The organism is Corallococcus sp. AB030, assembly GCF_003668965.1.
In the GTDB taxonomy this organism is placed as follows: domain Bacteria; phylum Myxococcota; class Myxococcia; order Myxococcales; family Myxococcaceae; genus Corallococcus; species Corallococcus exiguus.
The window spans coordinates 1-44590 of record NZ_RAWQ01000062.1; the positions used below are offsets into that span (position 1 = coordinate 1).

Annotated in this window: 41 protein-coding genes; 14 read left to right on the forward strand and 27 right to left on the reverse strand. The window is 68.0% G+C overall.

The annotated features are described in order from the left end of the window. Positions 1-85 precede the first annotated feature (85 nt). A complete protein-coding gene (locus D7Y15_RS16850; protein ID WP_158624537.1) occupies positions 86-856 on the reverse strand; it encodes a sporulation protein in 771 nt (256 codons plus the stop codon). Between the two features lie 149 nt (positions 857-1005). Here D7Y15_RS16850 and D7Y15_RS16855 point away from each other — a divergent pair, with 149 nt between their 5' ends. Then, entirely contained in the window at positions 1006-2121 is a 1116-nt protein-coding gene (locus D7Y15_RS16855) for a Gfo/Idh/MocA family protein (protein ID WP_121753223.1), read from the forward strand. Positions 2122-2166: 45 nt separating this feature from the next. Further along, a complete protein-coding gene (locus tag D7Y15_RS16860) occupies positions 2167-2574 on the forward strand; it encodes a PaaI family thioesterase (protein WP_121753224.1) in 408 nt (135 codons plus the stop codon). Between the two features lie 7 nt (positions 2575-2581). On the opposite strand, the gene D7Y15_RS16865 is transcribed toward D7Y15_RS16860, so the two are convergent. Beyond that, positions 2582-3634 carry a hypothetical protein gene (locus D7Y15_RS16865; RefSeq protein ID WP_121753225.1) on the reverse strand — a complete coding sequence of 351 codons (1053 nt, stop codon included), beginning with the start codon at positions 3632-3634 and terminating at the stop codon, positions 2582-2584. Positions 3635-3986: 352 nt separating this feature from the next. Between D7Y15_RS16865 and D7Y15_RS16870 the strand changes: the two genes are divergently transcribed. Further along, positions 3987-4568 (forward strand): NADPH-dependent F420 reductase, encoded by a 582-nt coding sequence (locus D7Y15_RS16870; RefSeq protein WP_121753226.1) that lies wholly within the window; start codon positions 3987-3989, stop codon positions 4566-4568. Position 4569: 1 nt separating this feature from the next. Here D7Y15_RS16870 and D7Y15_RS16875 read toward each other — a convergent pair whose 3' ends face one another. Both D7Y15_RS16875 and D7Y15_RS16880 read right to left on the reverse strand, forming a co-directional pair. Next, the gene (locus D7Y15_RS16875) at positions 4570-5487 is read right to left on the reverse strand and encodes a LysR family transcriptional regulator (protein WP_121753227.1); all 918 of its coding nucleotides are present in this window, start codon (positions 5485-5487) and stop codon (positions 4570-4572) included. Positions 5488-5559: 72 nt separating this feature from the next. Further along, positions 5560-6069 carry a DUF2267 domain-containing protein gene (locus D7Y15_RS16880; protein WP_120580189.1) on the reverse strand — a complete coding sequence of 170 codons (510 nt, stop codon included), beginning with the start codon at positions 6067-6069 and terminating at the stop codon, positions 5560-5562. Between the two features lie 620 nt (positions 6070-6689). Here D7Y15_RS16880 and D7Y15_RS16885 point away from each other — a divergent pair. From D7Y15_RS16885 to D7Y15_RS16895, 3 genes are all read left to right on the forward strand, one after another. After that, complete coding sequence (locus D7Y15_RS16885) at positions 6690-7121, forward strand: hypothetical protein (protein WP_121753228.1); 432 nt, start codon at positions 6690-6692, stop codon at positions 7119-7121. Between the two features lie 108 nt (positions 7122-7229). After that, complete coding sequence (locus D7Y15_RS16890) at positions 7230-7763, forward strand: hypothetical protein (RefSeq protein ID WP_121753229.1); 534 nt, start codon at positions 7230-7232, stop codon at positions 7761-7763. Positions 7764-7886: 123 nt separating this feature from the next. Further along, positions 7887-12794 (forward strand): hypothetical protein, encoded by a 4908-nt coding sequence (locus tag D7Y15_RS16895; protein ID WP_121753230.1) that lies wholly within the window; start codon positions 7887-7889, stop codon positions 12792-12794. 28 nt (positions 12795-12822) lie between these two features. Here D7Y15_RS16895 and D7Y15_RS16900 read toward each other — a convergent pair whose 3' ends face one another. After that, positions 12823-13026 (reverse strand): hypothetical protein, encoded by a 204-nt coding sequence (locus D7Y15_RS16900; RefSeq protein ID WP_199745934.1) that lies wholly within the window; start codon positions 13024-13026, stop codon positions 12823-12825. 40 nt (positions 13027-13066) lie between these two features. Here D7Y15_RS16900 and D7Y15_RS16905 point away from each other — a divergent pair, with 40 nt between their 5' ends. Both D7Y15_RS16905 and D7Y15_RS16910 read left to right on the forward strand, forming a co-directional pair. Then, a complete protein-coding gene (locus tag D7Y15_RS16905; RefSeq protein WP_121753252.1) occupies positions 13067-14368 on the forward strand; it encodes a hypothetical protein in 1302 nt (433 codons plus the stop codon). Between the two features lie 2 nt (positions 14369-14370). Then, positions 14371-14715 (forward strand): DUF2019 domain-containing protein, encoded by a 345-nt coding sequence (locus D7Y15_RS16910; protein ID WP_121753231.1) that lies wholly within the window; start codon positions 14371-14373, stop codon positions 14713-14715. A 7-nt stretch (positions 14716-14722) separates the two neighbouring features. Here D7Y15_RS16910 and D7Y15_RS44705 read toward each other — a convergent pair whose 3' ends face one another. The 8 genes from D7Y15_RS44705 to D7Y15_RS16940 form a co-directional block, all read right to left on the reverse strand. Further along, entirely contained in the window at positions 14723-14884 is a 162-nt protein-coding gene (locus D7Y15_RS44705) for a hypothetical protein (protein WP_158624536.1), read from the reverse strand. Between the two features lie 268 nt (positions 14885-15152). Continuing rightward, positions 15153-17219 (reverse strand): hypothetical protein, encoded by a 2067-nt coding sequence (locus D7Y15_RS44170; protein WP_148712793.1) that lies wholly within the window; start codon positions 17217-17219, stop codon positions 15153-15155. A gap of 42 nt (positions 17220-17261) precedes the next feature. Continuing rightward, entirely contained in the window at positions 17262-18272 is a 1011-nt protein-coding gene (locus tag D7Y15_RS16915; RefSeq protein WP_121753232.1) for an MlaD family protein, read from the reverse strand. Continuing rightward, the gene (locus tag D7Y15_RS16920) at positions 18265-19008 is read right to left on the reverse strand and encodes an ATP-binding cassette domain-containing protein (protein WP_121753233.1); all 744 of its coding nucleotides are present in this window, start codon (positions 19006-19008) and stop codon (positions 18265-18267) included. Before D7Y15_RS16920 ends, D7Y15_RS16915 begins: the two co-directional genes overlap by 8 nt. Then, the gene (locus D7Y15_RS16925) at positions 19005-19751 is read right to left on the reverse strand and encodes an ABC transporter permease (RefSeq protein ID WP_121753234.1); all 747 of its coding nucleotides are present in this window, start codon (positions 19749-19751) and stop codon (positions 19005-19007) included. The genes D7Y15_RS16920 and D7Y15_RS16925 overlap by 4 nt, the downstream gene beginning before the upstream one ends. Further along, complete coding sequence (locus D7Y15_RS16930; RefSeq protein ID WP_233604981.1) at positions 19748-20527, reverse strand: ABC transporter permease; 780 nt, start codon at positions 20525-20527, stop codon at positions 19748-19750. Before D7Y15_RS16930 ends, D7Y15_RS16925 begins: the two co-directional genes overlap by 4 nt. A 19-nt stretch (positions 20528-20546) precedes the next feature. Further along, positions 20547-21245 carry an ABC transporter ATP-binding protein gene (locus D7Y15_RS16935; protein WP_121753235.1) on the reverse strand — a complete coding sequence of 233 codons (699 nt, stop codon included), beginning with the start codon at positions 21243-21245 and terminating at the stop codon, positions 20547-20549. Positions 21246-21255: 10 nt separating this feature from the next. Beyond that, complete coding sequence (locus D7Y15_RS16940) at positions 21256-23136, reverse strand: putative metal-binding motif-containing protein (RefSeq protein ID WP_121753236.1); 1881 nt, start codon at positions 23134-23136, stop codon at positions 21256-21258. Between the two features lie 208 nt (positions 23137-23344). Here D7Y15_RS16940 and D7Y15_RS16945 point away from each other — a divergent pair, with 208 nt between their 5' ends. The 4 genes from D7Y15_RS16945 (at position 23345) to D7Y15_RS16960 (ending at position 29649) form a co-directional block, all read left to right on the forward strand. Next, entirely contained in the window at positions 23345-24745 is a 1401-nt protein-coding gene (locus tag D7Y15_RS16945; protein ID WP_121753237.1) for a TolC family protein, read from the forward strand. A 5-nt stretch (positions 24746-24750) separates the two neighbouring features. Then, complete coding sequence (locus tag D7Y15_RS16950) at positions 24751-25938, forward strand: efflux RND transporter periplasmic adaptor subunit (protein WP_121753238.1); 1188 nt, start codon at positions 24751-24753, stop codon at positions 25936-25938. Beyond that, the gene (locus tag D7Y15_RS16955) at positions 25935-29051 is read left to right on the forward strand and encodes an efflux RND transporter permease subunit (RefSeq protein ID WP_121753239.1); all 3117 of its coding nucleotides are present in this window, start codon (positions 25935-25937) and stop codon (positions 29049-29051) included. The genes D7Y15_RS16950 and D7Y15_RS16955 overlap by 4 nt, the downstream gene beginning before the upstream one ends. Before the next feature lie 139 nt (positions 29052-29190). Continuing rightward, positions 29191-29649 carry a DUF2267 domain-containing protein gene (locus D7Y15_RS16960; protein WP_120580304.1) on the forward strand — a complete coding sequence of 153 codons (459 nt, stop codon included), beginning with the start codon at positions 29191-29193 and terminating at the stop codon, positions 29647-29649. Between the two features lie 6 nt (positions 29650-29655). Here D7Y15_RS16960 and D7Y15_RS16965 read toward each other — a convergent pair whose 3' ends face one another. Further along, positions 29656-30477: an SDR family oxidoreductase gene (locus D7Y15_RS16965; RefSeq protein ID WP_199745935.1), complete on the reverse strand. Its 822-nt coding sequence runs from the start codon at positions 30475-30477 to the stop codon at positions 29656-29658. Further along, positions 30470-32017, reverse strand: a complete 1548-nt coding sequence (locus D7Y15_RS16970) for an NAD(P)/FAD-dependent oxidoreductase (protein WP_121753240.1) — start codon at positions 32015-32017, stop codon at positions 30470-30472. Before D7Y15_RS16970 ends, D7Y15_RS16965 begins: the two co-directional genes overlap by 8 nt. A gap of 102 nt (positions 32018-32119) precedes the next feature. On the opposite strand from D7Y15_RS16970, the gene D7Y15_RS16975 reads away from it, so the two are divergent. Next, the gene (locus D7Y15_RS16975) at positions 32120-32716 is read left to right on the forward strand and encodes a TetR/AcrR family transcriptional regulator (protein WP_121753241.1); all 597 of its coding nucleotides are present in this window, start codon (positions 32120-32122) and stop codon (positions 32714-32716) included. A gap of 7 nt (positions 32717-32723) precedes the next feature. On the opposite strand, the gene D7Y15_RS16980 is transcribed toward D7Y15_RS16975, so the two are convergent. Together D7Y15_RS16980 and D7Y15_RS16985 are read right to left on the reverse strand one after the other, a co-directional pair. Further along, positions 32724-33128 carry a GFA family protein gene (locus D7Y15_RS16980; RefSeq protein WP_121753242.1) on the reverse strand — a complete coding sequence of 135 codons (405 nt, stop codon included), beginning with the start codon at positions 33126-33128 and terminating at the stop codon, positions 32724-32726. Between the two features lie 32 nt (positions 33129-33160). Next, positions 33161-33346, reverse strand: a complete 186-nt coding sequence (locus D7Y15_RS16985) for a hypothetical protein (protein WP_121753243.1) — start codon at positions 33344-33346, stop codon at positions 33161-33163. A gap of 287 nt (positions 33347-33633) precedes the next feature. Here D7Y15_RS16985 and D7Y15_RS16990 point away from each other — a divergent pair, with 287 nt between their 5' ends. Further along, complete coding sequence (locus tag D7Y15_RS16990) at positions 33634-34503, forward strand: alpha/beta fold hydrolase (RefSeq protein ID WP_121753244.1); 870 nt, start codon at positions 33634-33636, stop codon at positions 34501-34503. 6 nt (positions 34504-34509) lie between these two features. On the opposite strand, the gene D7Y15_RS16995 is transcribed toward D7Y15_RS16990, so the two are convergent. The 10 genes from D7Y15_RS16995 to nhaA form a co-directional block, all read right to left on the reverse strand. Beyond that, complete coding sequence (locus tag D7Y15_RS16995) at positions 34510-35022, reverse strand: hypothetical protein (protein ID WP_121753245.1); 513 nt, start codon at positions 35020-35022, stop codon at positions 34510-34512. 27 nt (positions 35023-35049) lie between these two features. Beyond that, complete coding sequence (locus D7Y15_RS17000) at positions 35050-35862, reverse strand: endonuclease/exonuclease/phosphatase family protein (protein WP_120579997.1); 813 nt, start codon at positions 35860-35862, stop codon at positions 35050-35052. Further along, complete coding sequence (locus D7Y15_RS17005; protein WP_121753246.1) at positions 35859-36788, reverse strand: hypothetical protein; 930 nt, start codon at positions 36786-36788, stop codon at positions 35859-35861. The genes D7Y15_RS17000 and D7Y15_RS17005 overlap by 4 nt, the downstream gene beginning before the upstream one ends. After that, complete coding sequence (locus D7Y15_RS17010; protein WP_121753247.1) at positions 36785-38737, reverse strand: glycosyltransferase family 1 protein; 1953 nt, start codon at positions 38735-38737, stop codon at positions 36785-36787. Before D7Y15_RS17010 ends, D7Y15_RS17005 begins: the two co-directional genes overlap by 4 nt. Then, entirely contained in the window at positions 38734-39015 is a 282-nt protein-coding gene (locus D7Y15_RS17015) for a hypothetical protein (RefSeq protein WP_120579994.1), read from the reverse strand. The genes D7Y15_RS17010 and D7Y15_RS17015 overlap by 4 nt, the downstream gene beginning before the upstream one ends. Next, on the reverse strand, positions 39012-39266 hold the full coding sequence (locus D7Y15_RS17020; RefSeq protein ID WP_120579993.1) for a hypothetical protein: 255 nt from the start codon (positions 39264-39266) through the stop codon (positions 39012-39014). The genes D7Y15_RS17015 and D7Y15_RS17020 overlap by 4 nt, the downstream gene beginning before the upstream one ends. Positions 39267-39455: 189 nt before the next feature. Further along, positions 39456-40946, reverse strand: coding sequence for a hypothetical protein (locus D7Y15_RS17025; RefSeq protein WP_121753248.1), 1491 nt, complete (start codon positions 40944-40946; stop codon positions 39456-39458). Next, the gene (locus D7Y15_RS17030; protein ID WP_147476057.1) at positions 40946-41404 is read right to left on the reverse strand and encodes a cytochrome c; all 459 of its coding nucleotides are present in this window, start codon (positions 41402-41404) and stop codon (positions 40946-40948) included. Before D7Y15_RS17030 ends, D7Y15_RS17025 begins: the two co-directional genes overlap by 1 nt. A gap of 185 nt (positions 41405-41589) precedes the next feature. Then, positions 41590-43275 carry an AarF/ABC1/UbiB kinase family protein gene (locus D7Y15_RS17035; RefSeq protein ID WP_121753250.1) on the reverse strand — a complete coding sequence of 562 codons (1686 nt, stop codon included), beginning with the start codon at positions 43273-43275 and terminating at the stop codon, positions 41590-41592. Continuing rightward, entirely contained in the window at positions 43272-44582 is a 1311-nt protein-coding gene (gene nhaA / locus D7Y15_RS17040) for a Na+/H+ antiporter NhaA (RefSeq protein ID WP_233604982.1), read from the reverse strand. The genes D7Y15_RS17035 and nhaA overlap by 4 nt, the downstream gene beginning before the upstream one ends. Positions 44583-44590 lie beyond the last annotated feature (8 nt).

The window sequence follows — 44590 nt, forward strand, 5'->3', positions numbered from 1 at the left end:
GCTTGTACCACTTCCGAGCCCGGGCGGAGGACTTGGGACGTCGGGTACGTCCGGGGCTGTACGAAGGACCGGTCCTTCCGGGCTTTCACGCCCCGCCGCGAAGGTGCGGAGCCAGGAGCGCCGCGACGGCCCCTGTCCCCAAGGACAGGTCCGAGGAGGACAGCACCAGCCGCTGCCGCCGGCCGCCGTCCAGCGACGAGCCCTCCAGGAGGGACGTAAGGCCCCGGGGGCCACGGTCCAGGTCGAGGACCAGCTCCAGCGCGTCCTCCTGGGGGAAGGGCAGGAGAGCGAGCGAGCGAGGCGGGCCGCTCCACTCCGGGCCGGCGTGGAACTCCAGCTCCTGCACGAAGGGCTCGTCGCGACCCAACGGGGACCCAGCCTCACAGTACGAGTTGCGCCACTGGAAGCCCAGCTGTCGCACGGCCTCAATCACGGTCTGGAGGGACGGGTGGGGCAGGACGTGGACGCGGTCGCTGTCCTCGGGGTTGAGGGCGTTGTCGATGTCGAGCGCCGTCTTGATCCACACGGGCGTGCCGCGCTCGGTGATGGGCGCGTGGGCGGGGATGCGCAGGGAGAAGGGGATCTCACGCTCCTCGCGGGGCTGGAGGGTGAAGGGGTTGGCGACGCGCCAGGTGCGCACGACGGCGTTGAGCGCGCTGAGGCGGTCGTTGTCGCGCTGGAGGTACTGCGCCATCAGGTGCAGGTCGATGCGGTCGATGCGCTGGGGCGTGTGTCCGCCCTGGACATGGACGAGTCCACGCAGGTCGCCGCCCGCGCGCACGGTGTCGTGTTCCAGGCGGGTGTCCACCCGCGCGCTGCCAATCCCGAGGCGGGCGAGCATCTTCATGAAGGGCATGGGGAACGGCATAGGCCGGATGGACGCCGCGCGAAAGCCTGTCCGTCCGCCTGCCCATCATGCGGCCCCTGCACCGGAGGGACGGGCGCGGCTTGCGGGGTGGCCTGGCGCGTCACCAGCGTAGGGCTTCACCACGGGAGAGGTGCATCATGGCGCAGGAGACATCCAGGCGGGTGCGGTACGCGGTGGTGGGAGCGGGCAACCTCGCGCAGGTGGCCATCCTCCCGGCGTTCCAGCACGCGGAGGAGAACTCCGAGCTGGTGGCCATCATCTCCTCCGACAAGGCGAAGCGGGTCACGCTCCAGGAGAAGTACGGCGTGGAGCACGTGGGGGGCTACGAGAACTTCGAGCAGGTGTTGCGCGACTCGAAGGCGGACGCGGTCTACCTCGTGTTGCCCAACACCCTGCACCGGGCCTTCACGGAGCGTGCGGCGCGCATTGGCGTGCACGTCCTCTGCGAGAAGCCGATGGCGACGTCGGTGGAGGACTGCGAGGCGATGATCCGCGCCACGAACGAGAACGACGTGAAGCTGATGGTCGCGTACCGGCTGCACTTCGAGGAGGCGAACCTCCGCGCCATCGAGCTGATGCGCTCAGGGCGGCTGGGGAATCCGCTGGTGTTCACGGGGACGCTGACGCAGCAGGTGCGAGAAGGGGACATCCGCACACGAGTGGACGTGGGAGGCGGGGCGCTGCTGGACGAAGGGCCGTACCCCATCAACGCCGCGCGCTACCTTTTCCGCGACGAGCCGCGCGAGGTGTTCGCGTTCACGGGAGGAGGCAGGGATGGGCGCTTCCACGGCGTGGATGCATCCGCGTTCGCGCTGATGCGGTTCCCGAACGGACGGGTGGCCCAGTTCGCCATCAGCCACGAGGCCTCGGCGGTGTCGAGCTACCGGTTGGTGGGGACGGAAGGGGACCTGCTGGTGAAGCACGGCTTTGGCTACGGCACGGACATCCAGCACGAGCTCACTGTGGGCGGAGAGACGGAGACGCGGACGTTCAAGAACAGCGACCAGTTCGCGCCGGAGCTCGTCTACTTCTCGAAGTGCGTCCTGGAGGACCGGGATCCGGAGCCCAATGGCATTGAAGGCCTGGCGGACGTGCGCATCATCGTCGCGTTGCAGGAGTCGGCGCGCACGGGGAAGCCGGTGAAGCTGGCCCCGTTCGAAAAGCCGAAGCGGCCCACGCTGGAGCAGCTCATCGTCAAGCCGCCGGTGGAGCCGCCGGAACCGGTGAACGCCCCAGCTCCGGCGGAGGGATAGGGCGCAGGGGTTGAGGGCTGTGTCCATCGGTGGTCTGGTGGACGCATGGACGACCTTCAGGAGTTCGCGCGTCAGGTGTTCGCGGCGCAGCCCTTCAGCCAGTTCATCGGAGCGCAGCTCGCCAGCGCCGGGCCTGGGACCGCGGAGCTGCGGCTCCCCATCGTGGACCACCTGAAGCAGCAGCACGGCTTCGTCCACGGGGGCGTGCTCAGCTACCTCGCGGACAACGCCATCACGTTCGCCGGTGGCCTGGCGCTGGGCGGCAACGCGCTGACCTCCGAGTACAAGATCAACTACCTGAAGCCCGCCGTGGGCTCGCTGCTCATCGCGCGGGCCCACGCGAAGGCCGCCGGCAAGCGGCAGGCTGTGTGTCAGTGTGAAGTCTTCGCGGTGAAGGATGGCGCGGAGACGCTGTGCGCCCTGGCACAGGGCACGGTGGTCTCCGCGGCCTGAAGGCGCATCAGAACTTGAACAGGTCCTTGATGCCCTTGCCGACGTCCTTGGCCTTGTCGGCGACCTTGTCCGTGACGTCCTTGGCCTTGTCGGCGACCTTGTCCGTGACGTCCTTGGCCGTGTCGCCGACCTTGTCCGTGACGTTCTTCGCCGTGTCGCCAACCTTGTCCGTGACGTTCTTGACGGCCTCGCTGGCCTTGCCGTTGGTGAGGTTGTCGACCGTGCCCTTCAGCTTGTTGAAGTCGATGGTGTACGAGGTGCCGACGCCGACGCCCACACCGAGCGCCGCCTTGGCCTTGCCGCCGATGGTGAGCTTGCCGTCCTCGAAGGCCACCTTCGCGTCCACCGCGGCGCCCACGCCAGCGATGGCGCTGCCCGTCACGGAGCCCTGCACGGGGCCGAACTCGCCGCGAGCCGTGGCGCTCGCCTCGGCGCCCACCAGCGCGCCCGCGCCGACCTCGGCGCCCATGTCGCCGTTCTTGGGGTTCAGGTCGATCTTGGCCTTCGCGTCCGCGTTGGCGCCCACCAGCGCCTCGCCGTGCACGCCGCCGTAGACCTTGCCCTCCACCTTGTCGAGCCCGATGTCCTTCAGGTCCTTGCCGAAGCCCGCGTCACCGCGGAGGCTGGCGATGTTGGCCTCGGCGCCCGCGCGGCCGCCGATCTCCCACGGCATCACGCGGTAGGACGCATCGCCCTGGACCTCGGCGGCGCTCGCCTCGATCTGCGCGCCGGTGCCGTCCTTGGAGAAGCCCGTGCCGGTCTTGAACTCCGCCGCGTCCTTCTGCCACGACACGTACTTGCCGCTCTCGTTGCCCGCCACCTGGCCGGGGCCCGTGTTGCCCTGCGTGACCTGGCGCCCGTCCTTCTTGTCCGCGCTGGCCTGGGCCTTATCGCCCTTGCGCGAGTCCATGAAGATGTCCTGGCCCCACTCCTTGCTGAACTTCGTGTCCGGCTGGTTCTTGTCGATGAAGCCGGGCTTCTTCTCGGTGGCCGCGGACGGGCCAGCAACGGCGGGGGAGTTCGAGGCGGGCGTGGACGCGGGGCGGTTGGAGACGCGCATGGGAGACCTCGGGGGGCGGCGAAGGAGGGGAGAGTCGGGGATTTGGAAGAGGGACCGGAGTGCTGCGTCCGGTCCGTGATGACCAATCCCTAGAGCACGGCCCGTGCCAGCCCTCCGGCGAGGCCGTCTTCCCTCTGAAGCGCATGTTTCGAGAGGTGTCTGGGCGGCTCGAAACTGGTGAGGCGGATCATCAGTGCTGGTGACTCGTGTCACCAGGAGGCCCATCCCGCGTTTCATGACGCCGCGTCACAGGTGCCGTGACGACCCAGGCGTTTTTCGCGAGGGCCCCGTTCCGCATATTGCCAACCGTTCCGGGGCGCACCGCTCCGGCCTTCACGAGGACGGCAAGACCATGGCGACGAAGATCGGGATCATCGGCAAGGGGAACGTGGGCGGCGCGCTGCAGCGGGGCCTGGCTCGCGCGGGGCACGAGGTGCGGGCCGTGGGCAAGGACCCCGCGGCCGTGCGTCAGACGGCGGCGTGGGCGGAGGTGGTGTTCCTGGCGGTGCCCTTCGGCGCGCTGGACGACACGCTCCGCGCGCTGGGCGACGCTGTGAACGGCAAGGTCGTGGTGGACGTGACGAACGCGCTGACCGCCGATATGCAGCTGGCGCTCGGTTTCACCACGAGCGGCGCGGAGGAGCTGCGGAAGAAGGCGCCCCAGGCGCGCGTGGTGAAGGCCTTCAACACGGTCTTCGCGCAGCACATGGACCAGGGACAGGTGAAGGGCGAGAAGCTCAGCCTGCTCGTGGCCTCGGATGACGCTGGCGGCAGGGAGCGTGTGCTGGGCCTGGGGCGTGACCTGGGCTTCGACCCGGTGGACGCGGGACCGCTGCGCAACTCCCGGTGGCTGGAGTCGCTGGGCTACCTCAACATCCTGCTCGGCTACGTGCAGAGGCTGGGGCCGGACATCGGGTTCCGGCTGGTGCGCTGAGTCAGCGGCGCTTGCGTCCCGTGGCCAGCGGGGCCCTGGAGGCGAAGAGCTCCGCCACGAAGTCCAGGAACACGCGCACCTTGGGCACGGCGGACTTGTGCCGTTCGAAGAGGGCGAAGACGGTGCGTGGCTCGGGCTCCAGGTCTTCGAGGATGAGCTCGAGCTTGCCCCGGGAGAGGTGTTCGGCGACGTGGTACTCGTAGGTCTGGATGATGCCGAGCCCGCCCAGCGCGGCGTGCGTGAGCACGTTGCCAGAGCCGGCCATGAACCTGCCCCGGGCGGCGAAGGTGACCTCGCCCCCAGGCCCCTTCAGCCGCCACGGAAGGGGGCCTGTGTTCGACAGGTACGCGATGCAGGTGTGTTCCCGCAGCGATGCGAGCGTCCGGGGCCTGCCATGCGCGGTGAGATAGGCAGGGGATGCGACCAGGATGGAGCGCGCGCGGGCGAGCTTCCGTGAGACCAGGTCGGAGTCACGCGTCGGCGCGAGGCGGAGGACCACGTCGACGCCCTCGGCGGTGGGGTCGATGATCCGGTCGCGGACCGTGAGGTCGATGGACACGTCCGGGTAGCGTTCCAGGAACCGGGGCAACGCGGGCCCGACGACGTAGTCCGCGAGCGGGATGGGGACATCGACGCGCAGGCGGCCTCGCGGCGTGACGCTCGTCCGCGCCAGGGTGGCGTTGACCGCTTCGAGCTCCGCGAGCATGCGAGTGCAGTGCTCGTGGTACACGGCCCCTTCATCCGTGAGGCTGAGGCTGCGGGTGGTCCTGTTCAGGAGCCGGACACCCAGCCGGCCTTCGAGTCGCGAGATGATCCGGCTCACGCCCGAAGGCGTCAGCCCCAGGTTCTCGGCGGCCCGAGTGAAGCCGCCCAGGTCGACGGCCTTGATGAAGACTTCGATCTCCGAGATGGAGTTCATGTTGCCGCCAGCTCACAGCCATTCATGACCAGGCGTCAATGGATTGCGCCCATGCAGGCGAGCCCCCCGGCCTCAGGTGGGGCGCGCCCACAGTTCGCGGAGGTCCGTCGGCAGCTCGCCAGCGATGTCGTCGCTTTCCCCCTCGGAGATCTGCGCCTGGATGGCGCTGAAGACCGCGCGGACGATGGGTTCTGCGTTCTCGGCCTCCACGCCCAGGTCCGTGGAGACCATCGCCAGCATTTCCGCCCGGCCGAACTTATGAGGCGGCGGCCCGGCTTCGTGGCGGTCGCACCGCACCAGGAGCTCGCGCAGCTTGTGGGGCAGCTGGGCCTCCATGTCGTTGTCCTCCTCGCCGAAGAGGCGCTGCTCCAGCACGCACAGCACGGAGAAGGCGGCTTGCTGGGCAGCCTGCTCGTCCTGGAACTGGCCTACGTCGCGCAGGTACTTGAGGAAGGCCTTGTAGGTCTGCGACGTGCGGGACTCGTGGCGCATGCGGCGGCGCTCATCGAGCGGGATGTCCGTGCTGCGGTGCGTGGGGCTCCCTGCCTGCTGCCCGGTGCCGGGGATGTCTTGCGCTGCCATGTCTGATTCCTCGTTCCTCGGAGTGGGGTCCGACCCCAAAGCTGGAGCGCTCGCGAATCCAGAGGAAGGCACGCGCCGCCCTGCGAGCCGCCCGCTTCCCGTGGGCGGGGGCTGACGGGAAGCGCTTGCTCCCACCACCCGTCATCGCCCTTGCATTGGTGCAAGCGCATCCGAATCTCTCCAGTGAGGTGCCGTCATGCGTGAAAGACTTCAACCCAGGGGAGAGGCCCTTCGAGGCGCAGCCCGCAGGATCGCGGCGCGGAGGGCCGAGGAACCGGACACGCCCATGATCCAGATCATCACGGAGGCAGCCCGCCACTACGACCTCTCGCCAAGCGAGGAGCAGATGCTGCTGTCGGATCTGCTGCCCGGGAGTGCGGAGGCGCCCCAGCCCTGACGCAGCACGGCGGATGTCTGTCATTGAATGGAGGTTCGTGAGTCGGACGCGACCACGATGGGCGGTAAGCGATTCAGGCCTGACTCAGGAAGGGAAGCGAGTCTGGCGAGAATTTTCCTCGCAATCCATTGCATGAATTTCAAGCGCTGGCTGTCTGGACAAGGCTCCCGGGAATCGTCTATCTGATTCTGGGGAAGCGATTCCCCTTCCTTGGGGGCTGTCCATGAAAAGCTTGACGGTGGTGGCTGCGTTCGCGGTGTCGGCGCTGGGCATGGGTTCCGCGCACGCGGCGACGCTGACGTTCACGGTGCAGAACAAGATCACGACCAGCGCGATCACCAATTCCTACTTCAACGGCTGTGCCGCGGTCATCCCGGCCCTGAGCTCGGTGGCGGCCAGCTCGACGTCCGGGGTGTACCAGACAGACTGTGGCACCAACTCCGCCGTCGTCTTCGAGTACACGAGCGGCAGCAAGACCTGTCGCTTCAACATGAGCAGCATCTGGACCCCGCCCAATCCGATCCTGGGGACGTCCGGCTACTGGACGCCCGCGGGGAGCGCCACGTCCAAGGGCAGCACCACCGCCACGTGCAAGACGACGCTGGTCGGGCTGGGCTCGAGCGGCAGCTACACCTGGGCCCTGTCGATGCAGTGATGCGCGGGCGTTGACCTGGGAGCCGTCCTGCCTGTGCGGCGGGGCGGCTCCTTGTCTTTGCGGGGGAGGGCTGGAAAGCGCGTGAGGCCCTGGAGTAGATGAGCGCCCATGAACCTGATTCGACTGTCGGTTGTGGGCGTGGGCGTGGGCGTGGCGTTCCTGGTTGCAGGCTGTGGGGGCCGCCGGAGCAACTCCAAGGTGGACTTCTCCCAGATGGGGCCATCCATCAATTCCAAGCGCTATGCGAACCTGGAGAAGATCGCCGCCAAGGATCTCAAGTGCCAGGAAGAGCTGACGCCGCAGTACCTGGGTGAGAACCAGTACCGGATGATCGGCTGCAACACCGAGGGCGTCTACGAACTGCGCTGTATCATGGGGCAGTGCTCCTGGATTCCGGACGTGAGGCTCCGCGCCGAGTTCGACCTGAGCTGCGGGAAGGCGGAGCTCCAGGCTTCCAAGCTGGACCGCGTCACCACGGGCGTCGTGGGCTGCGGGAAGCGCGCGACGTACCGGCTGCGTAAGGCGGGCTATAGCTATTCGTGGATCCTGAACTCGCCCGTGACCCAGGATGAGGTCCCTGCTTCGGTGCCTGTTCAGGCTCCGGCGCCCGCGGACGAAGTGCCGGTGCCGACCGAGCTTTGACGTGTACGGATGTGAATGCCCCAGGACGCGCCCGCTTGAGACATGTCTCATTTCCTGAGAAATGTATTATGAGTACAAATGTCGTGTTTCTTACGGTCTCGTCGGAAATAATTCACGAGACCCATGAAACTCTACGGACAGATAGAAACCTCGGAGCCTGGCAGCCTGGAAGCATGCACGGTGCTGCTGGGCCAGTCGCCCAACACGCCCCTCTTCACCGCTGAGCTCACGAGCCCGCAGGGTGGGTTCTTCTTCCAGAAGATCACCGCCTCCGCGCTTCCCTTTCCCCTTTCGCTCTATGTCCTCCGCTCGGGGGTTTCCGTCGTGGAGCACACCTTCGCCGACAAGGCCGCGCTGAACGCGGTGCTGGTCGCGGAGAGCAAGCCCGCCGCGGCGGACCGGCGGGTCATCCTCCAGCTGCCGGCGCTCGCTCCCGCGGTGAAGGTGGCCCCGCGCACGTCGGTCACGACGATGGAGGCCGCGACCGCTTCCCGGCTTGAGCAGAAGGCCCCTCTGTCGCCCCTCACACCTACCGCGACAGCGCCGAAACTGGAGGAGGTGGAGTTCATCTCCGTCCTGGGCGCGGTGGAGAGCTCCGCCGGCTCCGTCTCGGGGTACACCCTGGAGATCTCCTGTCCGGACACCATCGCTGGAGACAGCGAAGTCACCCCCATCCACCAGGAGTTCCTGCTCGGGCCCACGGGCGCCTTCCAGTTGACGCTCGCCATCACCGGCCGCATCTCCAGCAGCCCTCTCACCTTCGTGGTGCGCACCCCCAACGGCCTGCCCACCCGGCTCGTCTCTCCGACGCACCTCACCGTGAGCCAGGCCGCGAAGATGGCGGTGGTGAAGGTGCAGGTGGAGCCGTTCTCGCCCAACGTCCTCGTGCCGAGCTCCAGCGCGCCCACCACCCGTGTCCTCAAGGGGCGCCTGGTGGACCCCACGGGCAGGGCGCTGACGCGGCAGCAGATCCTCTTCCAGGCACTGCGAGGTGACGGGACGAGCCCCCCGCTCAAGGTGTCCCTCGCCGCGGTCACCACGCACAGCAGCGGCAACTTCTCCGTGGTGGTCCCCAACGAGCCGTTCCTCGGGGCCCACGCGGTGGTCTCCTCCCGTCCCGACGAGGAGCTCCCCATCGTGCTCAACGCGGATGGGACCTTCCCCGCGTTCACGCTGCTGGTCGTCGCGACAGGGAGCACGACCGAGGCCGCCAGCGGTGAAGACGACTGCGCCTGCAATGACCCGACCCCGCGCCTGCCGGGCACGGAGGAGCTCGTCGCCAACGAGTCCAGCTACTCGCAGGATATCGGCGGCTCCTGCGTCAACTTCACGGTCCCCAACCGGTCGCTGGAGGAGTTCAGCCACTACGCCATCGTCCGCACCACGGACCCGCGCGGCCAGCTCGTCCCCATCCGCGAAGCCCCCGCCTGGGAGTGGAATGGCGACACCTCCGACCCGGCTGGCTACGCCCGTCATCTCCACCGCACCTTGCGGCAGACGCTGGGGAGCAAGAACCCCCTGCGCTGGGACGACGACGCCACCGACTATGAGTTGTATCAAGCCGTGTCGCTGGCGCACGGCCACGTGCTCCACTTCAAGCAGACCTTCAAGGCGGACGGCTATTCGATGGGGGACCTGCTCTACTCCCTGCCGCTGGCCCCCGGGCAGAAGAAGCAGCTCGTCATCTATGACTGGAACCGGGAGGACGGGGCCTCGCGCGATGAGGCCACGGTGGCCGAAGAGGGCCTGACCCACAACCTGTCGAGAGACCGCGACATCGACGAAATCCTCAGTGGGACCGTCCAGGAGTCCATGCGGGGTGGCAGCTCGGCCAAGACGCGCGGCTTCTCCTTCGGCCTGGGGGGCGCTGGCAGCGGCAGCAAGAACGGCGTGGCCGTGGGGTTGTCCACCGGCTTCAGCATCTCCGGCGGTTCAGGGACGTCCTCCGCGTGGCAGGACAACACCCGCGACATGACGTCCAGCCTCCACAACCGGCTGCGTGACGCCACCATGCAGGCGACGTCCTCCGTGCGCAGCCAGCGCTCCACCGTCGTCACCAGCGCGAAGCAGGGCGAATCGCTCTCCGTGCAGACCGAAGTGGTGGCCAACCACAACCACTGCCACGCGTTGACCATCCAGTACTTCGAAATCCTCCGGCACTTCGTCATCGAGCAGCAGGTGGTGGACGTCCAGGAGTGCCTCTTCGTCCCCTTGATGATGAGCCTCTTCACGGACGCGAAGATCCTCCGCTGGCGGGAGTGCCTGTCCGAGCACCTGCTCTACTCCCTGGAGACGACCCGGGGGCAGGAGCTGCGCCGGGGCTTCGACGCGCTGGATCGCATTGCGCGGAACTACCAGGGCACGGACTTCCCCCGCCGCGTGGAGTCCTCCGGCGCGGTGACCTTCCTGCCCTACAGTGAGGAGTCCATCGAGGAGTTCTCGGGTGAGCTCCAGCTCCGCCTGACGCTGAGCAGGCCGGCGGATCAAGCGGATGGGTCGATTGACGCCGCCGCCTGGGCCACCCTGAGCCATGTCTTCCTGGGGCTGGACATCCGGGGCATCAGCAACCTGTTCGTCAAGCTCGCCATCGAGGAGCGCGAGCGCACCTTCCAGACGCAGCACGCCCCCGCGCTCGCCCGCAACTTCGTCGAGCAGCTTCGCTTCGAGGCCATCCTCGCGGACGGAACGACGGTGAAGGACCTGCGGCTGGACTGCACCCTGCTCACCGACTACGCCCCGGGCCGGCTGTTGACCGTCTCCGTGCGCTCCACGCGGACCACGGACATCAAGGCGCTCAAGGCAGGGGTGGCCCAGCAGCCCTTCACCGGCACCCCCGCGGACCTCAAGCGCAGCCAGATTGTCGGACTGCGGCTGAACTCTCCCAGCCTGAGTCTGTCGGGCAGCTTCGCCGTCGTCGACCGGGGCACGCTGCGCTACCGCACGCCCCACTTCAGCGGGACGCTGGTGAACAACCAGGCCATCCGCAACGACATCGGCTTCGCGGATCAGATCTACCTGCCCACGCCCATGAAGCCCGAGGAGCAGCGCAACCCCTGGCAGGAGGACCAGCGGCTAGCCCAGCAGCTCCGGGATCACCTCAACCAGGAGAACCTGGAGTACTACCACCACGCCATCTGGTGCCACGGCATCACGCCGCACCGCCGGTACATGATGCTGGACCGCATCCATCTGGCGCAGGACGAGTTCAACTCCATCTATGCGCAACGCGGGGTGCTGGGCCGCTCCCTGGCCTCGCTGGTGGAGAACCGGCTGCTGGGGGTCGCGGGCAACTCGCTCGTGTTCCCGGTGGCCCGTGGCCTCAACCTGGACCCCACCTACGAGATGGGCACCCCGGACCAGAGCGGCAGTGGGGCCATGGCCCATGCCTCGCTGCTGGAGCACTACCAGACGGAGGCCGAGCGCGAAGGGGGGCAGGGCGCGGTCTTCCGCCTGAGCGTGCCTACGCCCGGAGTCTTCGCGGAGGCCGTGCGCGGCGCCTGCAACGCGTGCGAGCGCATCGATGACACGCGCTTCTGGAGATGGGAGCAGTCGCCCTCGGACGAGCCCACCGCCATCAACCCGGTGAGCACGGACAGCCGCTACCAGACGCCGCAAAGCACCACGCCCACCACGCTCCCGCAGCCCATCGTCAACATCCAGAACGCACCGGCCGCGCCGGATCCCACGGGGGTGGGCTCGCTGCTGAACGCACTCACCCAGGTGAGCCCGTTCGCCAACCTGACGGGCCTGGACCAGAACCAGAAGAACGCCCTGTCGGCGATGACCTCCAACCAGGAGACCGCGCGGGCCTTCGGGGAGATGGCCACGAAGCTCGCGCTGTCAGCCCAGAGCAGCCGCAACTCCGCCGTCCTGAACGAGCAGATCGACAAGGCCTTCCCTGCCGCCAGATCCCCGGCGAAGAACCAGGAGTGGAAGGAGCGGTTGCTGAACGCGCAGCTCGGCGGCGATTCCCAGGCGTCGAGCTCGAAGGCGTCGCCGCTGGATCAGTTGGACCTAGGGCAGACCATCGACGCGGTCCGCGGTTCGCCTGGCATGGAGGTGGACGTGGGGCCGTCCAAGGTCGCGGTTCGCAACCGCTCGGGCACCCGGAGCGCCAGCTCCGCGGTCTCCACGCCGGTGGTCCCGGAAGAGCAGGAGCCGTCGCCCCCGACGGAGTGGCCTTTCATCGAGGGCTACTCGCAGATCACGGCGGCCTACCCGCGACTGACGCAGATCCTCGAAAGCTCCAGTGTCTTCCGTCGGTCCGTCATCGAGCCCTTCGCCAACCGCGGCGCCGCCGACTACGTCCCGTTGATCATCGAGGTCACTCCGACCGCCACGCGCGGCATCGATGGCCAGTGCATCATCGAGGTGCGGGACCCTGCCGACACGACGACGCCGGGCGGATCATGGATTCCGCTTCACCAGCTCACCCGGGACCTCGCCGGGTTCGACATGTCCCGCGACGTGCGGATCCGCGTCCATATCGCGATGAGGGGACAGGCCACCAAGCACCCGGGCGGCATCCTCTTGATCATCTCCCACGAGTGGGCGCTGCATGGGCTTAGCAACCGCGAGACGATTCTCCAGGCCCGGAGCGGGAACTGGACGCTGCAGGAGCTTCGCGACGGCTACATCGCCGATATGGTCAGCCATAAGGACCACCGGCAGATCGCCTCGAGCACCCATGCGACGTACGAAGCGGTGAACGATGAGCTGGAGCAGTTGCTTGCCGATATGGATCCTCCGGTCACGGTGAAGATCAAGCCGTCCTATGTTGGCGAGGGGACCCAACTGCTGCCGCTGCCCGCCCGAGTCGTCGCGGTCCAGGGCAGCAGGGTCGACGTATTGAACCGCCAGCACCACCTGTACACGGCCCACCAGATGTTCGCGTTCGAGCGCGACATGGAGAAGACCTACAAATACAATCCGGCACATCCCATGAGCTACCTGCGGTCGGCCACGCCGTCCGACGCCTTCCCGTGGGAGTACGTCGATTCCGACCAGAGCCGGGGGACGGGGACGCCGTAGTCCGCGGCAGCGCGGCCGGAGGAGTCGCTCAGTCCTTCCAGAGGCTCTTCCACGGATGCTTGCGCAGGTCCGTGGCCAGGGTCTTCAGTTCGTCGTAGAGGGCCGGGTCCTTGCGCAGTGCACCTCCGGTTCCCTGACCGGAGTCGAGCTGCCCGAGGATCCGGTCCGCCTTGGTGGCGATCTGCTCCAGCTGTCCCGCTGGAGCAACGCCAAGACTGTGGAGCGGAGGCAATCACCTGGTGGCGGGGCTCTTCCCGAAGGCGAAGTCATTCATGACGAATCGGCTGGTGGTATCCGTCCTTGTTCTTTCGCTGCTCGGCGCGTGCGCGAATCGACCTGGGCTCCGCCTTGACCTGGGGCAGGGGCGAACCATTGATTACGTGCCGCGCGCCTCCATGCGGTCGGTGGTAGTGGATGCGGACGCATTCGAAGAGGCGCTCTCCGCTTGGGTCCTTGAGCTCCCGCTTTCGCTTCGCACAGAGCGGCAACCCTGGTTGGTTCGTGCCGCCTATCCGGGCAGCACGCCTGACGCGAGATGGCGAAGCCTGATGCGCAAGAGCTTCGGAGGCATCTGTCGCGCGAGCCAGGAGATCGAGGGTTGCCTCTCGCTCCTTACCGATGTTTCAGCCTTGAGTGGGGCCGATAAGCTGGGCGTCGCCTTGGGCCTTTCGGTTGGCCCGCTGAAGTCGAGCATCGCCAAGGCAGTGGAAGACACCTTGGCGCCGCAGCTCTTCTACACCGTCATCGCGACAGGGCTCGTTACCTGGGCGGTGCTCGCGGCCAATCCGGAGCCTGTCTTCACCAAGGCAGCCGCGGTCATTTCCGCAATCCTCCTGATCTATCTGGGCGTGGAAACCTTCCTGACGGTGCTGGAGGCAAGTCGGGAACTGAAGCGAGCAACAGAGAAGGCGACCTCCGCCGGAGAGCTGGAGCAGGCGGGGCAGCACTTCGCGAATCGTGTCGGGACCGAGGTCGCGCGTGTGTTCGTCCTCGCGGTGACGGTCGTGGTGAGTCAGGGGATGACCGGAGGCGCAGCGTCATTGGCATCACGGCTATCGAGAATGCCCGGCTACCCCGAGGCATCGATGGTGGGCGCAACCCGAGTCGGGATCGAGCTGGCCAACGTAGGGCAGGTGAGTGCGGTGGCCATCGCAGGCGACAGCATCGTCGTCTCACTTCCCGCGACGGCGGTTGCGATGGTGGCCCGGAATGGAGCCAGCTGGAACAGCAATCCAGGCGGTCCCCGCTCCTGGAGGTCGTTCAGCGGCCTCAAACGAGCCCTTGGCCCGGCGGAAGACGGAAAGCAGTGGCACCACATCGTCGAGCAAACACCGGGCAACGTGAATCGATTCGGGCCGGAGGCTGTCCACAACACCGAGAACGTCATTCAGCTGGATCAAGGGCTGCATAAACGGCTGAGCGGGTTCTATTCATCGATTCAGCAAGAAATCACCGGATCGCGGACCTTGACGGTGAGACAGTGGTTGAGCACGCAGTCTTTCGAGGCTCAGCGCGATTTCGGTCTGCAGGCCATCGAGAAGATCCAGAATCGAATCTGGGGAGTCTGGAAGTGACGATGGAAAAGCTCGTGGAGGCGTTCGCCCTGCATTCGGCGGCCCAGAATGATGCGGTCCGTCAGGGGGATGCGAAGACCGCGAACAAACATGCCAAGAAAGTGAATGAGACGTTCGACAAGTTGTGTGCGCACGGGAACGCGGGTCGAGATGCGCTCGCGGCCCTGTTCATCCATCCGCGCATGGACGTCCGGGTCAAGGCGGCGGCCTTCCTCCTCCGTCATCGAACGGACGAAGCCAAGGCCGTCCTCAATGAGGCTGCTCAAGGGCAGGACCTCGTTTCTTTCGCCGCCTCCGAGGCGTTGAAGCGCTGGGCAGAAGGAACCTGGGCGCTGGACCCCGGGTAGGGACAGCTCAGTCCTGCCAGTGGATGTTCCACGGATGCTTGGGGAGGTCCGGGACTAGGTTCTTCAGCTCGTCGTAGAGGGTAGGGTCGTTGAGCTGCGCGCCGCCGACTCCCTGGCCGGCGTCGAACTGTCCGAGGGTTCGGTCCGCCTTGGTTACGACCTGTTCCAACTGGCCCTCTGAATCAGCACCAAGGCGGACTTCTCCCTGAGGGGGTCATCCATCAATTCCAAGCGCTATGAGAACCTGGAGGGGAACGCTGCCAGAAAACTCACGCGTAATGCAGAGCTGACACCACAGTGCCTGGGTGAGAAACAGCACTGGATGATTGGCTGCAACGCGGAGGGTGGCTACGCACTGCGCCGTGATTGACCGGTGCACCTGGACTCCAGGCGTGAGGATCCATCCTGGGTTTTGGCACTGATTTGTCGAATTGCTATTATTTGTTTGGATTGAAGCTGGACATTAGCTTCCAGTGAACCACGTCATCACTGCTATTGGTGGGTGGCAATGGGTGATACTCAAGTTTTAGTCGATCGGCCAGCCATGCAAGCTGGGGCGGACTTAGCAGGTATTTCCACAGACCCGCTGCGGTAGGAGGCCCCGGAGGGCGCAGAGCAAGACCTGGGATTGCTGAAATTTCTTCTCCGCTCGCGGCGTCGGTGATGGGGACATGGCGTTCCCCAAAATACTTAAATAAGCAGGAGTCATCAGAGGTGACGATCCCCCTGCTGACCCTGCCTGTGAAATTCATGATGTTTGTTAGTATTATTGCATGGATGTTTTGGCGACTAGGTGGAGCCTCCGGCAGTTGAAGTCGCTTTGCTTTTGATCTCAGTAGCGGCCACTCGTTCGTTAGGATCGCAAGGCGCCGCTCAAGTTGATCTTCTGCGTATTCAATTTCCTCAAGTGCACCATAATCATCTACTGGGCTTGTCGTTTGCTTGAGGCACTTAAGTTCAAAAATGAACAAGTGTTTCTGCCAATAGAGAAATAGATCGTATTCAACTTGTCGACCGTCTTTGGCAATAAACTGAATTCCATTTTCTACTGGCGACTGCGTTAGCTCCTCAAGTCTTGAGCAGATCATGCCTTCAAAGTGGGAGCCACGTGGGTCGAACGCGGATTTTGAACGCGAAGAAGCTAGGTGTTCAATGGTTCGAATGGGATGGGCGGAGGTAATAATGGACGGAACTAGGAGTAGTCTGTTGGAGTCAATGGAAATTAGCGGCTGGTCCCAGATCTCTAGATTCTTGCGCTGCGCGCTGAAGACCATCTCGTCCAATCGGGCTGCGCAGAAATTGACATCAATGCGAGTTGTCTTGCTGATTATTTCGGAGAGGCGATGTCTCGTTACGAGAAACACCAGGTTGTGTGGCTCTTTGTTCTTCTTGATGCTTCTTTGATTCTGAATGTGAAGAGCGAGCGCCAATTCTCTGAGTGCGTGTCTGACCTCTAGTTCCTTGCTGAAGTCTGAACTAATTAGCGGACTCAAAAATCGCCGTCGCGCGTATGACAATCTTGCGAGTTCGTGATGGTTGGACCCTACGAGTTCCCTTAGTGCGTCGATGTCCAGTCCAAGGTCCCATGTCTTACCTGGTCTCGGCGGGGTGAGGCTGCGGGCAATGCGATCGAGCAGTTTCGCCCTCTTGTGTGCTGTTGCCTTGGTGGTGAAATTGTCAGAAAATGTGATTTGCTGAAGATACATCCGCTCGCGATAGTTTCCGATTTCGCGCTGGATGAATTGGAGCTTATTGGTGGGTTCCCAAGTGAAGCCATGGTCGTCTTGGCGTGCCGATGTCCAATCTTCGTACTGAATTTGCCTCCAGAGATGATCGAAGCGGTGCCAAGCCAATGTGTAGGTTAGGAGTTTGCCGAAATCTGGGTCCTCATAGGGTGTTTGTGGAGTCAGTTTGTTGTCTTGCGTTTGTGTGTCTTCCTTGTGGAGCGTGATTCGAAGCACCAGTTCTGCTGCGTCTACGAGTGACTCATGGTTCAGTTGGAGGCTGACGCTTGCGGCGCCGTTTGAGCCAGGAAGTTCGACCGTGGGATTGGCCAGCATGAAGACTGGTTTAGTTGGCGTATTTTTCGCTGCCTTTGTTATGGCGTTTCTAGTAAAAATCGATTGTGACTCGATGTATGAAAATATCCTCCATAGCTTTGTGATCTTGTTTGATTTCCAGAAATCTAGCTTTTCGGATTCATGCGACACGGAGACTAGGGCCTGTACGATGCTCTTGTAGCCAAGTATGCTGCGATGCTCTTTGGCGCTAAGACCATTGGGTGATTCATAGATCGAAAGAACGTCGAGCGCCGAACTCGCATTTTTGGTGTTGATTGTTCCTAGTGCGAGAGTAAGAGAATTTAGCCAGCTTGCCGATGAGTTTCGCCTAATGGCGTCAATGGCAGCTGCGATGTCGTGCTTGTTGTTCTTCTTTATGGCTGCTTGGAGTGTTTTTGTTTCTTTGTTTTTGTGCATTTGTGTTTTGTGCTGTTCGACGTGCACAGTGTTGGTCCTGCTGTGAACTAGTTCTTGCGCGGGTTTGGGCTAGTCCTTCCAGAGGATCTTCCACGGATGCTTGCGCAGGTCCGTGACCAGGGTCTTCAGCTCGTCGTAGAGCGCCGGGTCCTTTAGCAGGGCGCCTCCGGTTCCCTCTCCGGAGTCGAGCTGTCCCAGGATCCGGTCCGCCTTGGTGGCGATCTGTTCCAGCTGACCCGCAGCCGCCGTGAAGCGCTGGAGGGCCAGCTTCACCTGCTGGCCGTCCTCCGGCGTCAGCGGGCCTGTCACCGCTGCCAGGCCGTCCAGCGTCGTTCCGGCGGACTTCGTCAGGCCGGGGAGGTCCTTTCGCATCAGGGCCGCCACGGCGGAGGCGTCGTCCAGGAGCCTTGCTCCCTTGCCTCCGGGCTGCATTGACTCCTTGGCCAGTTGCGCGAGCTGCCTCAGGTCCTTTGATGCCGCCGACAGCTCCGTGGCCAGGATCTTCACGTCGCCTTTGTTCTCCGTCAGGACCTCGTCCAGCGTCCTTGCCAACCGCGACACGTTGGCGGCCAGGCCCGTTACGGCCTCCGGGTCCTTCTCCAGCATGTCCGACAACAGCGTCACGAACTTGGACAGCTGTTCCGACAGCAGGTCCAGGCGCGGGGCATCCACGCCCCGGAGCGCTTCTTTCTCCGGCAGCGGCGCGTCCGCGTTGCCTGGGTTCAACTCCAGATAGGGCTCACCCAGCAGGCCCACCGTGCCCACCGTCACCCTGGCGTCCTTGCGCAGGGCGTCCCTCGCCGCGGGCTCCACTGATAGGTCCATGCGGACGGGGAGGGGGAGGCCCTTCGCGTCCCTTCGGTCCGCCAGGAGATGGATGGTGTCCACCTTGCCCACCTGGACGCCTCCCAGCTTCACCGGGGCTCCCTGCACCACGTTGCCCGTGTGCGCGAAGTCCACTTCCAGTTTCGCGCCTCGCCCTAGCGTCAGCTCTCCCATCAACCAGAGCAACACCAGCACTCCCACCAGCGCCGCGAGCACCAGCGCCCCGACCTTCAACTCCAGCCGTTGCTCATCCATCCGTCGCGCCCTCCATGAACGGCGCTGTCAGCGTTCGCAGCTCCGGGGCAGGGGACTCCAGGAAGCCCTCCGGGCTGCCCAGGTACGCGCTGCGCCCCTTCGCCACCACCAGCACCCGGTCCGCGATGCCTCTCAACTGCCGGTAGTCGTGCGACACCACCAACGCCCCAAGGCCCTGCTCCTTCAACGACGCCAACACCGCCTCCACCTGCATCGCCGCCCTCCGGTCCAACCCCGTCGTCGGCTCGTCCAACAACAGGTAGCGCGGCTTGAGCACCAGTGCCCTCGCGATGGCTGCCCGCTTCTTCGCCCCGGGCCCCAGCTCCGGCGGCAGCCGGTCTGCCCATTCCTTCAGGCCCACCTTCTCCAGCGCCGTCTCCACGGCTTCCTCCGGGGCGCGCGGATCCGCGAGGCGCACGTTCTCCCTCAGCGTCCTCCAGTCCAGCAGCGCGGGGCCCTGCACCAAGTACGGAGCCCTGCGGCGCAGGGGCACCAGAGTCCTCTCCGGCTGCGTGTCCACCCGCTCCCCGAACAGCGTCACCTTGCCGGCTTCGGGCTTCAGCAGGCCCACCGCCAGCCGGCACAGCACGCTCTTGCCGGAGCCGCTCGCTCCCGCGATGAACGTCAGCTCCCTCGTGGAGACCTGCGCGCTCAGGCCGTCCAGGACGCGGCGGCCCTGCTCGAAGGCGATCGCCACGTCATCAAAGAGCAGCGTGTCCGGACCGGTGTCATTCACAGGCGCACGAACTGGAACGCAAGCGACACCGTCAGGTCAATCAACAGACATCCCAGACTGGCTGCCACCACGCCTTCCGTCGTGGCCTCGCCCACCGCCTCCGCGCCGCCCCGGGCGTTCAACCCCGCCACCGCCGCCGCGAGCGGGATGTACAGCCCGCAGGCCACGACCTTCAGCCCTCCGACGAGCACGTCCCACCCATCCACGTACCTCGCGTCCATGAACGCCCGGCCGTCGATGTTCAACGCCACGCTCGCCACCAGCACCGCTGACGCCGTTGCCGCGATGGTCCCCAGCACGCTCAGGAGCGGCACTCCGACCAACCCCGCCACCACTCGGGGCGCCACGAGGTCCGCGTAGGGATCCCCCGCGGACATCTCCAGCGCCTCCACCTGTTCGTTCACGCTCATCGTGGCCAGCTCCGCGGAGTGGCTCGCGCCCGCTCGCGACGCCGTCAGCAGCGCCGACACCGCGGGGCCCAACTCGCGCACCAGCATCTCGAAGTAGGCCGGGCCCAGCACCGCCACGTTGCCGATCAGCTTCTTCGCCTGCGCGTTGGCGATCATCACCAGCACCGCGCCGAAGAAGGCCATGCCGGACATCACCAACAACACGCTGCGCCCGCCCAGCTCGTGCACCTGCGCCAGGGTTTCACGCCACGGGATTCCCTCCCGCGCGCCCGCCCGCACCGTGCGCGCCAGCATCACTCCCGGCGCCCCGAAGAAGGTCAGCACCCGCTTCATGCGAGCCACCTGGACAGCAGCGTCGTCAGCAGGAAGTCCAACAGGAAGATGGCCGCGCAGCCCAGCACCACCGCGCTCGCCGCGGCCTCTCCCACGGCGCGGGCTCCTCCCTTCGCCCGGAGCCCCACCGCCGTGGACACCAGCGAGATGGCCAGCCCGAACGCTCCCGTCTTCACCACGCCCCCGAGGATGTCGGACGGGCTCAGCATCTGCGCGAACGTCCCGAAGAACACCCGCACCGGCAGATCCAACGTGAGCTTCGCCGCCACCGCCTCGCAGAGGATGGACACCAGGAACGTGAACGTGCTCAGCCCCAGCATGCTCAGCTCCATGGCCACCACCCGGGGCGCCACCAGCAGCGCGAACGGATCCAGGCCAATACCTCGCAGGCCTTCAATCTGTCCGCCCACCTTCAGCGTGGCCAGCTCCGCCGCGTTCCTCGCGCCGATCCGCGCGGACATGATCAGCCCCAGCAACAGCGGGCCGAACTCCCACAGCACGCCGTAGCCCGCGGCCCATCCCAGGAAGGCCCTCGCCCCGAAGCGCTGGATGTAGAGCGACGCCTGCACCACCACGATGACGCCCGCCAGCGCCGCCGTCGCCAACGCCAGGGGCAGCGAGTCGTAGCCGAACTGCACCAGCCCTCGCGCCAGCTCGCGCCGCTCCAGCCTGCGCAGACCCCAGGCCGTGCGGCCCGCGACCAGGGCCAACGCTCCCACGCCGCCCACCGCCCGCATCGCCGAGCGTCCCAGCCAGGCCAGGGCGGTGGTGCTCACGGGTGCTGGGACCGCGGAGTCATGCGAGGGCCTCGTCCGGCGCGCTTTCGAGCTGCGGCGCCGGGGCCCCATCGTGCACCAGTCTGCCGCTTCGCAGGTACAACCAGCGGGGCAGGGGAAGATCCACCGGCGCTTCCGGCGCCGCCACCAACAGCGTTCCCTGGCCAGCGACCTCCAGGAGCACCCTCGCGACCTGACGCGCCGTGCCGGGATCCAGGCCCGCGAACGGATCATCCGCCAGCAGCACCGCCGGCCTCGCCGCGATCGCCCTCGCGAGCCCCGCGCGCTTCTTCATGCCGCCGGACAACCGCTCCGGCAGCGTGTCCGCCGCGTCCGCAAGCCCCACGGACTTCAGCACCGCGTCCGTCCGCTCGCGGGCCTCGTCTTCCGGCACGCGACGGCGGAGCAACGGCTGCATCACGTTCTGCCGCACCGTCAGCGAGTCGAAGAGCGCGTCCGTCTGGAACACGAAGCCGAACGACGCCTGCTGCGCACGCCGCTCCGGCGCCGAGAGCCTGGAGACGTCCTGTCCGTCCCACGTCACCCGTCCGGAAGAGGGGCGCAGGAGGCCCGCGAAGGCCTTCAGGAGCGTCGTCTTGCCCGACCCCGAACGTCCCAGCACCAGCGCCTGCGTGCCGGGCGGGACGTGGCAATCCGTGGGCTCCAGCACGGTGCGGGTGCCGTAGCGGAGGGTCAGGGCTTCGGCGCGCAGGTCCATGGTGGGGCGGTCAACGCGTCGTGACGAAGCTGGCCGCCGCGCCGCGGTCCCCCGAGGTGACGACCCCCGTGGGCGTCTTCCCGTCCAGGGAGCGCAGGGCCCGGGCTGGAGAATTCACGTCGGTGTAGACGACGCTCCACTCGTTGCCGTTGAAGAAGAGGACGGACCCTCCGGTGCCGCCCGCCTCGATGGTCGCCACGTAGACCGCGGTCTTTCCAAAGGCCACGACGTCCTGGAGGTCGCGGCTCGTGTAAGGCGAGGGCAGGGGCTTCATCGCGCTCCACACTCCGTCGGTCCGTTCGAAGGCCATTCCGTTGTCACCCACCGCGTAGGCGTAGTTTGCGTTGACGACGTGGACGCCTCGCAGTTCGCCCGTGAGTGTCGTGGAAATCGCCTCTTCTCTCCAGGTGGAACTCGCCGCGTCGAACCGGAACGCGACGGGCCTGGCGCTCCTGCTTCCCACGGCCAGGAGCGTGTCCGGGCGGCCCGCGGCGCTGACGGCGCGCAGGCTTGCGTCCAGCTGGTTCGCCTGCGTCTGTTCCGGAGCGGCGGGAGGCGTCCACCGGAAGCTCCTGCCACCCCCTGTGACTCCGTAGAGCGTCGGCGCTCCCGATGGATTCTCGATACCGATGAGGCCGTTCACGACCTGGGGGACGTTGTTGGTCTCCAGCGTGCACTCGTCCGCGTTCACGGTCACCCGCGCGAAGCGGCCGGAGTTGTTCTTGCCGCCCGCGAGGAACAACTCTCCGGAGGCCGCGACCCACGCGTCCTTCCAGTCACCGTCGCAGGTGACGTACCTGCCCCCGGTGAAATCCATCTGGGATCGGGCCAGCTTGCCGCCATCACCCGCGACCCAGATCGTCGTCGTTCCATCCGTCGCGGTCGCATTCCATTTCGTGCCGTCGGTCACCACGGGCGTCCGCCAGTCCAGGTTGCAAGCCAGGCCATTGTCGGGCCCACCGCTGCAATCGTTGTCGATCCGGTCGCAGACCTCCGCCAGGTCCGGTGAGCGGAAGCGGGAGCTCTCGTCACAGTCGGATGGCACCCTGCTCGCGTGCTCGGGAATCGGTCCGCACTTCCGGCCCGCCTCCGTGCCCGCCTTTCCGTCTCCATCCGTGTCCAGGTAGTAGGGAGCGGGGACGGCGGTGTTGGCGCAGACGCTGCCCCCATTCGTGCCGCCACAGGCCGTCACTCCCTCGCAGTCGAGCGTGTCACGGCACGTCCTGCCCACGTCGAACGACTCGTCGTTCACGCCATCGCAGTTGTCGTCCTTGCCATCGCACCGGAACTCCACCTGATCCGGGTGAACCAGAGGGTCGCGATCGTTGCAGTCGCCGGTGCGTGACGCGGTCAGCGCGGGCCCCTCGCATGCCACCACGCGGGGCGGCAGGAGCCCGTTGCCGTAACCATCGCCATCATCGTCCGCGTACCAGGGCTTGGGACCGCCCACGGTCTCGTCGCGGTCGTTGCAGTCCGTGCCGCCTTCGGACGAAACGACGTAGCCGTCGCCGTCGCCATCCGTGGCCGCCAGCAGCAGCTCCACCGGGGTGATGCCGTCCTTCGCGAGGCTCGCGGTGGCCTCCGCGATCGCCACCCGGGCGCCTTCGCAGGACTGCTCGTGTGCCTGGGCCAGGAGCTTCACGTCGTTGCTCCAGCCTGCCTGCCGGAACACCGCCACGGACAGCGTGCCCGGAGGCGCACCGGCGGACACGTTCACGTCCTTCGTGACGTGCCGGGACACCTCCGCCTGATCCGTGACGGTCAGCGTCACGCACCCCGGCCGAAATCCTTCGTAATGAACCTGCACCTTCAGGGCGGCGGACTTGAGCTCATCGCCCTTGGAGCACCCCGCGAGGGTGCTCGCGAGCACAGCGACCAGGAATAAACGCATGGGACACGCATTCTGGGGCGCGCCCACACCCGGAGTAGGGCGATGTCGCCACCCGTCGGCAATTCAACCCGAGAGCCTTCTTCCCCGCCCCTTAGTCCGCTGCGCGAGGCATCGTCCAGACACGCACCGCTCATCACCCCCCAGATGACGGCTTCCGTGTATAGGGGCCGCTGACCTTTCAACATTGGCCCGTTCCACCGCACGCCTTATGCCTACCGTCCGCCGTGCCCTCTTCGCCGCGCCACTGGGTGCCTGCCTCTGCGCGCTGGCCCCGGACGCCTTCGCCCAGACGCCTCCGGCCCCGTCTCCGGCGCCCGCCACCGAGGCTCCCGCCAGCGCCTTCCCCAAGCCGCCGATGCCGTCCGCCGATGCCGCGCCGCTGACGCTGGAGCGCGCCGTGGAGCTCGCCTCGCAGAAGAACGAGGCCGTGCTCGCCGCGGGGCAGTCGGCCGAGGCCGCCCAGGCCCGCGTCGCCCGCGCCCGCGCCTTCTTCCTGCCCACCATCACGGCCGCTGGCACCTACACGCGGCGCCTGCGTGAGTCCACGCGCGAGGTCGGTGGACAGACCGTCGTGCTCCAGAAGTACAACGCCCTGGGCGCGGTCTTCTCCGGCCGCATGGCCCTCTTCGACGCGCGCGGCTTCCCGCTCTACAAGGCCGCGAAGCTGGAGAGCGAGGCCTTCAAGCTGGACGCCGTGGAGACGCGCCGCCAGGTGTCCTTCAGCGCCGCCAACGCCTTCCTCGTCACCCTGGCCAACCAGCAGGTGTACCAGGCCGCCGAGCAGCGCCTGGCCTACGCGAAGCAGAGCCTGGCGGACGCACAGGCCCGCGCCAGCTCCGGGCTCGCCAGCACCAACGACGTCACCCGCGCGGAGCTGGAGCTGGCCACCGCTCATTCGAACCTCGCCGCCGCCCTGGGCACCGCGGAGACGAGCCGCCTGGAGCTGGGCTACCTGCTCGTGGAGCCCGTGCAGGGTGGGCTCGCGCCGCCGGAGCCGCTGCTCGCGGACGCCATCCAGCCCACGCCGTCCCTGGAGCTGCTCACGGAGGGGGCCACGGACCGGCGGCCGGACATCCTCTCCGCGCGCCTGCGCGTGCGCTCGCTGCGGGAGACCGCGAAGGAGCCCCTGGCTCGACTGCTGCCGTCCCTGGGCGCGAGCGCCCAGTACCGCCTCACCAACGAGGCGGGCCTCAACGGCAACGTCGGTGATGGCTTCCTCGCCCTGGACCTCACCTGGACCCTCTTCGACGGCGGCGCCCGCTACGCCGACCGCGACGAGCGCGTGGCCAACGCCAACGTCGCGGAGCTGAACACCCAGGCCGCGACGCGCCGCGTGCCGGTGGACATCGAGCAGGCTCGGGTCAATCTGGAGACGGCGCGGGCCGCGCTCGCGCAGAGCGAGCAGGCGGCGAAGGCGGCGCGCAAGAACGCCGCGGAAACAGGCATCCTCTACCGCCAGGGCCTGTCCACCGCGCTCACCCTGGCGGACGCGTCGCTCAGCCTCTTCGAGGCGGAGGTGGCGCTCGCGCAGAACCGCTATGGGCTGGGCGTGGCGCTGTTGGGCCTGCGGGCCGCTGTCGGACTGAATCCGCTGGGGAAGGAACCGTGAAGGCAATGCAACGCACTGGAATGCTGGCCCTGTCGCTGGCCATGCTGTCCCTGGCCCCTGGCTGCAAGAAGGAAGCGACCGCGCAAGGTGGCAAGGCCGCGGGCCGGGGCCCCCTCCAGTTCCCCGTGGAGGTCGCGCCCGTGGAGTCGCGCGACGTGGAGTACGCGGTCAGCGCCGTGGGCGCGGTGGAGGCCTTCGAGAGCGTGCAGATCACCGCGCGTGTCCCGGGCGCCCTGGAGCGGGTGTCCTTCACCGAAGGCCAGACGGTGAAGAAGGGCGACACGCTCGCGGAGATCGAACCCGCGCGCTACGCCATCGCCGTGCGCGCCGCGGAGGCCGTGCTGCAGAAGGCCCAGGCCGCGCTGGTGGAGGCCAAGGCCGGCGCCCAGCGCCGCGCGGAGGTCAACGCGCAGAGCCCGGGCCTGCTGCCCGCCGAACAGCTGGAGACGTACCAGGCCCGCGCCGCCACCGCGCAAGCGGACGTGTCGGCCGCGAAGGCGGCGTTGGATCAAGCGCAGCTCAACCAGCGCGACGCGTACGTGCGCGCCCCCATGGACGGCGTCCTCCAGACGCGCACCGTTCAGACGGGCCAGTACGTGCAGCCGGGCGTGGTGCTGGCCACGCTCCTGCGCCGCGAACCGCTGCTCCTGCGCTTCAACGTGCCCGCGGCGGACGTGACGCGGATCACCCCGGGGATGCCCGCGCGCTTCACGGTGCGCTCGGACGGTGGGGCATACGAGGCGAAGATCACCTACGTGTCCGCGAGCGCGGACACGCAGAGCCGCATGGTGGCGGTGACCGCGGAGGTGACGGGCGAGGCCGCGCAGAAGCTGCGTCCGGGCGCCTTCGCCACGGTGAGCGTGCCGGTGGAGTCGCGCGGGGGCAGCCCGGTGATTCCGCAGACGGCCATCCGCCCCAGCGAGCGCGGCTTCCTGGCGTTCGTGGTGACGGACAACAAGGCGCGCGAGCGCATCCTGGAGCTGGGCCTGCGCACGCCGGACGGACGGGTGGAGGTGAAGGAAGGCCTCAAGCCCGGTGAGACGCTGGTGGTGCGCGGCGCGGAGGCCCTTCGCGACGGCGTGGCCGTGCGCGTGGATCAGGAGCGCCCGAAGCCGAAGGTGGGAGGCGAGCAGCCCCCGGCCGAGGCCCGCGGCGACACGAACCCGAACGCGGGTGCCGAGGGCCGGCCATGAGCATCACCGACGTCTGCATCAAGAAGCCGGTGTTCGCCTGGATGATCATGGCGGCGACCATCATCTTCGGACTGGTGGCGGCCCAGCGCATCGGCATCAGCCAGTTCCCGGACGTCGACTTCCCCACCATCAACATCTCCGTGTCGTGGGAGGGCGCCAACCCGGAGGCCGTGGAGTCGGACGTCGTCGAGTTCATCGAGGAGGCCGTGACGCAGGTGGAGGGCGTCAAGAGCATCACGTCCTCCGCGCGCCAGGGCAGCGCCAACATCACGGTGGAGTTGGATCTGTCGCGCAACGTGGACCTGGCGCTGCAGGACGTGCAGACCAAGGTGAGCCAGGCCCAGCGCCGGCTGCCGCTGGACATCGATCCGCCCGTCGTCTCCAAGTCCAACCCGGAGGACCAGCCCATCATGTGGCTGGGCGTGGCCGGACCGTTCTCCCAGCAGGTGGTGAGCGACTTCGCCCGCTACCGCGTGAAGGAGCGCCTGCAGACGGTGCCCGGCGTGGGCGAGGTCATCCTGGGCGGCCTCCTGGAGCGCAACGTGCGCATCTGGGTGGACGCGCAGAAGCTGGACGCGCACGGGCTCACCGTCACGGACATCACCGCCGCGCTCCAGCGCGAGCACGTGGAGCTGCCCGCGGGCCGCATCGAGACCCAGGGCCGCGAGGTCAACGTGCGCTTCATGGGCGAGGCGCTGGACCTGGAGACGCTTCAGAACGTCGTGGTGCGTGAGGAGGGCGGCCGCCCGGTGTACCTGCACGACGTGGCCATCGTGGAGGACGGCTTCGAGGACGAGCGCCGCCTGGCGCGCGTGAACGGCGAGCCCGCCCAGGCCATGGGCATCAAGAAGCAGCGCGGCGCGAACGCGGTGGCCGTGGCCCAGGCGGTGCGTGAGCAGCTGGCGCAGCTCCAGAAGGAGCTGCCGGAGGGCATGAGCGCGAGCATCAACTTCGACTCGACGCAGTTCATCGAGGAGAGCGTGCATGAGATTGAGTTCGAGCTGTTGCTCGCGTGCATCCTCACCGCGTTCGTGTGCTGGGTGTTCCTGGGGTCGCTCTCCAGCACGCTCAACGTGGTGCTCGCCATTCCCATGTCGCTGTTGGGGACGGTGGCGGTCATCTACTTCCTGGGCTTCACGCTCAACACGTTCACCCTGCTGGGATTGGCGTTGGCCGTGGGCATCGTGGTGGACGACGCCATCATGGTGCTGGAGAACATCTTCCGGCACGCGGAGGAGGGGAAGGACCGGGTGAGCGCCGCGCGTGAAGGCACGGCCGAAATCACCTTCGCGGCCCTGGCGGCGACGCTGGCGGTGGTGGCCATCTTCCTGCCCGTCGTCTTCATGAAGGGCATCATCGGCCGGTTCTTCCTCCAGTTCGGCGTCACGCTGTGCGTGGCGGTGCTCCTGTCCTACGTGGAGGCCATCACCCTGGCGCCCGCGCGCTGCGCGCAGCTGCTCAAGACGTCCCGCGAGCACCGCAGCCGCATTGGCGTGGTGGTGGACAAGGCCTTCTCCAAGCTGGAGGCGCTGTACGCGCGGGCGCTGGGCTGGGGGCTGGTGCGGCCCTGGCGCGTGCTGCTGGTGGCGGTGGCCATGCTGTTCCTGAGCGCGTTCGCGTTCAAGGCGCTGCCCGGCGAGTTCGTCCCGTCGCAGGACCAGGGCCGCATGTCCGTGCGCCTGCAGACGGCGGTGGGCAGCAGCCTGCAGGAGACCAACCGCCTCTTCAAGCGCGCGGAGGAGTTCGTCGCCAGCCGTCCGGAGGTGACGCGCGTGTTCGTGGTGGTGGGCGGCGGCGGCAGCGGGTCCGCCGTGAACTCCGGCAACATGAACCTGACGCTGGTGCCGACGGATCAGCGCATGTCGCAGGCGGACTTCGCGCAGGTGCTGCGCAAGGAGCTGAACAGCTACCCGGGCCTGCGCGCGGTGGTGCAGGACCTGTCCCAGGCGGGCTTCACCGCGCAGCGCGGCTTCCCGGTGGAGTTCAGCGTGCGCGGGTCGGACTGGGACAAGCTGGTGGAGGCGAGCCAGTCCCTGCGCGATCAACTCCAGGCATCCGGCAAGGTGGTGGACCTGGACACGGACTACCAGCTGGGCCAGCCGGAGCTGCGCATCACCCCTGACCGCGCTCGCGCGGCGGACGTGGGCGTGCCCATCCAGGCGGTGGCGTCCACGGTGAACGCGCTGGTGGGCGGCGTGCGCGTGGGCAAGTACAGCAGCGGCGGGCGGCGCATCGACGTGCGCATGCGGCTGCTCGCGAGCCAGCGCTCGCGGCCGGAGGACCTGTCGCTGCTGAAGGTCCGGACGGCGAACAATTCGCTGGTGCCGCTGTCGTCGCTGGTGACGCAGGAGGAGCTGCCCGCGCTGCAGGCCATCACCCGCCGCGACCGTGAGCGCGCCATCAGCATCTTCGCCAACGTGGCGCCGGGGTCGAATCAGGAGGAGGCGCTGGCCACGGTGGAGTCCCTGGGCAAGGACCTGCCGGGCGGCATCCGCGTGGTGGCGGGCGGCGCGAGCGTGGCGTTCCGCGACTCGATGAGCAGCCTCATCTTCGCGCTCTTCATGGGCATCGCCGTCGCGTACATGGTGCTGGGCGCGCAGTTCAATTCGTTCCTGCACCCGGTGACGGTGCTTACGATCCTGCCCCTGTCGGTGGCGGGCGCGTCGTTCGCGCTGCTCATCACGGGGAACACGCTGAACATCTTCAGCATGATTGGCCTGCTGCTGCTCATGGGCATCGTGAAGAAGAACTCCATCATCCTGGTGGACTACGCGCTCCAGCAGCGCGAGCAGGGCGCGGACGCGATGCAGGCCATGCTGCGCGCGGGTCCGGTGCGCCTGCGTCCCATCCTGATGACGTCCACCGCGACGATGATGTCCGCGGTGCCGGCGGCGCTGGCGCTGGGCGCGGGCAGCGAGACGCGCGCCCCCATGTCCATCGCGGTGCTGGGTGGCCTGTCCGTGTCCACCGTCTTGAGCCTGCTCGTGGTGCCCGCGTTCTACGTCGTCGCTGACCGCCTCAAGACGCGCCTGGGCAACCGGTTCAGCAAGGGGAAGGGCGATGACGACTCGCACGCCGCCCACGAGGAGCCCCGGCCGGTGCCGCACGGGTAGGGCGCTGGTCAAGTCTCAGCAGCGGCCTGACCGCCCGCGCGCCCCCGGCGCCTATGGACGATGCAGGCGCCCTGGCACATGCGCAGCGTCTTCGGAACACGGCCCCGCCTTGGGGCCCTGAACCTTCGGAGACGCTGCCATGGCCACGCCTGTTCCTCCCGACACCCACGCCGTGCCCGTCAAGGAGCGCGACGAGTCGCTCGAGCTCCAGCCGTTCCTGGACGAAATCCAGGGGGACGCCGTCATGCACAGCCAGGGCCTGGAAGCCCGGGAGGCGGCGAGCGCGGTGTTCTGCTCGCTCGCCCGGAGGCTGTCGGATGGCGAGGACGTGAAGCTCTACCGCGCGCTGCCCGGCGGCATCGGCGCCATCCTGGGGGCCTGCTCGGTGCACCGGGGCCCCTCACGCGCCAAGCGCATTGGCCGCGATGAGTTCATCACCGACGTGGCGGACCACCTGAACATCAAGCCCGACCAGGCCTTCCGCGTCGTCACCGCGGTGTTCACCGCCGTGCGCGACCGCATCCCCGAGGACGAGATCGCCGCCGTGGCGTCGCAGCTGCCCGCCGACCTGGGCGACCTGTTCCGCAGGCCTGTCTGACAGGTTTCAGGAGCGGAGGCGCGAGGCGAGCAGCTTCCAGTACGACACGGGGAAGACGCGGGCGAGCATCGCCAGCGCCACGGCGTCCTTGCCGACGAGGATGCGCTGCTCGCGCGCTTCGACCCCTCGCACGATGATGTCGCCCGCGGCCTCCGCCGGGAGCCGCAGCATCTTCTGGAACGACTTGCGGCGGCGGGAGACCTCCTCGTCCGTCGCGCCGGTGGGGACCCGGGCGCTCGCGGCGATGGACGTCGCGACGCCGCCCGGGTGCACCACGGTGACTCCCACGGTGGTGCCTTCCAACTCGTGGCGCAGGCCCTCGGAGAAGCCTCGGACGGCGAACTTGCTCGCCGCGTAGGCCACCTGTCCCGGCGGGGCCACCAGCCCGAAGACGCTGGAGAGGTTCACCAGCCGCGCGTCGTCGCTCTGGCGCAGCAGGGGCAGGAAGGCACGGCTCAGGCGCACCACACCCCAGAAGTTGATGCCGAACAGCCACTCGAAGTCGTCGCTGCTCACCTGTTCGAAGGAGCCTCCAAGCGCGACGCCCGCGTTGTTGAAGAGCAGGTCGACCCCGGGATGCTCCGCCGTCACCTTCTCCGGGAAGGCCTCCACGGCCTCCTTGTCGGACACGTCGAGCCGGTGGCGGCTGATGCGCAGCTGCGGCGCACTCGCCAAGTCCGCTGTTTCAGCGAGCCCCGCTTCGTTCACGTCCGCGAGCGCGAGGTGACAGCCCTTGCGCGCCAGGCAGACCGCGATGGCGCGGCCGATGCCGCTCGCCGCGCCCGTGACGACCGCCGTCCTGCCTTGAAGCCGCATGCGCTCAGCCACGGGCCACCTCCGCGTTGGAACGGGTGCTCACCTCCGGAAGCAGCGCCTGTCCCGAGGCCGCGCTCCCGGACCGCTTGAACTCCATGGCTTCGTCGTCCACGCGCCCGTAGCGCATCATCACCAGGTCGCGGACGTAGTTCTGGTACAGGCGCCACGGGGCGCGCGTGCCCTGGCGGGGCAGGGAGTCCAGCGCGCGCTGCACGTAGCCGGAGCGGAAGTCGAGCACGGGCTCCGGCGTCATGGCCGGGCCCGTCAGGCGGGGCACGCATTGCGTGTAGCCGTGCTGCTTCATGTGGTTGAGCAGGCGGCAGGTGTACTCGGCCACCAGGTCGCACTTCAGGGTCCACGACGCGTTGGTGTACCCGAAGGCCGCGACGAGGTTGGGCACGTCGCTGAACATCATCCCCTTGTACGCGAGCGTCCGCGCCAGCTGGACGGGCTCTCCGTCCACGGACAGCGCCAGGCCGCTGAGGATCTTCACGTTCAGCCCCGTGGCGGTGACGATGATGTCCGCGTCCACGTGCGCGCCCGAGCGCAGCTGGAGGCCCTTTTCGGTGAAGGACTCGATGTGGTCCGTCACCATGGAGGCGCGCCCCTCTCGGATGGCGCCGAAGAGGTCTCCGTCGGGGGCGACGCACAGCCGCTCGTCCCAGGGATTGTAGCGGGGCGCGAAGTGCGTATCGACGTCGTAGGCCTTGCCGAGCGCCTTCCGCACGCCCAGGCGCAAGAGCCATTTGAACAGCCCCGGCCGGCTGCGCGCGATGCCATAGAGGAGCATGCCGCGCAGGACGTTCTTCCAGCGCGCGACCGCGTAGGCCGCGCGCCGGGGGAGGACGTACCTCAACGCCCGGGCGACGCCGTCCTCGGCCGGTTGATCCGCGATGTACGTGGGCGAGCGCTGCAACATCGTGACGTGCGCGGCGCGGTCGGCCATCGCGGGGACCAGCGTCACCGCCGTCGCGCCACTGCCGATGACGACCACGCGCTTGCCGCCGTAGTCCAGGTCCTCGGGCCAGTGCTGCGGGTGCACGACGCGGCCCTGGAAGCGCTCCGTGCCGGGCCACGTGGGCGTGTAGCCGCTCGCGTAGTCGTAGTAGCCGGTGCAGGCGTAGAGGAAGCCGCACGTCATGCGGACGGGCGCGCGCTCAGGGCCCACCTCCATGTCCACGGTCCAGCGCGCGTGCTCGGAGGACCACTCCGCGCGCGTGACGCGGTGGTGGTAGCGGATCCGCTGGTCGATGCCGTACTCCGCCGCGGTCTCCTCGATGTACGCCTTGATGGAGGGCCCATCCGCGATGGCCTTGCCCCCCAGCCACGGCCGGAACCGGTAGCCCAGCGTGTACATGTCCGAGTCCGAGCGGACGCCCGGGTAGCGGAACAAATCCCACGTGCCGCCCATGGCCCCGCGCCCCTCCAGGATGGCGTAGCTCAGGGTGGGGCAGCGCGTCTGCAGGTGGTACGCGGCGCCGATGCCCGACAGGCCCGCGCCGATGATCAACACATCGACGTGCGAGAGCGGCTCGGCGGAGGACAGCGGCATCACGGGACTCCTCGTGGTACAGGAAGGTACCCAGCCTATGCGTCTGTTGAACAGAGGTAGCAGTGACATCTGGTACCGTCAAGTACCAGTCCCGGGAGCCGCATGACGACCCCGTCCGACCCACCAGGCGAAGCGCCCCGGGAGCGGCTCGTCGCGGGCCTGGCGCAGGCCATCATCGAGGTGGGCTACGCCCGGCTGACCATCGCGGACATCGTGCGGCACGCGCGCGTGTCGAAGCGCACGTTCTACGAGCACTTCGAGGACAAGGACGCATGCCTGCTCGCGCTCTACGCGGCGCAGAGCGCCCGGCTGCTGGCGGAGATCCAGGCGGCCATCCAGCACGCGCCTCCGGGGGAGATGCGGGCCAGCATCGGCGCGGCCGTGTACCTCGCGAGCCTCCAGAGCCGGCCGGGGCTCGTGCGGACGCTCCTGGTGGAGATCCTGCACGTGGGGCCGAAGGGCGTGGCGCTGCGCCGCCAGGTGATGCGCGGCTTCGCGGAGTTGATGCGAAGGGAGTTCGACGCGGCGGGCACCGGGGCCACGCTGTCCCCGGCGATCGCCATGGCGCTCGTGGGCGGCATCAACGAGCTCATCCTGGAGGCCGTGGAGGAGGACCGCGTGGACCGGCTCTCGGAGCTGGCCGGCCCGGTCGCGGCGTTCGTGCGGGGCCTCCTGGAAGCACGGCCTCCGGCGAAGTGAACCGCGCTCAGTCCATGTGCTCCATGGGGATGCCCCGGGGCACGGCCCAGGGGTGGCTCCGCTCTTCGTAGACGGAGAAGACCGGGGCGGGGAAGTTCGGATCCGTGAAGGCACCCACGGCGATGGCCACGGCGTCCGGAGCCCCCGCGCTCACGTAGTAGACCGTCGCGCCGCACTCCGGACAGAAGTGGAAGGTGGTGGGGATGCCGCTCTCGTCGCCCTTGCGGACGAATGTCTGGGAGCGGCCCTCGATGGCGGTGATGTCTTCACGCCGGAAGCGGGCCTGCACGGCGTACACGCTGCCGCTGCGCTGCTGACAGGCGAAACAGTGACACATGGAGACCCGGAAGGGCTCTCCCGTGCACTCCACGCGAAGCTGACCGCAGACGCATGACGCTCGGCGCTGGGACATGGGCTGCCTCCAGAAAGGGAGGGCAGTGTGGCTCAGTTCCCGAGCGCTGTTGCAATCAACGGTTTCAGGTCGTTCTCCAGGTCCACCGAGAACGCCACCACGCCGCCCGTGGTGTCGCTGCCCGCCAGCTGCATGCCCAGGGTGGCGTAGTACTTCGCGCCCCGGTCCAACCACGGCGTGACGCGCGGGCCGCCACCATCGCGCCCACCGCGTTCCATGCGGCTCCCGCGTCCGGCGCCAGTTCCTGGGCTGTCACGGCCAGAGCCGCCTCCTGCTCTGGAGCCGGAGCGCCCGCGCCACCACAGGCCCACAACAGGAAACACATCCCCGCACCGCTGACTGCCCTGATCACCGCATTCATGAACACCTCCGTTCCCGTTCAACCCGGATTGTTCGAAAGGATTGCGGTGTGTCGCATCCGCCGGCTCGCCGCGGGCCGTGGTCTTGCCCTGCCTGGATTCACATGCTAGCCGATAGGTTCTTTTGCGAAGCCGCTCACGGGGCCATGGCACTCTCGACTCCGCATCGAATCACCTGCGCCGATGGCTTCGAGTTGCAGTCCACGCTGCACAGCCCGGCGGGCCCCATCCGGGGCGTGGTGCTGGTGCATCCCGCGACCGCCATGCCCGCGAGTATGTATTTCGCGTTCGCCGAGCGGCTGACGGACGACGGCTTCGCGGTGGTGACCTACAACTACCGGGGCGTGCACCCTTCAGGCGTGGCGAAGCGGACGCATGCCGGGTTCCTCACCTGGGCCGACCAGGACGTGGACGCGGTGACCCGCTGGGCGGCGGAGCAATACCCGGGGCTGCCGCTGCTGGCCGTGGGACACAGCTTCGGCGGCCACGCCATTGGACTGAGCGCGAGCAGCCAGCAACTCACCGCGGCGGTGATGGTGGCGGCCCAGGCCGGGAGCCTGCGGTTCATCCACTCCATTCGGGAGCGGATGCTGGTCGCGATGTACCTCAAACTCATCGGGCCGCTGTGCGCGCGGGTCCTGGGCTACATGCCCTATGCGCGGCTGGGGCTTGGCGAGGACGTCCCCGCCCAGGCGTTGCTGGAGTGGAGCCGCTGGGCGTCGCTGCCTCGCTTCTACTTCGACGCCCCGAACGTGGACGCCGCGGCCCGCCTCAAGCGGCTGCGCATGCCGGTGCTGGCCATTGGCCTGGACGATGACCCCTGGGGGCCACCCGAAGCCATCGACCTGGTCTGTGAGCACCTCACCGGCTGCACCGTGGAGCGCCGGCAGTTCTCCCCAGCGGACAGCCTGGGCCAGGGCATCTGCCACCTGGGCTTCTTCCGCGATCACCATGCCGCCACGCTCTGGCCCACGGTGAGCGAGTGGCTGCGCCGCCACGCCCCGGAGCGCGGCTGAAGGCCTTCAGCGCTTGGAGGGCGCCGCGTCCGCGATGGCGCGGGCCTTCGTGTTCGCGTCCTTCGTCTTCGTGGACACCTCGCCGCGGATGGACTCGAAGCCCTTGAGTCCCCTCACGACCAGGTACTCCCCCAGCTTCTTGCCCGGGCCGGACTCTTCCTTGTTCAGGGCGAAGCACGTCACGCGCTGGATGACGGCGAAGGGCTTTCCGTCCTTCATGCGCCATTCCAGCTTGGGACCGAAGCGGGACACCGGGCACTGCGCCTTCGGCCTCAGCTCGACGGTGAAGCGGGAGTCGCTCTTGGAGGTGACTTGCCGCTGGATGTCGTAGGCGCTGTAGAACTCCGTCAGCACGTAGTCGCCACCAGGGCCGTCACATTGGAGGGGGATGTCGCCGCCCTCGGAGTCATCCGCCTCGGCCTGACGCGGGCACTTCTCCACGTCGGTGTATTCGGAGGACAGCTCCGCTGGAGCGGTGTGCAGCAGGAACAGCGCGGGAAGGACGAGGGCGGTGAGCATTCGCGGCAGCGTAGCGCACCCGCTGCTTCACCCTTTCGCGTCGTCGCCCATCCCGTCCTCCTCATCGGTCATCAGCTCGTCCTCGTCATTGAGGTGGATGCGGTATGCGATGGGCGCGTGGTCGATCATCGTCCACTGGTTGTAGCCAGGAAATGGGGGCATGGCCTCGATGCGGCTGATGTCCTCGGACTTCCACAGGTAGTCGAGAATCTGGGTCCTGAGCCCACCCGTCTCCGAGACCTTGCCGAAGGTGGCGTCGAGCCGGGGGTGGACCGGCTCCCAGTCGTAGAGGTAATCGACCTCGTCCTCCAGGCTCTCGGGGTTTCCAGGTCGCCCCTTGTCGAGGCTGCTCCAGGCGTAATTCATGTCGCCGATGAGCACCGCGGGCTGCGGCTCCGTGTCGAGCTCGTTGATGTCATCCAGGATTTCATCCGGAGCCTTGTCGGGATTGGCGATGATGTGGACGCCCCCCACGGTGATGTCTCTCAGCCGCACCCGCACCAGGGGCCGCCTCTGGCTGACGCCAATGATCCGGATGTCTGGATTCAGCTCCTCCTGCCACATGACGATGAAGGAGCACGGGCTGGCATTGTTGTTCCTGTCGCCTGCGGCGATGTACCGCGCCCGATAGCCGCCGATTTCGAGGTACCTGGCCAGCGCCCCCCCGCCCTGAGACACCTCGGACAGGAAGATGAGTGAGGGCAGGGCCTGGTGGGTGTCGATGATCGAGAGGACCCACTGGATGATCTGCTGGCAACACCAGAGGCAGCGGGCCTGGGGCTCCAGGTTGCGGGAGTTCAGCCCGCTGGCCCGCTGGGTGTTCCAGTACGCGATGATCACCTGCGCTCCGCCAGGGCCCGGGGCTGGAACGGACGGGCGGCGACGCGCGTGCGAGGGAAGCCCGGGCTCGCGGGGTTCAGGGCCTTCTTCGCGGCGCTCAACGTCGAGAGGTCCGACACGTTGTAGGGCCCCTGCAACAGCGTCGGCGACAGCCCGTTGACGATGCTCGAGAGCACCTGGCCGTTCGGCGAGAGCACACTGACGATGTCCATCAGCTGCCACTTGAGGAACATCTGCGTATAGGTCTGGGTGGCGGTGAGGGTGTCGGAGACGTAGGCGGTGTACTCGGTGCTGAGCGACACCTCCTGGGAGCTGGTGGAGCTGGCGCTCAGGCTGGCGGAGATGCCCACGGACATGGGCCCCCAGCCCGCGCTCGCGCTGGTGCCGAGCGAGGCGGAGACGGTGTCGGTGCTCGACGACGTCTGCTGCATGTTCGAGGTGGACGTGGTGCTGACCGTCTGCGTCTCGCCCGGCGCGATGGTGTAGGACTCGGGCAGCCGCCGCCAGTACTGCTCACGAAGCGTACGGTTGCGGTTCTCCAGCAGGCCCGCCGCCACGAGGACGCGCGGGGAGTCCGGAGGGATGACGACCTCGGCGGTGGGCTGCGGGGGCAGTCCGATGTCATTGGGGGCCACCATGGAGTGGGGGCCAAAGAAGACGCTGGGGGTGCTGGAGGTGATGGAGCACACGCCGATGAACGAGCCCGTGTGTCGGCAGGACCAGCTGATGGAGTCCCCGTTGGCCACCCAGAAGTTGACCGCGTAGCCCGCGGGGACGACGCCCATCGCGCACCGGGAAGCGTCCTCGGCGAGGTAGAAGAGCTGCGCGTCCACGGGCAGGTTGTTCCAGAAGCGGAGCGAGCGCATGCCGCCGGTGGGGGCCGAAGCCAGGGTTCCCGCGAGGGCCTGCTGATAGACGGTGTTCATGGACGGCCTCCACCCTGGGAGAGCTCGTCCTCGAAGAGGCGGGCCCACTCCAGGGCAATGGTGTCCCACCGCAGGGTGGGACGGGTGGCGAGCGCGTGGGCGGCCCGGGACCGGGCCTCCAGGTGCGATCGATCTTCGTACAGCCGGGTCAGCGCCGCCGTGAGCGAGTCCACGGACGGCACGTGGGCGTCGGTGAGGATGCGGGGCTGGCACAAGGTCAACGCGACGTCGAGCAGCTCGGCGCTGCCCGCCCAGAGCTCCCCCGGCGCGGTGTGGCCGGGGACCACCTGCGCGGCGCCCGTGGCGGCGTGCTCGAAGGCGACGAGCCCCCAGCCCTCGCTGCTGGACGTGTTCACGCCCACGTCGCACGCGTTGTAGACGTGGTTGAGCTGGGCGAGCGACAGCCGGGGCGCGAAGCGTTGGTCCGAGCTGATGATGAGGCGGTCGGTGATGCCGAAGCGCGCTCCCAGCCCACGCACGTCCCAGCCCACGTCCTCGGTGCCCATGTGCAGGTAGAGCCGGGCGTCGGGACGGCCCTGCGCGAAGGCGGCGAAGCCCCTCACCGTGAGGTCGATGAGCTTGCGCGGCTGGTTGCGGTTGGCGTTCAGGACGATGAAGGCGTCGTCCAGCTCGTTCGTCCCGAACAGCGCGGCACGGCTGGCGCGGCGGGACGCGACGAGCGACTCGCTCGGGGGCGACAGGGGGCGGAAGACGTCGGTGTCGACGCCGTGGGGGATGACGTCCACCCGGGGCCAGGTGGGCGCGGTGGTGAGCCGGGCGGCGGCGGCGCTCAGCTCGCCCTGACCGAAGTCGGTGTACGCGACCAGGCGGTGGACGCCCTGGAGCCCCGCGAGGAAGCTCGGGCTCAGCGGGCCGGAGTCCACGGGGCAGTAGGCCACCATCCGGTGGCGTCCGGGCACGCGGCCGAGCGCCCGGACATGGTCTCCGAGCACCCAGATGTCATTGACGAGGAAGACGAGATCCGGCTCCAGGCTGGCGCACAGCTCCGGCAGCTTGCTGACGCCGCGGGCGTCGATGGCGGGGTGGAGCGTCCAGGGCAGATCGTGTGCGCCGCCCGCGTATTTGATGCCGAGCTGGTGGACGTCGTAGTCGCGTGAGACGCGCCGGAAGATGCTCTCGGTGACCCGGCTGAAGCCGGTGGGGGCCACGGCATCTCCCACCACGAGGATGCGCGGGCGGCTCCGGCGCGCGGAGCCCGGCCGGGGCGCGTCCGCGGAGGTGGCCCGGCGCTCCTCCGAGCGCCGTCGCACAGCCTCCAGCACGCGATCTCCCAGGACGCGGTGGCGCTCGCTCCGGCGTCGCGTGAGGACCTCGTCCCGCGCCCGGAGGAACGCATCGTCGAAGGAGACGGTGTCGGGCATCGCGAGCCCGGGATAGAGGCTCCGGAGCGAGGCGGGCAGCGCGAGCTCGTCCATCACCAGGTCGTCGAAGTCCACGACCAGGCCGGGAATGGCATCCAGCGCCTCCTGGGCGTCGAGCAGGCCCTCGATGAGGGCCTCATCCGGATCGTCGCGGCGCACGCCTCGCGCTGGATACGTCCAGCCCCGGTCCCCCATGGCGAGCGCGACGTCCGCGACGGAGCGGTGGATCTTCATCACCCGGAGGGCGCCGGGTTGGGAGAGCGCGGCGGAGACGACGAAGGGTTGGGTGACGTCCTTGTAGGCCCAGCCCGTGGGGCGCACCACGTGCACCAGGTGCTCGCGAGCGGCCTCGAAGGCGGGGCCATCCGACGGGCGCAGGAAGTGCACCGCCGCGGGATGGGGCGCGAAGCCGAAGCGCTCCAGGTTGAGCACTTCACCGTCCGTCACCCAGCCGGGGGCCGAGAGTCCCAACAGCTCGCGCGCCCACTGCCACGTGGTCGACGACAGGGAGCGGGGCAGCGACACCAGGAAGAGCGACGGCGTCTCTTGGGTCGGCGGGGCGCTCATCCTTCCTCGAAGACCGTGTAAAGCATCCCGAAGGTGATGGTGACGTCCGACGAGAAGGTCGCCGTCCCCGAGAGGGCCCGCGGTCCTCCCGAGGAAGAGAGCTGCATGAAGAAGCTGTCACCCGGTCCGCCGGTGAACGTCGCGGTGGCGTCGGTGGTCAAGCTCTTCCAGACCGACACGTTCTGCACTTCGCTGACGTGCCCCTGGGAGACCTTCTTGATATCCGCCTGATAGCCCTGCCCCGGGCAGGGCGTGAAAACGACACGCATGTTGCTCATGGCGTCTGCTCCGTGGTGAAGACGATGGACACGTCCGTCTGGGGTGCGAGCGCCGGGGAGAGCATCGTCGTTGCATAGGCGGAGCAGGCGTAGCTGGCATAGCCAGACACCTGGAAGACGCCGCTCATGCCGGTGACCTGCCCCGAATAGACACGGGCCGGGACGCTGCTGGCGTTCTGATAGCCGTTGATGATGACGGTGACAGGCGCGTTGGCCTGGTTGCGAAAGATGACGCGTACGGGGTCGGACATCCGGTCTCCGGTTGAATCCTGTTCACGTGGCGTGAATCAGAATCCGCCGGTCGGCGTCGCATTGCAATCGCACCCATGTAGAAACAGGGTAGGGATTGGTTGGCACTACCTGCCCTGCCTCCCGGGTAGCATGTCTGCCCATTCCAAGGATGGGCAGACACGCAGGCACAGCGGGGGCGGGCGCTTCAGCTAGTAGCGGAAGCCCACCTGGAGCGACAGGCCGGGGTACTGATCCACGGCGCCACCGGCGACGTACGGGTCGCCCGGCTCCGGGTTGAACTTGAAGAAGTAGCGGCGCAGGTCCGCCTTCAACCTCACGTCCAGGATGCGGTTGAGCCGGTACGCCAGCGTGGCGCTGCCCGTGACGGCGCCCGCGGACATGCGCGGGAACCACGCGTCCGAGGACAGCTCGCCGGAGTCCAGCGGGTGCTGGTAGCCAAGCCGGAAGTTGAAGTCGAACTTCTCCGACAGCGCCGCCCGCACGCCCAGGCCCAGGCCCGCGGTCTTGTACTCCACGTTGGGCAGGTCCAACGGCCGCTCGCCGTCCACCGCGTCGATGCGGAACGTGTTCATCCCGTACGTGCCGGTGACTTCGAAGCCGTGTTGCTTCGCCGCGCCGAAGGGAATCACGTAGCGCAGGCCCGCCTGCCACTCGCGCGCCGTGGTGGGGTAGGTGACCTCGCCCGAGGAGCCCGTGGACTTCAGCCCGAAGGACTGATCAATGGAGCCCGTGATGCCCAGCCGCGCCAGCGCTCCCTTCTTGAAGGCCGCGAGCGGATAGACCGTCACGTCACCCGCCAACTGGGGCGCGCCCGGCAGCGCGAAGCCGCCCACGTCCGGCCCCAGCGTGTACGGACGCAGCACGCCGAACACGTCGTCCTTGTAGCGCAGCGACCGGCCGAAGAGCTTCAGGCCCAGTGCGCCCTCGACGATGGGCGCGGAGGCCGTCAGCTCTGGCTCCGTGGAGGAGGAGTCCTCCGGCTTCTCCGGGGCCTTGTTCTCCTTGGGAGTGGCGGCCACCGGCTTGCGGTTGGGCTCCGCGGCGGGCGTCTTCGTGGGCGCGGGCGTCTCCGCGATGGGCGTCGCGGGCTTCACCGACGGCTCCGGCTCCACCGGCGTGGCGGGCTGCGGGGGCGCCACCGGGGCGGCCACTGGCGCGCTGGACTTCTGCAGGCCGCGCTCCAGCGCCGTCCACTGACGCTTCACCGCCACGGGCACCAGCTTCGGCGTGGCGGGCTTCGCGGCGGGGGGCGAGGCCAGCGCCTTGCCGTCCTTGCCGTTGCGCACGGTGACGCGCACCTGAGGCTTCTTGCCCACGGTGGACGTGTCCGCCACCACCACCGCGCTCAGGCCCAGCTCGCTCGCCACGGCGGCGGCGCCGGCGGGCTGCGTCGGATCCCTGCCCATGCGCGAGGCGGCGGCGCGCACCGCGGACTCGGGGACGATTTCGTAGCGGGCCGGACGGCGGGCCAATTCCGCCTCCAGCGCGTCGCGCGCGGCGTCCGCGTGCGGACCAGAGGCGAGCACCGCCACGCGGCGCGCCTCCGCGGCCTGGGCCTTCTTCTTCGCGGACTGCGCCGTCTTCGCGGACGCCTTCTTCGGCGCGGCGTCAGCGGCGGGCGCGAGCAGCAGGGCCGCGCCCAGGAGGGCCGCGGCGGAGGCGTATCGGGTGCGCGTCATCACGGGGAGCTCGGCTTTCCGGCGACCAGCCACTCGGAGAGGCACGCGGTGTCGGAGGCGTTCAGCGACGCGCCCAGCGGCATCCGCGCGCCGCAGCCCGGAGAAGCCGTGAGCTTCATCAGGAAGAAGGACTGGGACGGGTTGGCGCTGTCCGCCAGCGGCTTGGAATTGCACGCCGCGTTGGTGGTGTAGAGCCGCCCGGGGAGGCCGGACGCCTGCAGATCCAGGCCCCCACCCGCCGAACCGTTGGCATCCGTGGAGTGACACGACAAGCACTGCGCCTGGATGATGCTCGCGCCGGTGGTGCCGGCGGCGCAGGAGCTGGAGCCCCCGGTGAAGCGCTCGGGGTCATCGAGCCCGCCAGCACAGCCGGCGGTGGTGGCGAGGAGCGCGGCCGCGAACAGCGTGGCCAGCGGGGCGCGATACGGACGACGGGCGGCGGTTGGGTTCGCGGACAAGTCGAGCACGGGGGCAAGAGGGGGGAACGACAAGCCCCGCAGATTACCCGGGCAGAGCCTGACTGTGCACCCATCAACGGATCCGTTCTCACTCGCGTGACATGCGCTCCCCGCGCCCGCCTGCCCGTCCCCAGGTGGGCCGTTGTCACACCCGCACCGTGCCGAGCGCCGGCGAAGGCCTTTGGCTACCTGCGCTTCTTGAGGAAGCGGGTCACGCTGACCTTCCCGAACCGGCCGCCGAACAGGTACCAGGTGAGCACCGCGCCGAAGAGGGCCGCCGCCAGCGCGATGCCGACGATGCCCAGCACCGGCACGTTCCCGTACATGGGCGGCCGGGGCGCGAAGGCGATGAACGCGCCCACGATGAAGCCGCACGCGCACAGGCCCAGGAAGGCGATGACGGCCACGCTGCGCAGGTTCTCGTTGAGCTTGTCGAACTGCTCCGCGCGCACCGTGACGCTGAACCTGCCCGTCTCCAGGTCCAACAAGATCTGCGACAGCTGGGTGGGCAGGTCCTGCGCCATGGACTGGAAGCGCAGGAGCGTGCGCATCAGGCCGCCCTGGAGCTGGGAGGGGTCGTAGCGGCCCGCCATCAGCTCCTTCGCGTACGGCAGCGCGACCTCCAGGATGTTCAGCTCCGGGTAGAGCCCGCGCAGCATGCCTTCCGTGGAGATGGAGGCGCGCGACAGCAGCGCGTACTCCTTGGGGATGCGGATGCGGTACTTCACGGCCAGGTCCAACAGGTCGCGCAGGAGCGTGCGCGCGTCCACCTGGCCCAGCGTGGTGGGCAGGTGCTGGCCGAGGATGGCCTCGATGTCGTTGCGGAAGCCCATCAGGTTGGCGCGCGCGTCCGGCACGCCCACGCGGTAGAGGATGCGCGCCACGGAGTCGCTGTCCTTGAGCGCCACCGCCAGGCACAGCATCACCAGCGTCTCCTGCATGGGGCGGGTGAGCCGGCCCACCACGCCGAAGTCCAGGAGCGCCAGCCGGTTGCCCTCCATGAGCAGCACGTTGCCGGGGTGCGGGTCTCCGTGGAACAGGCCGTCGTCGAAGAGCTGGCGGAAGCTGGCCTCCAGGATGTGCTGGGCAATCTGCTTGCGGTCCGCCTCCGGCAGGGCGGCGGGGTTGATCTTCTCCCCGCGGATGAACTCCATGGTGAGCACGGTGCGGCTGGAGAGCGCCGCGTGCACGCGCGGAATCTTGAGGTACGGGCGGTCCTTGTGGTTCTCCAGGAACGCGCGGATGTTGGTGGCCTCGTTGATGAAGTCCAGCTCCTCGTGGATGGCCCGGTCGAACTCGTCCACGATGCCGGAGGGCGAGTAGATGCCCGTCTCCTCCACCACGGCTTCCAACAGGCGCGCCAGCGAGCGCAGCACGCCCAGGTCCGCGTCGATGCGCTGGGCGATGCCGGGGCGCTGCACCTTGATGACGACCTCCTCGCCCTCCAGCGTCACCGCGCGGTGCACCTGTGCGATGGACGCGGCGGCGAGCGGCTCCGGATCCACCTGGGCGAACAGCTCCTGCACGTCCTTGCCCAGGGCGTCGCGGATCTGCGCGTGGACCTGCTCCAGCGGGATGGCCTCCACGTTGTCCTGGAGCGTGGCCAGCTCCTCCACGAACTCCGCGGGCAGCAGGTCCGCGCGGGTGGAGAGCACCTGGCCCAGCTTGATGAACGTGGGGCCCAGCTCCGACAGGAAGAGGCGGAAGCGGCGCGCGGTGGACTCGCGGCGGGCCTCCTCGGAGACCTCCACCTTCTCCTTGCGGCCGCCGAGCATGCGCCAGACGCCCGCGCGCTCGGTCACCTCGCCGAAGCCGTGGCGGGCGGCGATGAGGGCGATCTGCCGGATGCGGTTGAGGTCCTGGAGGTTCATGGCGAGGGCTGCGCGGGAGCCTGGGCTGGACGGGCCACGTAGCGCAAGAGGACGTAGCCCACGACGGCGGAGAGCAGCGAGCCCGTCAGGATGCCCAGCTTGGCCTCGGCCAGCAGGGCCGGCTGGTTGGCGAAGGCCAGGCCGCCCACGAAGAGGGCCACCGTGAAGCCGATGCCGGCCACCACCGACACCCCGTGCAATTGGGCGAGGCTGCCGCCCGCGGGCAGGGGGGATACGCCCGCCTTCACCGCCGCCCAGGTGAACAGGAAGATGCCCACCTGCTTGCCCACGAAGAGGCCCACGATGATGCCCAGCGGCAGGGGCTTGAGCAGGTCCGAAAGCGACATGCCGGACACGTCCACGCCGGAGTTGGCCAGCGCGAACAAGGGCACGATGCCGTACGCCACGTACCCGTGCCACAGGTGCACGAAGCGGTTGAGCGGCGGCTCGATGTCCTCCAGCGCCTCCTCGATGTGGAGCAGTTGCGCGCCCCGGGCGGACTCGTCGTCCGGCTGGGACACGAGCCCCTTGATGTACTCCGCCAGCTCCTCCAGCACCTCGCGCCCCGGGCGGGTGGGCAGCGCGGGGATGCAGAGGCCCAGCACCACGCCGGACAGCGTGGCGTGGATGCCGCCGTGGTGCATGGCGTACCAGAGCGCCAGGCCCACGGCGGCGTAGAGCAGGCCGTTGCGCACGTAGAAGCGGTTGAAGCTCCAGAGCACCGCGACCAGGCCCGCGGCCACCGCGAGCCACTCCACGTGAAGGCCCGTGCCGTAGAAGAGCGCGATGACGAGGATGCCGCCGATGTCGTCGAAGATGGCGAGCGCGGTGAGGAACACCACCAACCCGTGGCCCACGCGCGCCTTCACCAGCGTGAGGCAGCCGATGGCGAACGCGATGTCCGTGGCCATGGGGATGGCCCAGCCGACTTGCGCGGGCGTGCCGTGGGTGAAGGCGAGGTAGAGCCCGGCGGGCACCACCATGCCGCCCAGCGCGGCGATGAGCGGCAGCAGCGCGCGGGAGAAGGTGCGCAGCTCGCCCGCGGACAGCTCGCGCTTGATCTCCATCCCCACGAGGAAGAAGAAGAGCGTCATCAGCCCGTCGTTGATGAGCTCGCGGAAGGTGAAGTGGCCGCCGTGGCCCACGATCTCCAGGTGCAGGGGGGCGTCGAAGACGGCGGCGTAGGTGGAGCCCCAGGGTGAGTTGGCCCACGCGAGCGCGGCCACCGCGCAGAGCGCCAGGAGGATTCCACTGCTGGCCTCCAGCCGGAAGAACGCCTGTACGGGGGCCAGGGCCACCTTGAACAGGGCGGGAA

What these genes read in the sequence shown, in the direction of transcription:
- D7Y15_RS16850 (WP_158624537.1), bottom strand. Translation starts at nt 856, where the DNA reads ATGCCCTTCATGAAGATGCTCGCCCGCCTCGGGATTGGCAGCGCGCGG.
- D7Y15_RS16855 (WP_121753223.1), top strand. Translation starts at nt 1,006, where the DNA reads ATGGCGCAGGAGACATCCAGGCGGGTGCGGTACGCGGTGGTGGGAGCG.
- D7Y15_RS16860 (WP_121753224.1), top strand. Translation starts at nt 2,167, where the DNA reads ATGGACGACCTTCAGGAGTTCGCGCGTCAGGTGTTCGCGGCGCAGCCC.
- D7Y15_RS16865 (WP_121753225.1), bottom strand. Translation starts at nt 3,634, where the DNA reads ATGCGCGTCTCCAACCGCCCCGCGTCCACGCCCGCCTCGAACTCCCCC.
- D7Y15_RS16870 (WP_121753226.1), top strand. Translation starts at nt 3,987, where the DNA reads ATGGCGACGAAGATCGGGATCATCGGCAAGGGGAACGTGGGCGGCGCG.
- D7Y15_RS16875 (WP_121753227.1), bottom strand. Translation starts at nt 5,487, where the DNA reads ATGAACTCCATCTCGGAGATCGAAGTCTTCATCAAGGCCGTCGACCTG.
- D7Y15_RS16880 (WP_120580189.1), bottom strand. Translation starts at nt 6,069, where the DNA reads ATGGCAGCGCAAGACATCCCCGGCACCGGGCAGCAGGCAGGGAGCCCC.
- D7Y15_RS16885 (WP_121753228.1), top strand. Translation starts at nt 6,690, where the DNA reads ATGAAAAGCTTGACGGTGGTGGCTGCGTTCGCGGTGTCGGCGCTGGGC.
- D7Y15_RS16890 (WP_121753229.1), top strand. Translation starts at nt 7,230, where the DNA reads ATGAACCTGATTCGACTGTCGGTTGTGGGCGTGGGCGTGGGCGTGGCG.
- D7Y15_RS16895 (WP_121753230.1), top strand. Translation starts at nt 7,887, where the DNA reads ATGAAACTCTACGGACAGATAGAAACCTCGGAGCCTGGCAGCCTGGAA.
- D7Y15_RS16905 (WP_121753252.1), top strand. Translation starts at nt 13,067, where the DNA reads ATGACGAATCGGCTGGTGGTATCCGTCCTTGTTCTTTCGCTGCTCGGC.
- D7Y15_RS16910 (WP_121753231.1), top strand. Translation starts at nt 14,371, where the DNA reads ATGGAAAAGCTCGTGGAGGCGTTCGCCCTGCATTCGGCGGCCCAGAAT.
- D7Y15_RS16915 (WP_121753232.1), bottom strand. Translation starts at nt 18,272, where the DNA reads ATGGATGAGCAACGGCTGGAGTTGAAGGTCGGGGCGCTGGTGCTCGCG.
- D7Y15_RS16925 (WP_121753234.1), bottom strand. Translation starts at nt 19,751, where the DNA reads ATGAAGCGGGTGCTGACCTTCTTCGGGGCGCCGGGAGTGATGCTGGCG.
- D7Y15_RS16935 (WP_121753235.1), bottom strand. Translation starts at nt 21,245, where the DNA reads ATGGACCTGCGCGCCGAAGCCCTGACCCTCCGCTACGGCACCCGCACC.
- D7Y15_RS16940 (WP_121753236.1), bottom strand. Translation starts at nt 23,136, where the DNA reads ATGCGTTTATTCCTGGTCGCTGTGCTCGCGAGCACCCTCGCGGGGTGC.
- D7Y15_RS16945 (WP_121753237.1), top strand. Translation starts at nt 23,345, where the DNA reads ATGCCTACCGTCCGCCGTGCCCTCTTCGCCGCGCCACTGGGTGCCTGC.
- D7Y15_RS16950 (WP_121753238.1), top strand. Translation starts at nt 24,751, where the DNA reads ATGCAACGCACTGGAATGCTGGCCCTGTCGCTGGCCATGCTGTCCCTG.
- D7Y15_RS16955 (WP_121753239.1), top strand. Translation starts at nt 25,935, where the DNA reads ATGAGCATCACCGACGTCTGCATCAAGAAGCCGGTGTTCGCCTGGATG.
- D7Y15_RS16960 (WP_120580304.1), top strand. Translation starts at nt 29,191, where the DNA reads ATGGCCACGCCTGTTCCTCCCGACACCCACGCCGTGCCCGTCAAGGAG.
- D7Y15_RS16970 (WP_121753240.1), bottom strand. Translation starts at nt 32,017, where the DNA reads ATGCCGCTGTCCTCCGCCGAGCCGCTCTCGCACGTCGATGTGTTGATC.
- D7Y15_RS16975 (WP_121753241.1), top strand. Translation starts at nt 32,120, where the DNA reads ATGACGACCCCGTCCGACCCACCAGGCGAAGCGCCCCGGGAGCGGCTC.
- D7Y15_RS16980 (WP_121753242.1), bottom strand. Translation starts at nt 33,128, where the DNA reads ATGTCCCAGCGCCGAGCGTCATGCGTCTGCGGTCAGCTTCGCGTGGAG.
- D7Y15_RS16985 (WP_121753243.1), bottom strand. Translation starts at nt 33,346, where the DNA reads ATGGAACGCGGTGGGCGCGATGGTGGCGGCCCGCGCGTCACGCCGTGG.
- D7Y15_RS16990 (WP_121753244.1), top strand. Translation starts at nt 33,634, where the DNA reads ATGGCACTCTCGACTCCGCATCGAATCACCTGCGCCGATGGCTTCGAG.
- D7Y15_RS16995 (WP_121753245.1), bottom strand. Translation starts at nt 35,022, where the DNA reads ATGCTCACCGCCCTCGTCCTTCCCGCGCTGTTCCTGCTGCACACCGCT.
- D7Y15_RS17005 (WP_121753246.1), bottom strand. Translation starts at nt 36,788, where the DNA reads ATGAACACCGTCTATCAGCAGGCCCTCGCGGGAACCCTGGCTTCGGCC.
- D7Y15_RS17010 (WP_121753247.1), bottom strand. Translation starts at nt 38,737, where the DNA reads ATGAGCGCCCCGCCGACCCAAGAGACGCCGTCGCTCTTCCTGGTGTCG.
- D7Y15_RS17015 (WP_120579994.1), bottom strand. Translation starts at nt 39,015, where the DNA reads ATGAGCAACATGCGTGTCGTTTTCACGCCCTGCCCGGGGCAGGGCTAT.
- D7Y15_RS17020 (WP_120579993.1), bottom strand. Translation starts at nt 39,266, where the DNA reads ATGTCCGACCCCGTACGCGTCATCTTTCGCAACCAGGCCAACGCGCCT.
- D7Y15_RS17025 (WP_121753248.1), bottom strand. Translation starts at nt 40,946, where the DNA reads ATGACGCGCACCCGATACGCCTCCGCCGCGGCCCTCCTGGGCGCGGCC.
- D7Y15_RS17035 (WP_121753250.1), bottom strand. Translation starts at nt 43,275, where the DNA reads ATGAACCTCCAGGACCTCAACCGCATCCGGCAGATCGCCCTCATCGCC.